This is a genomic window from Ruegeria sp. CDSA021 (assembly GCF_059612325.1).
On record NZ_JBXWQJ010000005.1, the window covers coordinates 164,917 to 220,233 of the forward strand.

56 protein-coding genes (2 of these 56 cut by a window edge) are annotated in these 55,317 nt (G+C 57.9%); 29 read left to right on the forward strand and 27 right to left on the reverse strand.

Translation table 11 applies throughout. From position 1 onward, the window contains the following. Positions 1–148 carry the end of a YraN family protein gene (locus AC2FLD_RS08640; RefSeq protein ID WP_496668628.1) on the forward strand. It extends 224 nt beyond the left edge of the window, so only the last 148 of its 372 coding nucleotides appear in the window; the start codon falls outside the window, past its left edge; its stop codon occupies positions 146–148. A gap of 61 nt (positions 149–209) precedes the next feature. After that, positions 210–1,142 (forward strand): glutathione synthase, encoded by a 933-nt coding sequence (gene gshB / locus AC2FLD_RS08645; protein ID WP_496668629.1) that lies wholly within the window; start codon positions 210–212, stop codon positions 1,140–1,142. Here gshB and AC2FLD_RS08650 read toward each other — a convergent pair. The 4 genes from AC2FLD_RS08650 to cobU are packed head-to-tail and all read right to left on the reverse strand — an operon-like array spanning position 1,139 to position 4,737. Next, entirely contained in the window at positions 1,139–2,653 is a 1,515-nt protein-coding gene (locus tag AC2FLD_RS08650) for a YifB family Mg chelatase-like AAA ATPase (RefSeq protein WP_496668630.1), read from the reverse strand. The genes gshB and AC2FLD_RS08650 overlap by 4 nt on opposite strands. A 47-nt stretch (positions 2,654–2,700) precedes the next feature. Continuing rightward, a complete protein-coding gene (locus AC2FLD_RS08655) occupies positions 2,701–3,585 on the reverse strand; it encodes a glutathione S-transferase (RefSeq protein ID WP_496668631.1) in 885 nt (294 codons plus the stop codon). Positions 3,586–3,643: 58 nt separating this feature from the next. Beyond that, the gene (locus AC2FLD_RS08660) at positions 3,644–4,219 is read right to left on the reverse strand and encodes a histidine phosphatase family protein (RefSeq protein ID WP_496668632.1); all 576 of its coding nucleotides are present in this window, start codon (positions 4,217–4,219) and stop codon (positions 3,644–3,646) included. Continuing rightward, positions 4,216–4,737, reverse strand: a complete 522-nt coding sequence (gene cobU, locus AC2FLD_RS08665) for a bifunctional adenosylcobinamide kinase/adenosylcobinamide-phosphate guanylyltransferase (RefSeq protein WP_496668633.1) — start codon at positions 4,735–4,737, stop codon at positions 4,216–4,218. Before cobU ends, AC2FLD_RS08660 begins: the two co-directional genes overlap by 4 nt. A gap of 99 nt (positions 4,738–4,836) precedes the next feature. Here cobU and AC2FLD_RS08670 point away from each other — a divergent pair, with 99 nt between their 5' ends. The 6 genes from AC2FLD_RS08670 to AC2FLD_RS08695 all read left to right on the forward strand — a co-directional run bounded on the left by AC2FLD_RS08670 (position 4,837) and on the right by AC2FLD_RS08695 (position 11,407). Continuing rightward, a complete protein-coding gene (locus AC2FLD_RS08670; RefSeq protein WP_050604108.1) occupies positions 4,837–5,715 on the forward strand; it encodes an RNA polymerase factor sigma-32 in 879 nt (292 codons plus the stop codon). Continuing rightward, entirely contained in the window at positions 5,712–6,536 is an 825-nt protein-coding gene (locus AC2FLD_RS08675) for a ChaN family lipoprotein (protein WP_496668634.1), read from the forward strand. The genes AC2FLD_RS08670 and AC2FLD_RS08675 overlap by 4 nt, the downstream gene beginning before the upstream one ends. Positions 6,537–6,599: 63 nt before the next feature. Further along, the gene (gene coaBC, locus AC2FLD_RS08680) at positions 6,600–7,796 is read left to right on the forward strand and encodes a bifunctional phosphopantothenoylcysteine decarboxylase/phosphopantothenate--cysteine ligase CoaBC (protein WP_496668635.1); all 1,197 of its coding nucleotides are present in this window, start codon (positions 6,600–6,602) and stop codon (positions 7,794–7,796) included. 15 nt (positions 7,797–7,811) lie between these two features. Then, positions 7,812–8,267, forward strand: coding sequence for a dUTP diphosphatase (gene dut, locus AC2FLD_RS08685; RefSeq protein ID WP_496668636.1), 456 nt, complete (start codon positions 7,812–7,814; stop codon positions 8,265–8,267). After that, positions 8,267–9,316 carry a HesA/MoeB/ThiF family protein gene (locus tag AC2FLD_RS08690; RefSeq protein ID WP_496668637.1) on the forward strand — a complete coding sequence of 350 codons (1,050 nt, stop codon included), beginning with the start codon at positions 8,267–8,269 and terminating at the stop codon, positions 9,314–9,316. The genes dut and AC2FLD_RS08690 overlap by 1 nt, the downstream gene beginning before the upstream one ends. 75 nt (positions 9,317–9,391) lie before the next feature. Then, positions 9,392–11,407: a M3 family metallopeptidase gene (locus AC2FLD_RS08695; protein WP_496668638.1), complete on the forward strand. Its 2,016-nt coding sequence runs from the start codon at positions 9,392–9,394 to the stop codon at positions 11,405–11,407. 2 nt (positions 11,408–11,409) lie between these two features. Here the strand turns inward: AC2FLD_RS08695 and AC2FLD_RS08700 are convergent, their stop codons facing one another. From AC2FLD_RS08700 to AC2FLD_RS08725, 6 genes are read right to left on the reverse strand one after another with little or no spacing between them, the layout of a single operon-like run. Then, a complete protein-coding gene (locus AC2FLD_RS08700; protein WP_496668639.1) occupies positions 11,410–12,342 on the reverse strand; it encodes a 2-hydroxyacid dehydrogenase in 933 nt (310 codons plus the stop codon). 15 nt (positions 12,343–12,357) lie between these two features. Continuing rightward, a complete protein-coding gene (rodA, locus tag AC2FLD_RS08705; protein ID WP_050604115.1) occupies positions 12,358–13,497 on the reverse strand; it encodes a rod shape-determining protein RodA in 1,140 nt (379 codons plus the stop codon). Beyond that, positions 13,494–15,443: a penicillin-binding protein 2 gene (mrdA, locus tag AC2FLD_RS08710; RefSeq protein WP_496668641.1), complete on the reverse strand. Its 1,950-nt coding sequence runs from the start codon at positions 15,441–15,443 to the stop codon at positions 13,494–13,496. Before mrdA ends, rodA begins: the two co-directional genes overlap by 4 nt. Next, the gene (locus tag AC2FLD_RS08715; protein ID WP_496668643.1) at positions 15,440–15,976 is read right to left on the reverse strand and encodes a rod shape-determining protein MreD; all 537 of its coding nucleotides are present in this window, start codon (positions 15,974–15,976) and stop codon (positions 15,440–15,442) included. The genes mrdA and AC2FLD_RS08715 overlap by 4 nt, the downstream gene beginning before the upstream one ends. Continuing rightward, positions 15,969–16,871: a rod shape-determining protein MreC gene (gene mreC, locus AC2FLD_RS08720; RefSeq protein ID WP_050604118.1), complete on the reverse strand. Its 903-nt coding sequence runs from the start codon at positions 16,869–16,871 to the stop codon at positions 15,969–15,971. The genes AC2FLD_RS08715 and mreC overlap by 8 nt, the downstream gene beginning before the upstream one ends. Positions 16,872–16,929: 58 nt before the next feature. Then, on the reverse strand, positions 16,930–17,976 hold the full coding sequence (locus AC2FLD_RS08725) for a rod shape-determining protein (RefSeq protein ID WP_039523195.1): 1,047 nt from the start codon (positions 17,974–17,976) through the stop codon (positions 16,930–16,932). Positions 17,977–18,131: 155 nt separating this feature from the next. On the opposite strand from AC2FLD_RS08725, the gene rlmJ reads away from it, so the two are divergent. Further along, positions 18,132–18,917: a 23S rRNA (adenine(2030)-N(6))-methyltransferase RlmJ gene (gene rlmJ, locus AC2FLD_RS08730; protein ID WP_496668645.1), complete on the forward strand. Its 786-nt coding sequence runs from the start codon at positions 18,132–18,134 to the stop codon at positions 18,915–18,917. A gap of 168 nt (positions 18,918–19,085) precedes the next feature. On the opposite strand, the gene AC2FLD_RS08735 is transcribed toward rlmJ, so the two are convergent. Further along, positions 19,086–20,654, reverse strand: a complete 1,569-nt coding sequence (locus AC2FLD_RS08735) for a 2-isopropylmalate synthase (protein WP_496668647.1) — start codon at positions 20,652–20,654, stop codon at positions 19,086–19,088. Between the two features lie 291 nt (positions 20,655–20,945). On the opposite strand from AC2FLD_RS08735, the gene AC2FLD_RS08740 reads away from it, so the two are divergent. Further along, on the forward strand, positions 20,946–21,611 hold the full coding sequence (locus AC2FLD_RS08740) for an SDR family NAD(P)-dependent oxidoreductase (RefSeq protein WP_496668649.1): 666 nt from the start codon (positions 20,946–20,948) through the stop codon (positions 21,609–21,611). A 4-nt stretch (positions 21,612–21,615) separates the two neighbouring features. Here AC2FLD_RS08740 and AC2FLD_RS08745 read toward each other — a convergent pair whose 3' ends face one another. Next, entirely contained in the window at positions 21,616–23,094 is a 1,479-nt protein-coding gene (locus tag AC2FLD_RS08745; protein WP_496668651.1) for an MORN repeat-containing protein, read from the reverse strand. A gap of 153 nt (positions 23,095–23,247) precedes the next feature. Here AC2FLD_RS08745 and AC2FLD_RS08750 point away from each other — a divergent pair, with 153 nt between their 5' ends. The 3 genes from AC2FLD_RS08750 to AC2FLD_RS08760 all read left to right on the forward strand — a co-directional run bounded on the left by AC2FLD_RS08750 (position 23,248) and on the right by AC2FLD_RS08760 (position 26,913). After that, on the forward strand, positions 23,248–24,906 hold the full coding sequence (locus tag AC2FLD_RS08750) for an NAD+ synthase (RefSeq protein WP_496668653.1): 1,659 nt from the start codon (positions 23,248–23,250) through the stop codon (positions 24,904–24,906). 264 nt (positions 24,907–25,170) lie between these two features. Next, positions 25,171–25,446 (forward strand): hypothetical protein, encoded by a 276-nt coding sequence (locus AC2FLD_RS08755; RefSeq protein ID WP_496668655.1) that lies wholly within the window; start codon positions 25,171–25,173, stop codon positions 25,444–25,446. Positions 25,447–25,581: 135 nt separating this feature from the next. Continuing rightward, positions 25,582–26,913: an NAD(P)/FAD-dependent oxidoreductase gene (locus AC2FLD_RS08760; RefSeq protein WP_496668877.1), complete on the forward strand. Its 1,332-nt coding sequence runs from the start codon at positions 25,582–25,584 to the stop codon at positions 26,911–26,913. A 4-nt stretch (positions 26,914–26,917) separates the two neighbouring features. Here AC2FLD_RS08760 and AC2FLD_RS08765 read toward each other — a convergent pair whose 3' ends face one another. Then, positions 26,918–27,850 (reverse strand): MBL fold metallo-hydrolase, encoded by a 933-nt coding sequence (locus AC2FLD_RS08765; RefSeq protein ID WP_496668657.1) that lies wholly within the window; start codon positions 27,848–27,850, stop codon positions 26,918–26,920. 116 nt (positions 27,851–27,966) lie between these two features. Here AC2FLD_RS08765 and AC2FLD_RS08770 point away from each other — a divergent pair, with 116 nt between their 5' ends. Next, positions 27,967–28,401, forward strand: a complete 435-nt coding sequence (locus tag AC2FLD_RS08770; RefSeq protein ID WP_496668659.1) for a DUF1801 domain-containing protein — start codon at positions 27,967–27,969, stop codon at positions 28,399–28,401. A gap of 75 nt (positions 28,402–28,476) precedes the next feature. Then, positions 28,477–29,802, forward strand: coding sequence for a glutamate--tRNA ligase (gene gltX, locus AC2FLD_RS08775; protein WP_496668661.1), 1,326 nt, complete (start codon positions 28,477–28,479; stop codon positions 29,800–29,802). Positions 29,803–29,853: 51 nt separating this feature from the next. On the opposite strand, the gene AC2FLD_RS08780 is transcribed toward gltX, so the two are convergent. Next, a complete protein-coding gene (locus AC2FLD_RS08780; protein ID WP_496668663.1) occupies positions 29,854–30,423 on the reverse strand; it encodes a gamma-glutamylcyclotransferase family protein in 570 nt (189 codons plus the stop codon). 93 nt (positions 30,424–30,516) lie between these two features. Here AC2FLD_RS08780 and AC2FLD_RS08785 point away from each other — a divergent pair, with 93 nt between their 5' ends. Next, positions 30,517–30,963, forward strand: coding sequence for an RrF2 family transcriptional regulator (locus AC2FLD_RS08785; RefSeq protein WP_050604128.1), 447 nt, complete (start codon positions 30,517–30,519; stop codon positions 30,961–30,963). A 2-nt stretch (positions 30,964–30,965) separates the two neighbouring features. On the opposite strand, the gene AC2FLD_RS08790 is transcribed toward AC2FLD_RS08785, so the two are convergent. After that, a complete protein-coding gene (locus tag AC2FLD_RS08790; RefSeq protein ID WP_496668665.1) occupies positions 30,966–33,494 on the reverse strand; it encodes an ABC transporter permease in 2,529 nt (842 codons plus the stop codon). Beyond that, positions 33,491–34,186, reverse strand: a complete 696-nt coding sequence (locus tag AC2FLD_RS08795) for an ABC transporter ATP-binding protein (protein WP_496668667.1) — start codon at positions 34,184–34,186, stop codon at positions 33,491–33,493. The genes AC2FLD_RS08790 and AC2FLD_RS08795 overlap by 4 nt, the downstream gene beginning before the upstream one ends. Positions 34,187–34,252: 66 nt before the next feature. On the opposite strand from AC2FLD_RS08795, the gene AC2FLD_RS08800 reads away from it, so the two are divergent. After that, positions 34,253–34,876 (forward strand): arylesterase, encoded by a 624-nt coding sequence (locus AC2FLD_RS08800; RefSeq protein ID WP_496668669.1) that lies wholly within the window; start codon positions 34,253–34,255, stop codon positions 34,874–34,876. 6 nt (positions 34,877–34,882) lie between these two features. On the opposite strand, the gene AC2FLD_RS08805 is transcribed toward AC2FLD_RS08800, so the two are convergent. Further along, entirely contained in the window at positions 34,883–35,437 is a 555-nt protein-coding gene (locus AC2FLD_RS08805; RefSeq protein ID WP_496668671.1) for a L,D-transpeptidase, read from the reverse strand. 163 nt (positions 35,438–35,600) lie between these two features. Continuing rightward, on the reverse strand, positions 35,601–35,807 hold the full coding sequence (locus AC2FLD_RS08810; protein ID WP_050604132.1) for a cold-shock protein: 207 nt from the start codon (positions 35,805–35,807) through the stop codon (positions 35,601–35,603). A 463-nt stretch (positions 35,808–36,270) separates the two neighbouring features. Between AC2FLD_RS08810 and AC2FLD_RS08815 the strand changes: the two genes are divergently transcribed. Continuing rightward, entirely contained in the window at positions 36,271–36,660 is a 390-nt protein-coding gene (locus AC2FLD_RS08815; RefSeq protein ID WP_496668673.1) for a hypothetical protein, read from the forward strand. Between the two features lie 543 nt (positions 36,661–37,203). On the opposite strand, the gene AC2FLD_RS08820 is transcribed toward AC2FLD_RS08815, so the two are convergent. Together AC2FLD_RS08820 and ettA are read right to left on the reverse strand one after the other, a co-directional pair. Next, positions 37,204–38,055 (reverse strand): hypothetical protein, encoded by an 852-nt coding sequence (locus tag AC2FLD_RS08820; protein WP_496668675.1) that lies wholly within the window; start codon positions 38,053–38,055, stop codon positions 37,204–37,206. Positions 38,056–38,175: 120 nt separating this feature from the next. Further along, the gene (gene ettA / locus AC2FLD_RS08825) at positions 38,176–39,831 is read right to left on the reverse strand and encodes an energy-dependent translational throttle protein EttA (protein WP_050604135.1); all 1,656 of its coding nucleotides are present in this window, start codon (positions 39,829–39,831) and stop codon (positions 38,176–38,178) included. 66 nt (positions 39,832–39,897) lie between these two features. Between ettA and AC2FLD_RS08830 the strand changes: the two genes are divergently transcribed. From AC2FLD_RS08830 to dacB, 4 genes are all read left to right on the forward strand, one after another. After that, positions 39,898–40,728 carry a hypothetical protein gene (locus AC2FLD_RS08830; protein WP_496668676.1) on the forward strand — a complete coding sequence of 277 codons (831 nt, stop codon included), beginning with the start codon at positions 39,898–39,900 and terminating at the stop codon, positions 40,726–40,728. Beyond that, positions 40,721–41,191 (forward strand): MOSC domain-containing protein, encoded by a 471-nt coding sequence (locus AC2FLD_RS08835; RefSeq protein ID WP_496668678.1) that lies wholly within the window; start codon positions 40,721–40,723, stop codon positions 41,189–41,191. The genes AC2FLD_RS08830 and AC2FLD_RS08835 overlap by 8 nt, the downstream gene beginning before the upstream one ends. A gap of 32 nt (positions 41,192–41,223) precedes the next feature. Further along, complete coding sequence (locus tag AC2FLD_RS08840) at positions 41,224–41,844, forward strand: nicotinate-nucleotide adenylyltransferase (protein ID WP_496668680.1); 621 nt, start codon at positions 41,224–41,226, stop codon at positions 41,842–41,844. Between the two features lie 66 nt (positions 41,845–41,910). Beyond that, entirely contained in the window at positions 41,911–43,389 is a 1,479-nt protein-coding gene (dacB, locus tag AC2FLD_RS08845; RefSeq protein WP_496668682.1) for a D-alanyl-D-alanine carboxypeptidase/D-alanyl-D-alanine endopeptidase, read from the forward strand. Between the two features lie 24 nt (positions 43,390–43,413). Here dacB and AC2FLD_RS08850 read toward each other — a convergent pair whose 3' ends face one another. From AC2FLD_RS08850 to AC2FLD_RS08860, 3 genes are all read right to left on the reverse strand, one after another. Continuing rightward, positions 43,414–43,836 carry a tellurite resistance TerB family protein gene (locus AC2FLD_RS08850; RefSeq protein ID WP_496668684.1) on the reverse strand — a complete coding sequence of 141 codons (423 nt, stop codon included), beginning with the start codon at positions 43,834–43,836 and terminating at the stop codon, positions 43,414–43,416. A 102-nt stretch (positions 43,837–43,938) separates the two neighbouring features. Beyond that, complete coding sequence (locus tag AC2FLD_RS08855) at positions 43,939–44,313, reverse strand: EamA family transporter (RefSeq protein WP_496668686.1); 375 nt, start codon at positions 44,311–44,313, stop codon at positions 43,939–43,941. Then, positions 44,310–45,047, reverse strand: coding sequence for a class I SAM-dependent methyltransferase (locus tag AC2FLD_RS08860; protein ID WP_496668688.1), 738 nt, complete (start codon positions 45,045–45,047; stop codon positions 44,310–44,312). The genes AC2FLD_RS08855 and AC2FLD_RS08860 overlap by 4 nt, the downstream gene beginning before the upstream one ends. Before the next feature lie 379 nt (positions 45,048–45,426). Here AC2FLD_RS08860 and AC2FLD_RS08865 point away from each other — a divergent pair, with 379 nt between their 5' ends. From AC2FLD_RS08865 to AC2FLD_RS08885, 5 genes are all read left to right on the forward strand, one after another. After that, complete coding sequence (locus tag AC2FLD_RS08865; protein WP_496668690.1) at positions 45,427–47,001, forward strand: lysine--tRNA ligase; 1,575 nt, start codon at positions 45,427–45,429, stop codon at positions 46,999–47,001. A 49-nt stretch (positions 47,002–47,050) separates the two neighbouring features. Beyond that, on the forward strand, positions 47,051–47,452 hold the full coding sequence (locus tag AC2FLD_RS08870) for a DUF4864 domain-containing protein (RefSeq protein WP_496668692.1): 402 nt from the start codon (positions 47,051–47,053) through the stop codon (positions 47,450–47,452). Positions 47,453–47,590: 138 nt separating this feature from the next. Beyond that, the gene (locus AC2FLD_RS08875; RefSeq protein ID WP_496668694.1) at positions 47,591–49,879 is read left to right on the forward strand and encodes a glycosyl hydrolase family 28-related protein; all 2,289 of its coding nucleotides are present in this window, start codon (positions 47,591–47,593) and stop codon (positions 49,877–49,879) included. 143 nt (positions 49,880–50,022) lie between these two features. After that, positions 50,023–50,349 (forward strand): antibiotic biosynthesis monooxygenase family protein, encoded by a 327-nt coding sequence (locus tag AC2FLD_RS08880; protein ID WP_496668696.1) that lies wholly within the window; start codon positions 50,023–50,025, stop codon positions 50,347–50,349. Positions 50,350–50,413: 64 nt separating this feature from the next. After that, positions 50,414–50,821 carry a universal stress protein gene (locus AC2FLD_RS08885; protein ID WP_050604144.1) on the forward strand — a complete coding sequence of 136 codons (408 nt, stop codon included), beginning with the start codon at positions 50,414–50,416 and terminating at the stop codon, positions 50,819–50,821. A 3-nt stretch (positions 50,822–50,824) separates the two neighbouring features. Here AC2FLD_RS08885 and AC2FLD_RS08890 read toward each other — a convergent pair whose 3' ends face one another. Next, positions 50,825–51,301 (reverse strand): HugZ family pyridoxamine 5'-phosphate oxidase, encoded by a 477-nt coding sequence (locus AC2FLD_RS08890; RefSeq protein ID WP_496668698.1) that lies wholly within the window; start codon positions 51,299–51,301, stop codon positions 50,825–50,827. 28 nt (positions 51,302–51,329) lie between these two features. Here AC2FLD_RS08890 and AC2FLD_RS08895 point away from each other — a divergent pair, with 28 nt between their 5' ends. Further along, the gene (locus AC2FLD_RS08895; RefSeq protein WP_496668700.1) at positions 51,330–51,845 is read left to right on the forward strand and encodes an excalibur calcium-binding domain-containing protein; all 516 of its coding nucleotides are present in this window, start codon (positions 51,330–51,332) and stop codon (positions 51,843–51,845) included. Between the two features lie 18 nt (positions 51,846–51,863). Here the strand turns inward: AC2FLD_RS08895 and AC2FLD_RS08900 are convergent, their stop codons facing one another. Then, the gene (locus tag AC2FLD_RS08900) at positions 51,864–52,433 is read right to left on the reverse strand and encodes an excinuclease ABC subunit B (protein WP_496668702.1); all 570 of its coding nucleotides are present in this window, start codon (positions 52,431–52,433) and stop codon (positions 51,864–51,866) included. Between the two features lie 79 nt (positions 52,434–52,512). Here AC2FLD_RS08900 and AC2FLD_RS08905 point away from each other — a divergent pair, with 79 nt between their 5' ends. Beyond that, positions 52,513–52,803: an antibiotic biosynthesis monooxygenase family protein gene (locus AC2FLD_RS08905; RefSeq protein ID WP_050604147.1), complete on the forward strand. Its 291-nt coding sequence runs from the start codon at positions 52,513–52,515 to the stop codon at positions 52,801–52,803. Positions 52,804–53,084: 281 nt separating this feature from the next. Here the strand turns inward: AC2FLD_RS08905 and AC2FLD_RS08910 are convergent, their stop codons facing one another. Both AC2FLD_RS08910 and uvrB read right to left on the reverse strand, forming a co-directional pair. After that, positions 53,085–53,930, reverse strand: coding sequence for a trypsin-like peptidase domain-containing protein (locus tag AC2FLD_RS08910; protein ID WP_496668704.1), 846 nt, complete (start codon positions 53,928–53,930; stop codon positions 53,085–53,087). An 8-nt stretch (positions 53,931–53,938) separates the two neighbouring features. After that, positions 53,939–55,317, reverse strand: partial view of an excinuclease ABC subunit UvrB gene (uvrB, locus tag AC2FLD_RS08915; protein WP_496668706.1) — the 3' portion only. It continues 808 nt past the right edge of the window; only the last 1,379 of its 2,187 coding nucleotides appear in the window; the start codon falls outside the window, past its right edge; it ends in the stop codon at positions 53,939–53,941.

The following is a 55,317-nucleotide window of genomic DNA, read 5'->3' on the forward strand; positions in this document are numbered from 1 at the left end:
CAAACAGATTGACCGAATCTGTACCTCAGCCGCACAGTTTCTCGAGAACGAACCAAACGGGCAACTGACCGATGTGCGCTTTGATGCAGCGCTTGTAGATGGTTCAGGCGCTGTTCAAATCATCGAAAACGCCTTCGGTCACGCCTAAGCCCCATTGAACCCAGGGACCTGCTGGGCCATGTATCTGGCGTGAAACTGAGGGACACGTCATGAAAATCGCCTTTCAAATGGACCCGATCGGGGCCGTGGACGTCAACGCCGACAGCTCATTCCGTCTGGCGGAAGAGGCGCAGGCGCGCGGGCATTCTTTGTTTTTCTACGGGCCGGATCAGTTGGCCTATCAAGAAGGTCGCATCACGGCGCGTGGCCATGACATGACCGTGCAGCGGATCGCGGGTGATCCGGCTGTGCTGGGGCCGGAACGCGAGGTTGATTTGGCCGATTTTGATGTGGTTTGGCTGCGTCAGGACCCTCCGTTTGACATGCACTACATCACGTCGACGCATTTGCTGGATCGCATCAACGGTCAGACGCTGGTGGTCAACGACCCTTTTTGGGTGCGCAACTATCCGGAAAAGCTGCTGGTCCTGGATTTCCCTGACCTAACTCCGCCGACAACGATTGCGCGCGACCTGCAGACGATCAAAGCGTTTAAGGAAGAACATGGGGATATCATCCTCAAGCCGCTCTATGGCAATGGCGGCGCAGGGGTGTTCCGGCTGGATGCCAAGGATCGCAATCTGACGTCCCTGCACGAACTGTTTACGGGGTTCTCGCGTGAACCCCTGATTGTGCAGAAGTTCCTGCCGGATGTCAGCAATGGCGACAAGCGGGTGATCCTTGTCGATGGTGAGCCGGTTGGTGCGATCAACCGGGTTCCTGCGGCGGGGGAAACGCGGTCCAACATGCATGTGGGCGGGCGTCCGGAAAAGATCGGCTTGTCCGAGCGTGATCTTGAGATTTGCGCCGCTATCGGACCCCTGCTGAAAGAAAAAGGTCAGATCTTTGTCGGGATCGACGTCATTGGCGACTATCTGACCGAGATCAACGTGACCTCGCCCACTGGCATTCAGGAACTTGAACGCTTCGATGGTGTCAACATTGCCGAAAAAATCTGGCAGGCCATCGAAGCCAAGATCTAAGCCATGACACGGGCGCTGATGCGAAAGCTCAGCGCCTCGGCCACATGCGGTCTGTGGATGTTTGCGGAACCGTCCAGATCAGCGATGGTGCGCGCCACCCTCAGGATCCGGTGGAACGCGCGGGCGGACAGGCCAAACCGATCCGCCGCTTTTAGCAACAGCTCTTTGCCTTCCGCATCGGGTGTTGCGATCTCCTCCAGAACCTTACCTTCTGCATCCGCGTTTTGGCGCAGATGTGGGGTTTCTCGAAATCGGTTTGCCTGAATGGCGCGGGCATTATCGACCCGTTCGGCGACCGTGGCAGAGCTGTCGCCGGATGGCGGTAAGTCAAGATCGGTGAACGCCACCGGCGGCACTTCGATCCTTAGGTCGAACCTGTCCATCAATGGCCCTGAGATGCGGTTCAGATAGTCCTCGCCACAGCCCGGTGCGCGCGAGCAGGCCCGAGAGGGGTCCGTCAGATAGCCGCATTTGCAGGGGTTGGCCGCAGCCACCAGCATAAAGCGGCAGGGATATTTCACATGGGCATTTGCACGCGCCACCATGACTTCACCGGTTTCGATGGGCTGGCGCAGGGTTTCCAGAACAGTGCGTGGAAACTCAGGAAACTCATCCATGAACAGCACCCCGTTATGAGCCAGTGAAATCTCCCCAGGTTTCGCCCCTTTGCCGCCTCCGACAATTGCGGCCATCGAGGCCGTATGGTGAGGCTCGCGAAACGGGCGCGTGCGATTGATGCCGCCTTCGTCCAGCAAACCGCACAACGACTGGATCATCGAGGTTTCTAATGCTTCGACTGCGGTTAAGGGCGGCAGGATACCTGGCAGTCGCGCCGCCAGCATGGATTTGCCTGATCCCGGCGTGCCGATCATGATCAGGTGGTGACGTCCTGCTGCGGCAATTTCCAGGGCGCGTTTGGCACGTTCCTGCCCTTTTACATCGCGCAGATCTTTTGCGCTGCGCGTCAGATTCACCTCGCCGGGCTGAGCGGCAGGCAGGGGTGATTGGCCCGAGAAATGGCGGACAACATCGCCCAGAGATCCCGCGCCGATCACCTGGGTCGCGTCAACCCAGGCCGCTTCGGCGCTGGAAGCTTTGGGGCATAGCAATATGCGATCATCGGCCGCCGCCGTCATCGCCGCGGGCAGAGCGCCGACCACCGGAACCAGCGAGCCGTCGAGTGAAAGCTCTCCCAACGCTACGGTGCTTTCCGCGGCATCGGCAGGAATGATCTCGAGCGCTGATAACAACGCGACCGCGATGGGCAGGTCGAAATGGCTGCCTTCTTTGGGTAGGTCAGCGGGGGACAGGTTGATGGTTATCCGCTTTGAGGGCAAGGCGATTGCCATCGCGGTCAGCGCGCTGCGCACCCGGTCGCGGGCTTCGGACACGGCCTTGTCCGGCAGGCCCACGATGGAAAATGCGGGCAGGCCGGGAGACACGGCGCATTGCACTTCAACCGGGCGGGCATCGACCCCTTGGAAAGCGACAGTGTGGGCGCGGGCGACCATGGCAGTCCTGTTCTTGGTTAACAGGACGTTGATGTCATGGTTGTGGTTTAAGAGTCGTTAACGGATGCGCGCAAGGCAGTGAATTTGGGCCACGCGCCGGGGTCAGCTACTGTTTTGTCGCGACAGAACGGATTGCAGAATCCCCAGCACTGGCCGTCCAATTCCAGAAAGTCGGCGACCGGTTTGCCGGAATACGGGCAAATCTTGTTGAGAGAGGGGCCGCCTGAAACCGCCATGGCATTTGAGACCCCTCCGACCGGCCAGGGCATGGATGGCAGGTTCTGCGGATAGGGAAACGGCTCATATCGAATGGTCAGACCCATTGCACGCCATTGTCTGACGGTTGGGTCTGACAGCAAGTCCAAACAATAGACTCGGTTTGCTTCGGACACTGGCAGCCCATAGCCGATGATCCGTGCGGAAACAGGAGTGTAGAACGCGTCTGCCAGAGTGTATGCGCCAAACAACGGACCTTCTTCCGCGCCAGAGATGCGTCTCGCGTGCGCCCAGAGCGTCTCAATCCGTTCAAGATCGGCTAAAGTCTGGGATGACGGGGCAAATCCTTGCCACACATGCTGTAACTGCATCGGGCATTGGCCACGCAGGGCGCTGAAACCGGCGACCATTTCAGCGCAGAGCCAGCGCGCGGTTGCTCGTGCTGCAGGATCTGCAGGCCACAGCCCTGCTTCCGGGTGACGCTCTGCCAGCGTTTCGGCCATGGCCAGGCTTTCGCCTACGACCGTCCCCTCGGGCAGGCGCAAGGCGGGAACCAGACGGGCCGGGGCAAGCGGTTCCATGTCTTGTTTCATGCTGCCTGAGTAAAGGCCGATCATGTGGCTGCGATAGGGCAGGTTGAATTTCTCAAGCATCAACCAGCCGCGCAGGGACCAACTGGAAAAGAGGCGGTCGCCGATATACAAGTCATAAGTCATGCTGAAACGATGCCGCAGGTTTGCGGCTTGGTAAAACAGTGATTTGTGCGGGGCCTGTTCACGGAAGGTGATTGATCTTGCCGACCGACCAATTGCTGCCCAAAGTTATATCTGTAACTGACAGATTATCGATCCGGTGTGAAAAGGTCTGTTGCCCATCCAGATCGAGGGCGCGTTGTACCTGGGTAAGGATCACACCGAAATGTGCGACGATCACCAGATCTCGGGCTGTATGAGTTGAAACAAGCGCGTCGATGGCCGCGTCGACCCGGGCACGAACGTCGTTCCAGCTTTCGCCTTGTGGCGGACGGACGTCGCCGGGATTGTCCCAATAGGCAAAGGCCAGTTCCGGGTCTTCTGCTTCGATTTCTGCAAAACCCCGCAGTTCCCAGTTGCCGAAATGAATTTCACGAAGGTCTGGATCATGAGGCAGGCGTTGGCGCTGGCCCTGAATGGCTGATGCTGTGTCGATGGCGCGGGACAGGTCAGAAGAGATCACAAGTGCGTCGGGCGGCAGATGGTCGTGCAGACACTTCAGGGCCTCTTTGTCGCTCAGGTCAGCGGGCAGATCGGACCAGCCAACCATGGTTTTTGCATGGGTTGGGCCGTGCCGGACGAGGTGAAGACGCGTCATGGCAATTGCCCTTTCAGAACCAAAGGCAACCCGGCTGTCACCTGTACCACCAGATCCGCCTGCGCCGCCAACGCGATGTTCAGCCGCCCTTGCGCCTCGCGGAATTGGCGGGCGAGCGCGTTGTCCGGGACGATCCCATGACCCACTTCGTTCGAGACGATCACAACCTGGGCCGGGCAAGCGCTCAGGGCGTCCAGCAGGTCGGTCTGTGCCCTATCCAGATCGGAGTCCGCCAGCAGATGATTGCTCAGCCACATGGTGGCACAGTCGATCAGGCAAATCTGATTTTGCGACAAGCGGGCCAGAACCGGACCCAGATCAAGAGGTTCTTCAACCGTGGTCCAGCCGTCGCCCCGTTGCACGAGATGGCGATCAACCTTTTGGCGCATCTCGTCATCAAACACTTGTGATGTCGCAAGGTAAACGCGGCTTTTCCCAGCGGAAACAACCCGTTCTTCGGCAAAAGCCGACTTTCCTGAGGCGGCTCCACCCAGAACCAAGGTTAAATCCGGCGACACAGTTCTTACCTATTGATGATCCACATAGCGCTGTTTTGCGTATCGGTCATAGGTCGGCAAAGCAAGCCCGGCCAACGCCTGCAAACACGGGAGAGGTTTATGGCACTGGATAATGCGACAGACTTTTCGATGTCCCGGCAAGCGATGAAGGCCGAGCTGCTGGATGCGGAGACGGAACTCAAGCTGGCTTATGCATGGCGCGATGAGCGTGATGAAAAGGCTCTGCACCGGCTGATCACGGCGTATATGCGGCTGGCGATTTCGATGGCGGCCAAGTTTAAACGCTATGGCGCGCCGATGAACGACCTCATCCAAGAGGCGGGCTTGGGGCTGATGAAAGCTGCGGACAAGTTCGACCCGGACCGCGGCGTGCGCTTTTCGACCTATGCCGTCTGGTGGATCAAGGCGAGCATTCAGGATTATGTTATGCGCAATTGGTCCATGGTGCGGACGGGTTCGACCTCGGCTCAAAAATCGCTGTTTTTCAACATGCGGCGCGTTCAGGCCCGGTTGGAGCGTGAGGCCGCAACAGAGGGGTTCGAGTTGGATCGCCACCAATTGCATCAGATGATCGCCACGGAAATCGGCGTTCCCCTGCGCGATGTTGAGATGATGGAAGGGCGTCTGTCCGGTTCGGATTTTTCTTTGAACGCCGTGCAGTCGGCGGACGAGGATGGCCGCGAATGGATCGACGCATTAGAAGATGATCGCGAACAAGCGGCTGAAGCGGTTGAACACAGCCACGATACCGAGCAATTGCGCGAATGGTTGCTGACGGCGATGTATGCGCTGAACGATCGCGAACGCTTCATCGTGCGCGAGCGTAAGCTGCGCGAGCCCGCCAGAACGTTGGAGAGCCTGGGCGATGAGCTGGGATTGTCCAAGGAACGCGTGCGCCAGCTTGAGGCTGCGGCCTTTTCAAAAATGCGTAAGAACCTTGAAGCCCAGTCGCGCGAGGTGCAACACTTCATCGCATGAAACATCTTGCGATTCTTGTGTGTGTTCTTAGCCTTACGGTTTCCTCAGCGCGACCGGGGGTGTCAGAAGGTTTGTTACCCGATAACGCGCTGACCGCGATGCGGGGTGCTGATGTCGTGATCCTGGGCGAAGTGCATGACAACCCCAGGCATCACCACGTACAGGCCGAAGCGCTTGAAGCTGTGTCGCCTTCGGCTGTTGTATGGGAGATGGTGACCGAAGAGGGCGCTCAACGGCTGTCGCAAAAGGCAGTTTCTGACCCTGATGAGCTGGGCCGTATCCTGAAATGGGCCGAGAGCGGGTGGCCGCCGCTCAGCATGTATTACCCCGTTTTCCAAGCCTCAAGTGCGCCAGTTTACGGGGCAATGGTGCCCCGAACGGCTGCGCGCGCCGCGATGGAACGCGGGGCGGCGACAGCTTTGGGCGCGGATGCAGCGCGGTATGGCTTGACCGTGCCACTGCCGCCCGAGGAACAGTCCGCGCGCGAGGCGGATCAACTGGCCGCCCATTGCGATGCTCTGCCGGCTGAAATGTTGCCTCAGATGGTTGCGATCCAACGCTTGCGCGATGCGGTTCTGGCCCGTGCAGTCGTGCGAGCGATGGAGGAAACCGGAGGGCCGGTTGCCGTGATCACAGGCAATGGCCATGCGCGGACAGATCGGGGTATCCCAACCTATCTCGCCCGCCTTCAACCGGGGTGGAAGGTGGTTGCCGTAGGACAATCCGAAGACGGCGTCATTGATGGTGACTTCGACATCGTAATCGACAGTCCAACGATAGTGCGCGAAGACCCTTGTGCAGCGTTTCAGGTGCAGAATTAATCGCTGGAACTACCTGCGGGCCTTGCCTAATGTCAGGGCCGACCGGCACAGGAAGGGCTGAACATGCTGTCATCCAAACGCATTCTGCTGATCATCGGCGGCGGGATCGCGGCCTATAAGTCGCTGGACCTGATCCGCAGGCTGCGCGAGCGTGGGGCCGCCGTGACGCCTGTTCTGACCGGCGCAGCGGAAGAATTTGTGACCCCCTTGTCTGTGTCCGCGCTTGCAGGTGAAAAGGTGTATCGCGATCTGTTCGATCTGACCGATGAGGCCGAGATGGGGCATATTCAATTGTCACGCTCGGCCGACCTGATCATCGTAGCCCCGGCAACGGCGGACCTGATGGGCAAGATGGCTGCTGGGCTGGCCAATGATTTGGCGTCGACCCTTCTGATGGCCACCGACACACCTGTTCTGTGTGCGCCCGCAATGAATGTGCGTATGTGGGACCATCCGGCCACGCAACGCAACCTGAAGCAGCTTCAGGAAGATGGCGTGCGCTTTGTCGGCCCGAACGAGGGCGATATGGCCTGTGGCGAGTACGGCCCCGGGCGCATGTCCGAACCGCTGGAAATTGTGGCTGCGATTGAGGCGGAGCTAACCGCGGGCCCTTTGCTGGGCAAGCGCGTGCTGGTGACCTCTGGCCCAACGCACGAACCGATTGACCCGGTACGCTATATCGCGAACCGGTCGTCCGGGGCGCAAGGTGCCGCTGTGGCGCGTGCTCTGGCGGATTTGGGGGCCGAGGTGATCTTTGTCACTGGCCCCGCAGATGTGCCTCCTCCGGCGGGTGTGCAGGTCGTATCGGTCGAGACAGCGCAACAGATGTCGGATGCCGTCGATGCGGCTCTGCCCGTGGACGCGGGCGTGTTCGCAGCAGCAGTGGCGGATTGGCGTGTTGCCAGCGCGTCGGACAAGAAGCTGAAGAAAAGCCGCGACGGCCTGCCTGTACTGGAATTTGCCGAAAACCCGGACATCCTGAAACGAGTATCCCGAATGGATGTGGGCCGCCCACCGCTGGTGGTTGGCTTTGCGGCTGAAACGGACGATGTGGTCGAACACGCAACGGCCAAACGGTTGCGCAAAGGCTGCGATTGGATCGTCGCCAACGATGTCAGCCCGCCAACCGGCATTATGGGTGGGTCCGAGAATGCGGTCATCCTGATCTCGGACAGCGGAGCTGAGGAATGGCCGCGTCTGGGTAAGGACGAAGTTGCCCGGCGGCTGGCGGCAAAGATCGCAAACGCATTGGCAGGCTGAAGGAAAGGCAAGGGCATGGTTGCAATTCGAGTAATCCGTGAAGACGGAGCAGACCCCGCCGTGGCGCTTCCATCTTATGAAACGTCAGGGGCGGCTGGCGCGGATGTGCGTGCTAATCTACCCGACGGCGTGCCGATAGCTCTGGATCCCGGTCAACGGGCGCTGGTTCCAACCGGCCTGCGCATCGAAATCCCGCAAGGGTATGAGGTTCAGGTTCGGCCCCGCTCGGGTCTAGCATTGAAACACGGGATTACACTGCCCAACACGCCAGGCACCATTGACAGCGATTATCGCGGCCCCTTGGGTGTGATCGTTATGAATGCAGGCCAGGACCGGTTCGAGATCGCCCATGGCGACCGCATTGCGCAGCTTGTGGTCGCGCCGGTCGTGCAGGCCAAGTTTGAACTGACCGGGGCGCTGGGCGATACGGATCGTGGGGTTGGCGGTTTCGGCTCAACCGGGCGCGGCTGATGCTGCTTGTTCTTGGTCTGGCCGCGGGACTTTGGGGTGTTGGCTATATGGCCGGTACGTCAAAAACAGCGCGTGTGGTTTCGGTCAGTGTGCTGTTGGCGGGGGTGATCCTGTCTCATCTTACTCTGCCCGACGGACATCCGTTGCGTCAGGCGACGGGCGGCTCGGCTGCAATGTGGCTGATCCTTGCGGGTTTCGCGGCCATCATTTTGCTATATGGCAGAGTTCTGAAAGCCCTGCGAAATCGCGCGGGGTCAGTTTCAGACCAGGAACCCGCCATGCCCACCGACCGATTTACCGAGACCGAGCTGGACCGCTATGCCCGCCATATCGTTTTGCGCGAACTGGGCGGGCCGGGTCAGAAAAAGCTGAAAAAGGCGCGGGTTCTGGTGATTGGCGCGGGTGGTTTGGGTGCCCCCGCTTTGCAATATCTGGCGGCCGCTGGAGTAGGCACAATCGGTATCATCGATGACGACGTCGTCGAGAACGCCAACCTGCAGCGGCAGGTCATTCATCGGGATACAGATATCGGGATGCCCAAGGTTTTTTCGGCTCAGCAAGCGATGGAGGCGCAAAACCCGAACGTGGTGGTTCTGCCTTATCATCGCCGGTTGAGCGATGAGATCGCGACCGACCTGTTTGCCGACTTCGATCTGATTCTTGACGGCACCGACAATTTTGAAACCCGCTATCTGGCCAACCGAACGGCTGTCGCGCTGGACAAGCCATTGATCTCGGGGGCTTTGTCGCAATGGGAGGGGCAGCTGAGTGTGTTTGACCCGGCCAATAGCAGCCCTTGCTATCAGTGCATTTTCCCCGAAGCTCCGGCCCCCGGATTGGCCCCGTCCTGTTCCGAGGCTGGTGTGATCGGCCCGCTGCCGGGTGTTGTTGGATCAATGATGGCAGTTGAGGCGGTCAAGGTAATCACGGGCGCAGGAATGGCGCTGCGCGGCGAGATGCTGATCTATGACGCGCTGTACGGGGAAAGCCGCAAGATCACTCTGACCCGCCGCGCCGATTGCCCTGTCTGCGGTACCGCAAACGATTAACATTTCTTTACGCAGGCTTGGGGTTCTGGAACACCCGGCCATGGCGACTTAGCTATAGGGTCAAAGGAGATCTGCATGACCAATCCGATCCTGTCCAATTGGACCACCCCATTCGAAATCGCGCCTTTCACTGATATCTCGGATGATGATTTCTCGCCTGCGCTGGATAAGGCGATGAAAGCGCATAATGCCCAGATTGACGCAATTGCAGCGAATCCAGAGGTGCCTACATTTGCCAACACGGTTGAGGCGCTTGAGGCCGCAGGCGAGCAACTGGACAAGGTTCTGTCGGTCTTTTTCACTGTCGCAGGTGCAGACAGCAATCCCAAGCGGGAAGAGCTGCAACGGGAGTTTTCCCCCAATCTTTCGGCACATTTTTCAGGCATTTCCTCTAATAAGGCGCTGTTCAAACGCGTTGCCGACCTTTGGACGCGGCGTGATGATCTGAACCTTTCCGAAGAACAGGCCCGCGTGCTGATGCTGACTCATCGGGGTTTCGTGCGCGCTGGTGCAGCCTTGGAAGGGGACGCTGACGCCCGTATGCAAGAGATCAAATCGCGTCTCGCCTCATTGGGTACATCCTTTACGCAGAACCTGTTAGCGGATGAGCGAGACTGGTTCATGGATCTGACCGAAGAGGATTTGCAGGGCCTGCCGGAATTTGTCGTGGACGCGGCCCGCGCTGCTGGGCAAGAGAAGGATGCCGAGGGGCCAGTTGTTACCCTGTCGCGGTCATTGATTGTTCCATTCCTGCAGTTCTCGCCCCGCCGGGACCTGCGTGAAAAGGCCTATCGCGCCTGGGCTGCGCGCGGGGCCAATGGTGGAGAGACTGACAACCGCGACATTGCGGCTGAGATTTTGGTGCTGCGCAACGAACGCGCCAACCTGCTGGGCTATGACACTTTCGCCGATTATAAGCTGGAAACCGAAATGGCCCGCACGCCGGACCGCGTGCGTGAGTTGTTGATGCAAGTGTGGGAACCGGCCAAGTCCCGCGCCGATGCCGACGCTGAAATCCTGACGCAGATGATGCAGGAAGACGGCATCAATGGCCCGCTGGAAGCCTGGGATTGGCGTTACTACGCCGAAAAACGGCGCAAGGCGGAACACGATCTGGATGAGGCGGCGTTGAAACCTTACTTGCAACTGGATCGTATGATCGAAGCTTCGTTTGCATGTGCCAACCGGCTGTTCGGGTTGGAGTTCAAACCGTTGGATGTACCGCTCCATCACCCTGACTGCCGAGCTTGGGACGTCACACGTGACGGGAAGCACATTGCCGTTTTTATCGGTGACTACTTTGCCAGGGGTTCCAAGCGGTCTGGTGCCTGGTGCAGCGCGATGCGAGCGCAGGCCAAGTTTCCGAAAGCTCAGGCACCGGTTGTCATCAATGTCTGCAACTTCGCCAAAGGTGAACCCGCCTTGCTGTCTTATGATGACGCGCGGACGCTGTTCCATGAATTCGGCCATGCCCTGCATCAGATGCTGTCCGATGTGACCTATGAAAGCATCTCGGGCACGTCCGTGGCGCGCGATTTCGTCGAATTGCCCAGCCAGCTTTACGAACACTGGTTGGAAGTGCCCGAGGTTCTGGCCGAGTTTGCGACGCATGCCGAAACGGGCGAACCGATGCCGCAAGAGATGCTGCAAAAGGTACTAAACGCCGCCAATTTCGATCAAGGATTCCAGACAGTTGAATATGTCGCCTCGGCCCTTGTTGATCTGGCATTCCACGACGGTGAGGCACCGGCAGACCCGATGGCAAGACAGGCCGAAGTTTTGGCGGAATTGGGGATGCCGCGTGCCATCGGAATGCGCCACGCGACCCCGCATTTTGCGCATGTCTTTGCGGGTGATGGCTATAGCTCGGGTTATTACAGCTACATGTGGTCCGAGGTGATGGATGCAGATGCCTTTGCCGCCTTTGAAGAGGCGGGTGGTGCCTTTGATCCGGAACGTGCCAAGGCGCTAGAGGACAATATCCTGTCCACCGGCGGGTCGCGCGAGGCGGAAGACCTGTATCTGGCGTTCCGGGGTCGATTGCCGGGTGTGGACGCCCTGTTGAAGGGCCGCGGCTTGATCGCGGCCTGAGTTCAGTAGCCCAGAGTGCGATCCACCAGATGCACAAAGGGTTCACCGGCCTCGCCACGTCGGATGTTTTCGCAAATGACCTGCGCGGCTGTGACCGGGCGGGTTTCAGATGCGATGTGAGGGGTCACAGTGACGTTCGGATGCGCCCAATAGGGGTGATCGGCGGGCAGGGGCTCGACACGGAACACGTCCAGCGTCGCGTGGCCGATCTGACCCGTGTTCAGGGCATCCAATAGCGCCTCGTCGTCGATCAGCGGGCCGCGACCCGGGTTAATGATCCGCGAACCCTTGGGCAGCAAGGCCAGCGTTTCGGCGTTCAGCGCGTTTTCTGTGGCGGGGGTATCGGGCAGCAACAGCACCACGATCTCTGCCTGAGAAAGCGCTTGGCGGAGGCCTTCGTGGCTATGCAGGCAGGTCACACCGGGGATGTCCTTGGCGGTGCGGCTCCAACCGGTGACTTGAAAGTTAAGCGCCGCCAGCGCACGGACGGCAGCTTCGCCCAATGCACCAAGACCTAGAACGCTGATCTTGCGGTCCTGGGCCAATGGAATTGCGTCCGGGCCCCATGCGCCATCCTGTACGGTGATGTGCCGGTCCATCCCCAGATGATAGCGCAGCACGTGGCCCACCACCCATTCGGTCATGCCCTGGGTCAGCCCGTGATCCACCATCCGAGCCAGCGGAACGGTCAGCGTTTCATTATCCGCGATCTTTTCGACCCCGGCCCAGAGACTCAGTACCGCTTTCAGACGCGTGAAGGGTGCAAAATCCTTCAACCCGCCATTTGGGGCGTAGATTACGTAATCGACCTGATCCGGTTCAAAATCCGTTCCAAGCTGGACGTCCACACCGGCCTCATCAAGATATTGCGTCAGCAGCGGTTCATACACAGGCCAAAGGGCAGGGCGCGCAGAAAACAGGACGTTTACGGGCATAAGGGGCCTTTCAAATCAGCGGGGACGGTGGATATGTGCGCTTTGGACGATGCCAAATGCGGCCATCAGAACCAACATGGCCGAGCCGCCATAGCTGACCATTGGCAGCGGCACGCCGACGACTGGGGCCATACCCATCACCATCGACATGTTGACAGCAAAGAACAGGAAGAAGTTCAATGCAATGCCCAGAGTGACCAGTGAAGAAAACCGATCCTTGGTTGCCAAAGCTGTAACCATACAGAACAAAAGGATCAGCGCGTAGAGGATCAACAGCGTGATACCGCCAACAAATCCAAACTCTTCCGCCAGCGTCGTGAAAATGAAGTCGGTGTGCTTTTCAGGCAGAAAGTTCAACCGGGACTGTGTCCCTTGCATAAACCCGCGCCCGTTCCAGCCCCCGGACCCCAGGGCGATCTTGGATTGGGTGATATGATACCCGGCACCTAGTGGATCGGTTGAGGGGTCCAGAAACGTATCAATTCGGCGGAACTGATAGTCCTTGAGCAATTGCCATTCGGTTCCTCGGCTATTGAACACAGTGGCGATCAACCCCACAACCGCTGCGATAACGGCTGCAAAATAGGCCCAGTGGACACCTGCGAGAAACATCAAGCCGCCACCTGCGGCCAACAACAGGATCGACGTACCAAGGTCCGGTTGCTTCAGAACCAACAACGTGGGCAGGATGATTAGCGCCACCGGGATAAAAACCCAAAGCGGCCGAGAAGTCTTGTGCGAAGGCAACCAGTCGTAATAGGCCGCCAGAACCATGACCAGCGCGACCTTCATGACTTCTGAGGGTTGCAGGCGCATGAAACCAAGGTCGATCCAGCGCTGCGCGCCCATACCGATGGTCCCGAACAGTTCAACAAAGACCAGCAACGCGACTGAGCCCAGATAGGCCAGAACGGACATGTTGCGCCAGAACCAGATCGGCACCAGCGCAATGATGAACATCGCAGTCAGGCCAAGTCCGAAACGTTCCATTTGCGGCTCGGCCCAGGGTGTCCACGACCCGCCAGCGACCGAATACAGCATCAGGAACCCCGCACTGGCCGTGCTGATCAGCAGCAGGGTCAGCGGCCAGTTCATGTACAGGAATTTTCGGAACCCAGACGGCGTGGATTTGACCGCATATTCAAGATAGCTCATGCGCGGTCCTTTCCGTCCGGACGCGCTTTGGGCCGACGGTCGCCTTCAAGCCGTTTTTGCTGTTCCTTGATGCGCTCGCGATCCGCAACGGGGTACGCATCGAGAGGAGGCGTGCCGTCATAGAGCGCTTGAAGCATAATATCCCGCGCCACGGGGGCTGCGGCCTTGGACCCGCCGCCGCCATGTTCAACCACTACCGCAATGGCGTATTTGGGTTTGTCGTACGGGGCAAAACTGACGAACAGCGCGTGGTCGCGGCGTTCCCAGGGCAGATCCTCGTTACGGATCACACCGGCGGCACGTTCGGCTTTTGTGATATTTCGCACCTGGCTGGTGCCGGTTTTACCCGCCATGCGGAAATCTTCTGCGATAATGCGGCTGCGATAAGCCGTGCCGCGACGGTCGTTCGAAACAGACCACATCGCGTCGCGGATATATTTGAGATTGGTGGGGCTGATCTCAAGCGGCTCACCCGCACCGCTGGGCTGCTCAACCCCGTTGACAGATCGCACCAGACGGGGCGAGACCGCGCGTCCTGTGGCGATCCGAGCGGTCATCAACGCCAATTGCATGGGCGAGGCCAGCATGAATCCCTGCCCGATCGACGCATTGGCGGTATCGCCGCTAAGCCACTCTTGGCCATGGACCCGTTGTTTCCATTCCTGATTGGGTGCCAACCCGGCGCGCACGGCAGACATGGGGATGTTGTGCTTGATGCCTAGCCCCAAGGTGCGCGACATGTCGGAAATTCTATCGATCCCAACCTTCAAGGCCACGTCGTAATAGTAAACGTCGCAACTGCGCTTCAGTGATGTATTGAGGTCCACCATGCCATGTCCGCCGCGCTTCCAGCAGTGGAAGCGGCGGCTGCCGACTTTCAGATGGCCGGGGCAGTAAACGGTGTTGCCGGGGCCGATGACACCGGCCTCAAGTGCGGCCAGCGCGGTAACCATCTTAAAGGTCGAACCCGGCGGATAAGTGCCCTGGACCGTCTTATTCGCCAGCGGGCGGTACTTGTCCTGCGTCAGCATCCGGTAGTCCGCGACCGAGATACCACGCACGAACAGGTTTGGATCGAAACTGGGCGCAGAGGCCATCGCGCGCAAGTCACCGGTTTCACAATCGATCACGACAGCGGCGGCGCTTTCCCCGGCCAGACGGGCCTGAGCGTATTGCTGCAGGTCTGCGTCGACAGACAGCTGCAAGTCGGCTCCGGGTTGGCCTTCTTGCCGGTCCAGCTCGCGCATGACACGACCGGTCGCGTTGACCTCGACTCGCTTGGCGCCGGCCTTGCCGCGCAATGAAATTTCTTGCTTCGCCTCAAGACCCACCTTGCCAATCTGAAATCGGGGGATTCGCAGAACGGGTTCAGGGTCTTCGATCTGGCTGAGATCGTAATCACTGACCGGCCCAACATAACCAACGATATGGGCGAAATCCTCATAGCGTGGATATTGTCGCGTCAGACCTACTTCGGGTGTGACACCCGGTAGCGCCGGGGCGTTGACGGCAACTTTCGATATGTCTTCCCACGTGACCTGATCGGCCAGCGTGACCGGCAGGAACGGGGCCGAGCGGCGCATCTCGGTCCGGGCCCGTTCGATCTCGTCATCATTCAGCGGGATCAGTTCGGACAATTTGCTGATCACCTGGTCCACATCACCTGCATCTTCGCGCACTATGACGATGCGGTACGAGGGCGAGTTCTGCCCAATGATCTGCCCGTTGCGGTCGTAGATTCGCCCGCGGTTCGGGGGGATCAGGCGGATGTTGATGCGGTTTTCCTCGGCCAGCAGGCGATATTCATCGGCCTGGTCCACTTGCATGAACCGCATACGTGCTGCCAGCCCGCCAACAAAGGCCGCTTGCAGACCACCCAGTAGCAGTGCCCGCCTTGGCAGGCGTTTATAGGCCAGACCCTGAGACTTGGGCTTGCGCGGTTTCATGCCCGACCTCCTACCGCACCGGCATCCGATGCAGACAGGCGACGAACTCCAAACACGCCTTGGCTCAGTGCCACAAGGATCGGATAGCAGGCAATTGTCAGCACGAGTTGGATCAATACGGGCCACAGCGCGGCCTGTTGCACGGACAAGATTGAAAGAATGACTCTGTTCACTAGAAAAACACCTGTGATGACCACGCCAACGGACATCCATTCACCGAAAAAACCGGTATCTTTCATACCCGGCGCCGCCGAGCGCAGATAGGCTGATCCAAAGACAACCAACGCTGCCAAAAGGCCCGGTGGGCGTTGCAGTAGAAGATCCGCCATCAGCATGACGAAAGCAACCAGCAGGGTTGGGACATAGTCGGGGCGGCGCAGCACCCAGGCAAAGGTCAGGGCAATCAGAACGTCAGGAAAGGGCCAACGGCCGGGTTGTGCATCCAAAGGCAACAAGTGCAGGAACAGCACCATAAAGGCCAGCGCCGCATAAAGGCCACGCATGGCCCAGTTATGTGAGGTGGGCTTATCCATCGCTCAGCTCTTCGGGCGACAGGGCGACTTCGGGGCGGGTGGGGCCGACGATACCGCCGGGGTCTTGAATGGTCGGGGCCGAGTTGAACCGCAGAACCCGCAGAAACTCCAGCCGTTCGAAATCGGCCGACAAACGCACGCGCAATCGACCACCTGGGTCCGATGCGATCTGGCCGACCAGCAATCCGGCCGGAAACACGCCGCCGTCGCCGGATGTAATGACGCGATCTCCGGGACGAACCAGTTCACGATTTTCAAGGAACTCGACCACGGGTGCCGACGTGTTGTCCCCTTTGATCAACGCGGTCTGGCCCGAGGGCTGGATGGTTGCGGGGATGGCGCTGGTGGCATCTGTCACCAGAATAACGCGGGCGGTGTCCGGGCCAACGCCCGATATACGCCCAACCAGGCCGATGCCATCCATTGTGGCCCATCCATCGACGATGCCGTCGCGTTGACCCACATTCAGCAAAACAGATTGCCGGAAGGGCGAGCCGCTGTCAGCCATCACAACACCGGTGATATAGGTCAGACGTGGGTCAAGCCGCACATTGTTCAGATCGAGCAGCCGCGCGTTTTCCTGTTCCAGTTGCAGCGCCGCTTCCTTCCAGGCGCGCATCAGGCGCAATTCGCTGCGCAGCTCACGGTTTTGTTCGCTCAGGCGCTGATAGCTTTGGAAATCGCGTACAAGGTTCACGGCGGCGGTCACGGGAACCATGGCCCATTCCATCGAAGGAACCACAGCATCCACCACTTGCGCGCGGAACCGTTCTACGCGCGGACTGTCGATACGCCAGACCAGAAAGATTCCCAAAAGGCACAGGATAACGATGCCCAGCAGCAAGCGCCGCAAGGGGGTTGTGTAGTCATCGCGCTGTGATCGGTCTTTTGCCACAGGTTACCTTCCCGTGCTGCTCGTGCCGAATTTACCCTATTTGCAAAGGGTGCGCGCCTTAGCTTTCGTAGTCAATCGCGTGGCGCAGCTGTTTTTCATATTCTAGCGCCTTACCGGTGCCCAAAGCCACACAATTCAGGCTTTCGTCGGCAATCGACACGGCCAGACCGGTCTGTTCACGCAGGGCCAGATCCAGATCACCCAGCAGCGCACCACCGCCGGTCAGCATCACGCCCCGGTCCACAATGTCCGCAGCCAAATCGGGCGGAGTGGTTTCCAGAGCGGTCATCACCGCCTCGCAAATCTGCTGAACAGGTTCCGAGAGCGCTTCGGCAACCTGCGCCTGGCTGATCTCGATTTCCTTGGGCACACCGTTCAACAAGTCGCGCCCACGGATGTGCATCGACTGACCACGGCCATCATCTGGCATACGGGCGGTGCCGATGGTGGTCTTGATCCGTTCTGCCGTGGATTCACCGACCAACAGGTTCTGCTGTCGGCGCAGGTACGAGATGATTGCTTCGTCCATACGGTCTCCACCAACGCGGACCGAGCGGGCGTAAACGATGTCACCCAGCGACAAAACCGCAACTTCGGTCGTACCACCACCGATATCGACGACCATGTTGCCGGTCGGGTCCGTGATCGGCATACCCGCGCCGATCGCCGCTGCAATCGGTTCTGCAATGAGGCCCGCGCGACGCGCGCCTGCGGACAGAACCGACTGACGAATTGCGCGTTTTTCAACCGGGGTCGCACCATGAGGCACGCAGACGATGATCTTTGGTTTTGAGAAGGTCGAACGTTTGTGCACCTTGCGGATGAAGTGCTTGATCATCTCTTCCGCCGTGTCGAAGTCGGCAATCACACCTTCGCGCATCGGGCGGATGGCTTCGATCGAACCGGGGGTTCGGCCCAGCATCAGCTTGGCGTCTTCGCCGACAGCGAGAACTTTTTTCACACCGTCCTTGACGTGATAGGCAACCACCGAGGGTTCAGACAGGATGACACCGCGCCCCTTGACGTAAACCAGCGTGTTTGCTGTTCCAAGGTCGATAGCCATGTCCGCTGTGAACAGGCCGCCCAGATTGCCAAAGATCCCCATGTTTCCCCTGATCCTGTATGTCGGTTTTTCTACTGCCCGCGACTCGACGGTTCCGGGACGGATGACTTATAGGGTGCCATCACGCCCGGTAAAAGGGCTGATTCCGCGACAATCAGCACCTTTCCGCCTTATTGAATGGGACTTTAGAAGGCAAAATGCTCTCTTATCAACACATTTACCACGCCGGCAATCTGGCTGATGTCCAAAAGCACGCTTTACTGGCGTGGGTGCTGAATTATTTGACGCGCAAGGACAAGCCGCTCAGCTATGTCGAAACGCATTCCGGGCGGGGCTTGTACAAGCTGGATGCGGCCGAGGCCGTGCGCACCGGAGAGGCGGCTGCAGGGATTCAGCGGGCACGGCAAGAAGGGTGGTTCGGACCGGACCATCCGATGGCGCAGGTTTTGGAAAACGTGCAGGCCCGTCACGGCGTTTCCGCTTATCCGGGCTCACCTCTGGTTGCGGCCAATCTGCTGCGGGATCAGGACAGCCTGCATTTTGCAGAGTTGCATCCGCAGGAACATGCGGCTTTGGCGTTGGCCATGTCGCCCTATGGGGCCAGGGTTTACCAGCAAAACGGTTTTGCGCTGGCGCAGTCATTGCTTCCACCTACACCGCGCAGGGGAATGATGCTGATCGACCCGAGTTATGAGGTCAAAACCGATTATGACCGCTTGCCCGGGATCATCGCCAAGCTGCACCGCAAGTGGAATGTCGGGGTCATCGCGCTGTGGTATCCAATCCTGATGGACAAGCGCCACCTGCCCATGATCCGCGCGCTGAAGTCGCAAAGCTACCCCAAAGCAGCCTGTCACGAGGTGACGTTCCCTCCGGTTCGGGAAGGGCACCGGATGATCGGATCTGGGATGTTCATCATCAACGCCCCATTTGGCATCAAAGATGAAATGGATCGTCTGTCCGCCTTGTTCGGCCAGCTTTGAACACCGGTTTGGTGAACCGTACCGGCGGCTTCTGCCTCGTTGGTCTGCATCAAAGATGCCGTCAAACAAATTGGGCCTGGCCGTGCGATATAAGCGCACGGCCAGGCCCAAAACCTAAGAACGGACGGCGAAGCCGGTCCGCCGCGGGTGCGGGAGCCTTTGGTCCGTTCAGGTCAGATCTTTGTAGCTGATCTCACGCGCGTCTGCGCCCGGACCGGCCTTTTCTCGCCGCATGATCAGGCGGTTCAATGCATGGATATATGCTTTGGCCGAGGCAACGACCGTGTCTGTATTGGCCGACTGACCTGTAGCGATCATGCCGTCCTCGCTCAGGCGAACAGAAACGGTGGCCTGCGCATCGGTGCCTTCGGTGACCGCGTGCACCTGATACAGCTGCAGCCGCGCTGTATTAGGATAGATTGCCCGGATCGCTTTGAAGGTCGCGTCCACCGGTCCGTCACCATGTTCAGTGGCGACAATGTCCTTGCCGTCCATTTCCAATTCAACGGTCGCTTCCGCCTGACCACCCGTGCCGCAGGTCACTTTCATCGAGACAAGCTGCAGGAAGTCATCGTGTTCATCCATTGTCATCAACGCGATCAGGTCGTCGTCAAACACCTCTTTCTTGCGATCAGCCAGATCCTTGAACCGCACAAAGATGTCTTTGAGTTGGTTGTCACCGACCTCAAAACCCAAGGTCTCGAGCTTGTCGCGCAGCGCAGCGCGGCCCGAGTGTTTGCCCAACGGCAGAGATGTACCGGAGAGGCCAATGTCCTCGGGGCGCATGATTTCAAAGTTTTCGCGGTTCTTGAGCATCCCGTCCTGATGGATGCCGCTTTCATGGGCAAAGGCGTTCTTGCCGACGATGGCCTTGTTGAACTGCACGCTGAAGCCCGACACGGTCGCCACCCTGCGCGAGATGTGCATAATCTTGGTGGTGTCGATACCGGTGTGCCACGGCATGATGTCATTGCGGGTGCGCAGGGCCATGACGACCTCTTCCAACGCTGTGTTGCCAGCACGTTCGCCCAGCCCGTTGATGGTGCATTCGATCTGGCGCGCGCCTCCTGCGACGGCGGCCAGCGAGTTCGCGGTCGCCATGCCAAGGTCATTGTGGCAGTGGGTGGCGAAGATTACCTCACCCGCGCCCGGAACCGTTTCGATCAGACGTTTGATCAGGTCAGCAGACTCTATGGGCGCGGTGTATCCCACCGTGTCGGGGATGTTGATCGTGGTTGCCCCGGCTTTGATCGCAATCTCGATCACGCGGCACAGATAGTCCCATTCCGTCCGGGTCGCATCCATCGGTGACCACTGAACGTTTTCGCACAGGTTGCGCGCGTGGCTGACCGTTTCGTGGATTTTTTCGGCCATCTCATCCATTGTCAGGTTTGGAATGGCGCGGTGCAGCGGAGAGGTGCCGATGAAAGTGTGAATCCGGTTCTTTTCGGCGTGTTTCACCGCTTCCCAACAACGATCAATGTCGGCAATATTGGCACGGGCCAGACCGCAGATGCGGCTGTTCTTCGCGCGTTGGGCAATCTCGGATACCGCTTTGAAATCACCTTCGGACGCAATTGGAAAGCCGGCTTCGATGATGTCGACGCCCATCTCGTCCAGAAGCTCGGCGATTTCCAGCTTTTCGTCATGGGTCATGGTGGCGCCGGGGCTCTGCTCGCCGTCGCGCAAAGTGGTGTCAAAGATCAAGACGCGGTCTTGGTCGGTCACGTTGGTCATGGGAATCTCTTTCTTGTCTGTCCTAAAGCCTTATTGGCGCGCTGGCGTCCTCCTCTGAGCGGGCGCGCCGGATGGCACGCTCAGAGGCGGATTAGGATCAGTAGGCCACGCTGAGACGCACCGCGCAGGGCGGTGTCGACACAAAGGATATTTGCATGGTTGATCATGGGATTGAGGTTATACAGAGCCCGCCGGGAATGAAAAGACCAATTTGCGTCCAAAAGGTCATCCGCTAGCTTTCTCATTCCAGCCCAACTTGATTGTGCCATCCGCGCAGCTAGCTGGATGCAGATGAAAACAGCATTGATCATCGGAGCCTCGGGCGGAATTGGCGCAGCGGTCCGCACCATCTTGGAAACGCAGGGCATTTCGGTGACGGGCCTGTCGCGGTCATTGGACGGGTTCGATCTAACCGATCCGGATCACGCTTTGCAGATACTTGATGGGCAGGCAGGCCCGTTTGACTTGATTCTGGTCGCGTCGGGGGCGTTGGAGATCGAAGGGGCTGCACCGGAAAAGACAATTCGTGCGGTTTCGGCCAAGGCGATGATGGATCAGTTTGCCCTCAACACGGTTGGTCCGGCTTTGGTCCTGAGCCGGTCGCATAAGCTGTTGCCCCGCAAGGAACGATCGGTTTTCGCGGTCCTGTCGGCGCGCGTGGGGTCCATAGGGGACAATCGGATGGGGGGCTGGATCAGCTACCGGGCCGCCAAGGCCGCAGTTAATCAGGTTGTTCATACCGCGGCCATCGAGCTATCGCGCACGCATAAACAGGCGATTTGCGTCGCCCTGCACCCGGGAACCGTGAAAACTGCGTTCACACAGAAATACCTGAACCGGCATCCCGCTGTAGAGCCTGAAGACGCCGCTCAGAATCTGTTGTCCGTGATCAATGGGCTCACACCGACAGATACCGGCGGGTTTTTCGATTGGGCCGGGCAGCCCGTTCCTTGGTGAGGGCTTACCCGTCGGATGCCTCGGGCGCTTCGGCTGGATCATCAGGCGCAGGCTGTGGATCTTGAGCATCTGATTCGCTTTGCTGTTCAGAAGCCCCGCCCGGCAACACTCCGTTTTCCCAGATGCCGGTTTCTTCCTGCCCATTGGCATAGCGCATCGTTCCGCTGCCCTGCCGTTTGTTGTCGACAAAGTTGCCTTCATACACATCGCCGTTTGAATAGGTGGCGACGCCCTCGCCTTCGATCTTGCCCTCGGACCAGTCGCCTACGAATTTGAACCCGGCAGGGGTCACAATTTCCCCTTTGCCATGCCGTTTTCCGTTCAGGAAATCACCGGTATAGACTGTCCCGTCGGAATAGGTCGCTTTGCCCTTTCCCTGCCGAACACCATCGATCCATTCACCGTCATAGACCGACCCGTCCGCACGTGTCACCACACCCTTGCCGTGGCTTTGCGCGTTCTTGAACTGGCCCTTGTAGATCATACCGTTGGCATAGGTGGCCGTGCCCTGACCCTCGATCACGCCCGCAATCCAATCGCCTTCATAGGTTGACCCATCGGGATACGTGATGCGGCCGGTCCCCTCGGCCAGATCAGCAACAAAATCGCCAACGTAGACCGAGCCATCGGGATAGGTCAGCTCTCCCAGGCCTTCGATCTGTCCTTGGTTCCAGTCGCCGGTATACACAAATCCATCCGTACCGGTGAACGTGCCCTTGCCCTGACGGCGATCATCGACAAAATTGCCTTCATATACGTCGCCTTGCGCGTGGGTCACTTTGCCTTTGCCCTGACGGCGCCCTTCCACCAGATCACCTTCGTATACATCGCCATTGGCATAGGTCAGACGACCGGTGCCAGTGATCTGATCCTGAGCCCATTCACCGGAATAGATCATACCGTCGGGCATGGTTTGCATGCCTGTGCCATTGCGCAAGCCAGCACTGACATCACCTTCATACACACTGCCATCTGCATAAGTGATTTTGGCCTTACCTTGCCGCTGACCGTCAACCCAGTCGCCATCATAGATGTATCCGTCGGGATAGGTCAGAACGCCTTTGCCGTGCCGCTGGGCGTTTTCGAACTCACCTTCATAGCGTGTGCCGTTTGCAAATTGTGCAACACCTGTGCCGTTGATCGACCCGTTGGACCATTCGCCGTCATAGCTGCTGCCATTGGCGTAGACGATCTTGCCGCGCCCTTCGGGCTGGCCCTTGGCAAAACTGCCTTCATAGATCGATCCGTCGGGATAGCGGGTGACGCCCTGGCCCTGAATCTCGCCCTCGACCCATTGGCCAGTATATTCAAACCCGTTGGGCAGCCGGTATGTTCCCGTCCCGTGGCGCAACCCGTTTTCATAGGTGCCTTCATAGACACCGCCAACCTCGTCATCCTTTACGATGACAGTTCCGTCCTGAGCAAACGCCGTCGCAGCCAGACTCATCCCCGCTGCCAGAATCGTGTATCGGATTACGTTCATTTTTATCCTGCCTGCCGGGTCATCGCTGGTTGCATCTTTGCGCGCAAAACTAGGATACCGTCGAGGGCAGGGCAACGGCTTTTGCCGCATTGGCCTTTTACTCGCGCGGTGATCTGCTAAATGGCAATAGGACTGACGAGGCAAGAGGGCAGCATGGCCGACCGTTTCCGCATCACTTTGGCGCAACTGAACCCGACTGTGGGCGACATCGAAGGCAACGCAGCCAAGGCCGTTTCCGCGTGGGAGAAAGGCAAGGCAGCCGGTGCTGATCTGGTGGCCTTTCCCGAGATGTTCATCACCGGGTACAACACGCAGGATTTGGTCCAGAAGCCGGTGTTTCACCGTGCAGCCATGGCCGCGGTCGAGGCGTTGGCCAAGACGTGTTCAGACGGCCCCGCGATTTCCATAGGCGCGCCCTGGTCCGAAGAGGGCAAACTGTTCAATGCCTACCTGATCCTCAAGAACGGGCGGATCACCAGCAAGGTTTTGAAACATCATCTGCCGAACGAAACCGTGTTTGACGAAGTGCGCCTGTATGATGCCGGTCCTCTGGGCGGGCCCTATTCAGTTGGAAACTTCCGAATTGGCAGCCCAATCTGCGAGGACGGGTGGCACCCGGACGTGGCGGAAACACTTGAAGAAACCGGGGCCGAGTTTTTGCTGATCCCCAACGGATCGCCCTATTTCCGCGACAAATACGACGTGCGCCTCAACCATATGGTGGCACGGGTGGTCGAAACCGGTTTGCCACTGATCTATCTCAACATGGTTGGCGGGCAGGACGATCAGGTCTTTGACGGGGCCAGCTTTGGCCTGAATCCGGGCGGAGAGCTGGCCTTTCGGATGCCTGTATTTGACGAAACTGTCTCTCAGGTTGACCTTGAGCGTGGTGACGATGGTTGGCGGATCGTCACTGCCGAAATTGTTCCTCAGCCAAGTGTGTGGGAACAGGATTATTGCGCGATGGTGCAATCGCTGCGCGACTACATGGGCAAGACGGGTTTCAAAAAGGCGCTTCTGGGCCTGTCTGGGGGCGTCGATTCCGCGTTGGTGGCGGTAATCGCGGTCGATGCCATCGGGGCCGACAACGTGCGTTGCGTGATGTTGCCGTCGGAGTACACCAGCCAGGCCTCGCTTGACGATGCAGAAGCCGTCGCCAAGGCATTGGGCGTGCACTACGATTTTGTGTCGATTTCCGAAGGCCGGGCAGCGGTAACAAATACTTTGGCCCCTTTGTTCGAAGGTTTGGACGACGGGCTGACCGAGGAAAACATTCAGTCCCGCCTGCGCGGGCTGCTGCTGATGGCGATCTCGAACAAGTTCGGTGAAATGCTGTTGACCACCGGCAACAAATCCGAGGTCGCAGTGGGGTATGCCACGATCTATGGGGACATGAACGGCGGCTATAACCCGATCAAAGACCTGTACAAAACGCGCGTGTTTGAAACGTGCCGCTGGCGCAATGCCAATCATCGCGACTGGATGATGGGCCCCGAGGGCGAGGTGATCCGCCCCTCGGTCATCGACAAACCGCCAAGCGCAGAGTTGCGGGAAGATCAGAAAGACAGCGACAGCCTGCCAGATTATCCGGTGTTGGACGGTATCCTTGAGATCCTTGTCGATCAGGATGGATCCATCGCCGATTGCGTTGCGGCCGGGTATGACGAAGCAGAGGCGCAGCGGGTCGAGCACCTGATCTATATCAGTGAATACAAGCGGTTCCAGTCCGCTCCAGGGACGCGCCTTAGCAAGCGGGCGTTCTGGCTGGATCGGCGCTATCCAATTGTGAATCGCTGGCGCGATCGGACCTGAGTTTCGGGTTTGAGTTGAAGCCTGCGGAAACAGTACCTAACCCTCAGGGTGATTGTGCCTATTTCGTGGGAAATGAGGTTTGATTTGAGGCGGTTACAGCTGTCTCAGTCTTGTTTTTGTGACATTTTTCTGCCACATTTTTGCTTGGAAGTTGCCCGATGTGGGGCGGATGCGGCGCATTTCTAAGTGGTACACGTAGTTTCGGTTCTAGGTACGTGCGGCGCATCCCGGGTTGGATGTCTGAGTGAATGGTGTGGTGTTACAATGTACAAGGAATATGATAACTCGCTTCATGGTCCGATGCGATTTCGGACCATGGAATCTCCACCGCAAGATGTGGATGAAGAAAAACTGGATGCGGCAATTGCCGGCCTTCTGGACGAACAGCGGGAATTGGATGAGCAAGCTGCGCTCCATTTCCGAACCGAGTTTCCGAGACTGCTGCCTCAGAAGGAAGTGACGGCACAAACCTCTAGCAAACAAAGCGGGTTGTCCGCGATATTGCGCCAGAAATGGGCTGAGCTGTCGGGCGCGGCATAGCACAGCTTTAGCGACGCAGGTGTTGGTGTCTGGGCCACAGGCGCCAAAATACTGTAGCGATGTCTTAAATTCATATTGCTTAAAGGCCATTAGCGGGTCTCCATGCCGGTCCGAGTGACCTTGTATGATCTGCTGATGACCGCGCCCAAGCCGACCCCTGTAGAATCCGAATTGGCCCTTCCCAAAGCAGTAGATGTTGTTGTCATTGGCGGCGGCATCATTGGGACGTCCACCGCATTGGAACTGGCCGAGCGTGGCGCGTCTGTCCTTTTATGTGAAAAAGGCCAGATCGCGGCCGAACAAAGCTCGCGCAACTGGGGTTGGGTGCGTCTGGGAATGCGCGACCCCAGGGAAATCCCTCTGATGCAAGAGGCTTTGCGCATCTGGCAATCGCTGGACGACCGTCTTGGGCGCAAAACGGGCTACACCCAATCCGGCATCCTGTTTGGGGCGTCTGGCAAACGGGACATCGGCAATCTGAAGCGGTGGATGCAGCATGTGGAGGGCTTGCAGACGGGTGCCCGGATGGTGTCCGGGGGCGAGCTTGCAGATTTGCTGCATGGGCATCAAACGGGTCTGGAAACAGCGCTTTTCATGCCGCAGGACGGTCGGGCCGAGCCGCAATGGGTTGCTCCCGCAATTGCCGAAGCTGCACGAGCCCGGAGCGCCGTGATCATGACGCAGTGCGCCGTCCGCAGTGTGGAAACCAAGGATGGGCGCATATCCGGTGTCTTTACAGAGCGTGGAAAAGTGACCTGTAAGCATGTCGTTCTGGCGGGGGGCGCGTGGTCGCGGTTGTTTGCCGGGAATGCGGGGATCGAGTTGCCGCAACTTAAGATTCTGAACACGGTTCTGCGCACGTCCCCCCTGCAAGAGGAGCCTGGGCCTGCCCTTTGGTCCGACGACTTTGCGATCCGCAAGCGGGCCGATGGCGGTTACTCAATCGCGTCTGGCCACGAAAACACCGTGGACATCGTGCCTGACAGTTTTCGCTTGGCGCGGCAATTCCTGCCTGCCTATGCGCTGGAGTGGAAATCTCTGCGTTTCCGCCTGTCCAAGCGCTGGGCCATCGAAGCGAGGCAAGATCGAAGCTGGTTGCCAACCGATGTGACGCCCTTCGAAAAGTGCCGGATACTGGACCCTGAGCCATCACAAAGGGACTTGCGCCAGGCTTGGGCCAGCGCCTGCAAAGGGATTCCTGCACTGCTAAACGCTGAGGTTATTCAAAGCTGGGCGGGTATGATCGATGTGACCCCTGATGCGATTCCCGTAATTTCGGGCGTGGACGAATTGCCGGGAATGTACATTGCCACAGGGTTTTCCGGCCACGGTTTTGGAATCGGACCCGGCGCAGGGCGTTTGATGGCTGATCTGGTTGCCGAAACAACGCCTTGTGTGGACCCGGTTGCCTTTCGCCTGTCGCGATTCAGCGACGGGTCAAAAGTGCGACCGGATCCGGGGTACTGACAGCTTAATCCATCATCTGGTAGCTGACCGGGACAAAGCGGAAGCCTTCTCCGCGCGCCTCAACATAGCCGGCCCCGGGGAAGGGCATGTGATAGCCGACCATCGGCACCTTGTCGGCAGCCAGCATACCAAGCACATTGCGGCGCGCGGCGGTTGCGGCGGCCTTGTCCATATCGAACCGGACTTCCCATTCCGGATGAGCGAAAGACCAGACATAGTGGTTGGCCAGATCTGCGGTCAGAACCAGACGCTGTCCGTTGCTTTCCAGATGGTAAACAGTGTGACCTGGCGTGTGGCCGAAAGCGGCAACTGCGGTGATGCCCGACGCGACCTCGCCCCCATCCTCGACAAAGGTCATATTCTCGGCCAGCGGCGTGACTTTTTCAGCGACCAGATCACCGACACGATTGCCTGCATCCTGAGCTGCCCAGAAATCATACTCCGAAGCGGCCGTCACATAGCGTGCATTGGCGAAAGTGGGCGCACCATCGGTCGTCATGCCGCCGATATGGTCGGGGTGCATATGTGTGATCACAACCACGTCGATCTGATCCGGGGTCACGCCTGCATCGGCCAACGCGGCCTGAATGCCACCTTGCCCCAGACCGGTGTCAAACAGCACCAGTTCCGAGCCTGTGTTGACCAGTGATGGGGTAAAGAAGAACTGAGCGGCGTCTGCCGGAATGAAGTTTTCCGCCGAAACTTTGGCGAATTCTTCATCCGTCGCTCCGCCGCCGAAAATCTCTTTGGCTCCGTCGCGTGGAAAGCTGCCATCCAGCAGGGTCGTGACTGTGAAGTCGCCAACATGAAGTGACTTGGCGATGGTGGAGTTTGCTTTGGTTTCCGGGCTTGCGGCCAGAACCGGTGCGGCTGCAGTTGCAAACGGCAAGGCAGCAGCAGTTCCCAAGGCGGCGCGGCGTGTGAGTTTAATCGTCATCTTTGTTCTCCCTGTCAGGACATCATTGGTTCAATTAGGGCGTCGTGAGTCTCTTGCCAGCTTATACGCCATCCAGATGGGGTGCGTGGATGAACATTACGTGTTAATTTTTGTTCATGGCGCGATCAGGCAACAAGACCCTTCCAACAGATCAAAGCGTTGCGGATTTCCTCGCGGCGGTCCAACCGACGCGCCGCGCCGAAGAGGCACGTTCGCTGGACAAACTGTTTCGCGCCACCACCGGTTTTGCACCGGTCATGTGGGGCCCGTCGATCATCGGGTATGGCCGCTACCACTATCGCTACAAATCCGGTCGCGAGGGAGACTTTCTGGCAACCGGGTTTTCCCCCCGCAAATCAGCGCTGGTGATCTACATCATGCCGGGTTACGCAGATTTCGGGGAAATCATGACCAGATTGGGAAAGCACAAGCTGGGTAAATCCTGTCTCTATGTGAACAAGCTGGCGGATATCGACACGGGTGTTTTGTCTGAGTTAATCCGCGCCGGGTTGGACGATCTGAACAGGTTGTGGCCAGTTGAACCTGTCTGAATCACCTGATGGACCAAGCGGCGGCTGGACAAAAACGCCCCTATGTGACAAGAGCCGCGCCAACAGGAGACACCCATGACAACCACCCGTTTTGCCCCGTCGCCCACCGGATACATCCACGTGGGCAACCTGCGCACCGCCCTGATGAACTATCTGATCGCCCGCAAGTCGGGCGGTACGTTCATTCTGCGTATTGACGACACCGACCCCGAACGCTCGAAAGAAGAATATGTCGATGCCATCAAGCAGGACCTGGAGTGGCTGGGGCTGCATTGGGATAAGGTCGAGCGTCAGTCGGACCGACTGGACCGCTATGCTGAAGCTGCGGACAAGCTGCGTGAGATGGGCCGGTTTTATGAGGCGTTTGAGACGCCGACCGAGCTGGACCTGAAGCGCAAGAAGCAACTGAACATGGGCAAACCGCCAGTCTATGACCGCGCTGCGCTGAACCTGTCGGAAGCCGAGAAAGAGGCGTTGCGGGCCGAGCGTGGCAATGGCGTCTGGCGCTTCAAGCTGGATCACGAGCGGATCGACTGGACTGATGGAGTTCTGGGCGACATTTCGATCGATGCGGCTTCGGTATCAGATCCGGTTCTGATCCGGGGTGATGGTCAGGTGCTTTATACGCTGGCCTCCGTGGTGGACGACACCGAAATGGGCGTGACCGATGTGGTGCGTGGCTCGGACCATGTGACCAATACTGCGACCCAGATTCAGATCATCGAGGCGTTGGGCGGCACCTGCCCCCGATTTGCGCACCATTCGCTGTTGACCGGTCCGCAGGGCGAGTCGCTTTCGAAACGTTTGGGGACGCTGGCACTGCGCGACCTGCGCGAGCAAGGCGTACAGCCAATGGCGCTGCTGAGCCTGATGGCGCGGCTGGGCTCGTCTGATCCGGTCGAGCTGCGTTCGGACATGGCCGAGCTGATCGACGGGTTCGACATCACGCGCTTTGGTGCTGCACCGACCAAGTTCGACGAGCAGGACCTGTTCCCGCTGACAGCCAAGCATCTGCAATCACTGCCGCTGGCCGATGTGTCCGATGCCGTATCGGGTGCAGGTGTTCCGGCAGAACTGGCCGAGCCGTTCTGGGCCATGGCGCGCGAGAACATTACCACTCTGGCAGATCTTAAGGGCTGGTGGGCGCTGTGCCGCGACGGGGCCGAGCCGCTGATCGCCGATGAAGACCAAGAGTTCATCGCCGAGGCGATGGCTTTGCTGCCCGAAGGCCCGTTCGATGGCGAGAGCTGGGGCACCTGGACCAAGGCCGTTAAGGAGGCGACAGGCCGCAAAGGCAAAGGCCTGTTCATGCCGCTGCGCAAAGCGCTGACCGGTATGGAGCGCGGGCCGGAAATGGCTGCTTTGATGCCGCTGTTGCAGGTGATCCGCGCGCGCGGCTAACCTGGTTGAGAGATGCAGAACGGGGCCGTGCCAGTGGCGCGGCCCCTTTTGTTATGAGGGCAGTTCTATCCGGACAGATAAGCCAGATAGTCGATCATCGACAAAATCCCGCTCAGCAGGTTGGAGTTGTTGGTGACGTGGATAACGCGGTTCGGCGCGATCATTCAGAATTGGGGCGTCCCAACCACTGGTTGTTGCGAAGAACCGGTCCGCGCCGTCCTCTCCAAACGCTCGCAAATAACCCTGCACGACAACGTCGATGTAACTGAGTAGTAGCGGATGGTGGTTGCTGGGCGCGTTGTGCCGGTCATGGGGCACTGCGTAAACCGCGATTTCGACTTCATGCGTCAGCGGATGTGAAATGGCGTCAGTCGCGGGAATCCGGTCATAGGCCCATTCCCGCTGATCCAAAGCGATCCAGTCGTTTTTCGGTACATGGGCGATCATTCCTTCGATCTCGGACCCTGCATCCGGCACTGCGGTCAGAAAGGCCACGGGGCGCAGGTCGGTGTGCCGCCATGCCCGTTTCCAGCCTTTCAGTTTTGCTGGGCGCGGGTCGGGAAAACCATGGGTGGCGAGGTTCACAAGGCTGCCATAGCCAAAGAAATAGGGATCAGGCATGGATAAGGCGTCCTTTTGATCGATTGATGTATGTCAAACCGCTTTTTTCCCGGACATGCAATAAGGTTGCATCTTGCATTCAGGGAGGCCCTCATGCGGATTACCAAACGGACGAATATCGCTGTGCGCCTGTTGATGTATTGCGCAGCGCACCCGGACAGGCTGGTCACCAAGTCGGAAATTGCCGAAGTGTGCAATATTTCGGAAAACCATCTGGCGCAGGTGATCAACCAGCTGAGCCAGTTGGATTATCTGAGCACGCAACGGGGACGCAATGGCGGTATGTCGCTGGCGCGCCCGGCTGATGAAATTCGGATCGGCGCAGTGTTCCGGCACGTTGAGGGGGCCTTGCCCATTGCCGAATGTTTTGCGGATGCGGACAACACCTGTCCCTTGACGGATGCCTGCCGCTTGCGGCTGGCGCTACAGGACGCGGCCGAGGTGTTTTACGCCTCTCTCGATGATGTTTCGCTGGATGCGCTGGTCTGTGACAATGATCCGTTGCTGAAACTTCTGCAACCTGTGGCTTGTGTGCGCTGAGCTCAGTCGCTGGCACGCAGGATATGGGCTGGTCGCGCAGAAAGTGGACGCAACGCAAAGGCGAGACCTGCGCAGAGTGTGACGCCAATCCCGGCCAGAACAATGCCGAGGGCCGAAGACCAGATGACCGCAAAATCCGTCTCGAATATGTAGGTGGCAACAGCCCAGCCGCCCAGAATGCCGACCAGCAATGCGACACAGCCTGCAGCTGCCCCTAGCAAAACAGAGCGCAGGCCAAAGCTACGCAGGATGCGGCCCCGGTTGGCCCCCAGGGTTTTGAGGATTGCCGCCTCGTATCTGCGGGCAGGTTCGCCCGCTGCTGCGGCTCCGATCAAAACCAGAAACCCGGTCAGCAAAGACACACCCGCACCGTAAGATGTGGCGGCGGCGATACCGGCCAACAGGCCCGAAACGCGGTCGATGGCGTCGCGTACCCGAATGGCAGTTATGTTGGGGAACTGGCCAGCGAGGTCCCTGAGGATGGCAGCTTCGGCCTGTTCTTCGGCATAGACAGTGGCGATGAAACTGTGTGGCGCGCCGGACAGGGCGGAGGGGTTCATTGACATGATGAACCCCATGCCTGCAGTAGAGAAATCCACTTCGCGCAGTGAGGTCAGTTCTGCCGTTATGTCGCGACCGAGGATATTGACGGTCAGTTGGTCACCAAGTTGCAGACCCATTTCGGCTGCTTCTTCAGCGGCAAAGCTGACCTGCGGCGCACCCGAATAATCCTTGGCCCACCACTCCCCTTCCGTCACATTTGCGTTTGCAGGGGGCTGGGCAGAGTAGGTAACACCCCGGTCGCCTTCGAGCACCCAATGATCACCAGCCACGTCGCGGGCAGGACGGCCATTGATCTGTGTGATGATCCCACGCAGCATCGGCGCGCTTTCGATGCGGCTGACGGCGGGGTCCGAGTTCAGACGATCTGTAAAGCCAGGCATCTGATCCTTCTGGATGTCGACGAAGAAATACGAGGGCGCAACGTCTGGCAGGTTGCCTGAAATCGCATTGCGCAGCGTGCCGTCGATCTGTCCAACCGCGGCCAGAACGGACAAGCCCAGACCGAGCGACAGAACCACCGAGCCTGCGCCTTCACGCGGGTCTGAAATGGCGGACAAGGCCCATCGCAAGGCGGGACGTCCACGTGCCAATGGAGCACCGGCCCGAGCCAGCTTGCGAATGGCATAGGCAGCGAGGGTCAGCAAAACCAGCGCACCCACAAGCCCCCCGCTTGTCCAAAGGGTCAATCGGGTGGATCCGCTGAACCACGCGGCGATGGTGATAAGCAACGTAAGCCCGATGCCGGTGGCGACGACATAGATCGGGCGAGGAAAAGCACGGGCTGTGCTCAGCGCATCGCGAAACAGGGTTGCGGCCCGTACATCTTCCGTTCTGGCCAACGGCCAAAGTGTGAACAGAAACGCTGTGAGCAACCCATAGATCGCGGCCTCGATCAACGGTTGCAAATAGAGCGAGAATACCGCCGGGACCGGTAACTGGCTTTCCAACAGAGGAGCCAGAAGAAGTGGCGCCAGCCCACCCAGCACCAGACCGATCACAATCCCTATCAAAGAAAGCACGCCGATCTGAATCATGTAGGTTTGAAAAATCGTCGCGCGATCCGCCCCCAAGGTGCGTAGGGTCGCCACGGTTTCCGTTTTTTGGGACAGATATGCGCGCACGGCCGCAGATACACCTATGCCACCCACCGCAAGACCGGAGAGGCCAACAAGGACCAGAAAGGCGCTGAGGCGGCTGACAAACTCGGATATTCCGGGGGCACCGTTGCGCGCATCGCTCCATCGCATTCCCGTGCCGTCAAAGGCGTTGCTGGCATCGGCAGCGACCTCGGCAAGGGCGACTGTGTCATGCAGGTTCAATCTATACTTAGTCGTAAACAGAGTGCCGGGTTCCAGCAGCCCGGAGGTCTGTAGTGCCTCAGTCCGCACCACTGTTCGCGGCCCCAGACCAAACCCGTCCGCCGCACTGTCCGGTTCGTTCAGCAGCGCGGCCGTCAGGATGAATTCCTGTGTACCAAGCTTGAGACGATCACCAACAGACAGCCCAAGCCGGTCGATCAGCACGGGCTCCATAATCGCTCCGGGCAAACCGGATGCCCCGCTCAGGGCGTTTTCCAGCGCTATGTCAGGCTCAAGCTTAACCGAACCAATCAAGGGATACGCAGTGTCGACGGACTTAACCTGGGTCAGTGCACGTTCTGGTTCGGCGGCGCGGGGCACAACAGCCATCGAACGGAAATCGACGATCTCGGACACCTGCTCGGACGCTTGCTGCATCCAGGCGCGTTCGGCCTCATCGGCAAAGCGATAGGTGAACTCAAGCTGGGCATCGCCGCCCAAAAGCGACGCACCTTCTTGCGCCAATCCGGTCTGGATGGCCTGCCGCACCGACCCGACGGCAGCAATGGCTGCGACGCCGAGGGCCAGACAGGCCAGAAAGATTCGAAACCCGCGCAAGCCGCCGCGCAGCTCGCGACGGGCGAGGCGTCCCGCCAGTCGCAGGCTCATTCGGCAGCCTCCTGCTGGGTCTCTTCTGCGATTCGCCCGTCACGCAGCCGAACGACCCGGTCACAGCGCTCTGCCAGGGAATGGCTGTGAGTGACAAGAACAAGAGTTGCCTCATATTTCCGACGCAGTCCAAACAGCAGATCAACAATCGCGGCACCGTTTGCTTCATCCAGATTCCCGGTCGGTTCATCCGCCAAAAGGATTTTGGGACGCGGCGCAGTGGCACGGGCCAGGGCCACCCGTTGCTGTTCACCGCCTGACAGTTGCGCCGGATAGTGATCGCGCCGATGGGAAAGCCCGACAGCGTCCAGTTCAGCCTCGGCACGGTCGAACGCATCCTTGTGACCCGACAGCTCCAGCGGAGTTGCCACGTTCTCCAGCGCTGTCATGGTCGGGATCAGGTGGAAGTTCTGAAACACCACCCCCATGGTGTTGCGGCGAAACCGGGCCAGTGCATCTTCGTCCATGCGGGTCAGATCCTGATCCAGAGCGGTGATTTGGCCACTGGTCGCCTGTTCCAACCCGCCCATCAACATCAGCAGCGAAGATTTGCCCGAACCGGACGGCCCGATCAGGCCTAGTGTCTCACCCTTGGCCACAGTCAACGTAATGTCATGCAGAATATCGACCCGTCCGGCATTGCCATCCAGAGATAAAGCAGCATTTTGGAGGGTGAGAACAGCAGATGTCATGGGTCTACCCGTTTGAGGAGCGGTCTTTTGGGATATGGAGCGATCAGCACATTGCGCAAGACTTTGATGACAGGTCTGTTTGTCTGCTGCGGTTTCACGGCCACAGCCGAGCAAGTGGTGATTGCCGCCTTGGGGGATTCGCTGACACAGGGCTATGGGCTGGTGGAAGAGGATGGGTTCGTCCCACAGCTTGACCGTTGGATTCAGGCGCGGGGTGCAGATGTACGGGTGATAAATGCCGGAGTTTCGGGTGACACAACGGCAGGCGGGGCTGCGCGGGTGGAATGGACCCTGACGCCGGATGTGGATGGAATGATTGTTGCCTTGGGTGGAAATGACCTGTTGCGCGGGATCGATCCTGCAGTCTCACGCACCAACCTGCGCGAAATTCTGGAGGTTGCGCGGGATAGCGATGTCGCCGTTCTGCTGATCGGAATGCAAGCGCCGGGCAATTATGGTGCCGAATACAAGCAGGCGTTTGACGCTATGTATCCTGAACTGGCGCAGGACTATGGGGTCTTGTTTGCCAGTAGTTTCTTTGAAGGGCTGGCAGCAGACGGTGATCCCGGTGCAGTGTCGCAATTCATGCAGGCTGACGGCATTCACCCCAACGCCGCCGGGGTCGTTAGGATCGTCGACGCGCTGGGTCCATCCGTTCTAGAGCTTGTTGAGCAGGCAACGGCCCCCTGATTTCGATCAGACGACCGTGACAACGGTTCCGATTGGGACCCGGTTGTACAAATCAACGACATGTTCATTCAGCATTCGAATGCACCCGTTTGATACTGCCCGACCAATTGTTTGCGGCTGAGTCGTGCCGTGGATGCGGAAATAGGTATCGACCCCGTTCTGAAACAGATACAGCGCCCGTGCGCCCAAGGGGTTATCTCCGCCACCGGGTTGGACATAGTCATTGTCCTTGAATTTAGCGTAGGCCACCGGGTCGCGCTCGATCATTTCATTGGTCGGACGCCAGGTGGGCCATTCCTTTTTCACGTCGATGGTGGCTGTGCCGGTGAACTCCAGCCCCGCTTTGCCAACACCACAACCATAGCGGATCGCTTTGCGCGGTTCAGTGACGTAATAAAGATAGAACGAGCGAGGGGCCACCAGAAGCTGCCCGGGCAAGAATTGCTTTTTGATGCGTACGAATTGCGGTGTCGGATCATACTCGACCGCTTTCTTGGCGCTGGCGATACCCGGCAACAAACTGACTGCAGTACCTGCCAGAAAAACACGGCGTGTGAACATCGAAACCCTCATCGAATGACCAATGAAACCTAAGAACCAGTTTCATCATGATATGATATTTGGTCAATTCTAGGGCAAGCATCACACAGTCGTGATGTGTCCCGCCTGCCACCAGAGGTGGCGGTGGAAAAGGGCGAGGGGGACCCCTCACCCAATCTCAAGCTTATGCAAGCTGGATATTGTCGGCGCTTTCGCGACCGTCACGACCAGCGCGCAGCTCGTATGTGACTTTCTGGTTGTCGGCCAGACCGGTCAGGCCCGAACGCTCGACGGACGAGATGTGAACGAAGATGTCTTTGCCGCCATCTTCGGGTGCGATAAAGCCGTAGCCTTTGGTTGTGTTGAACCATTTTACGGTGCCTGCGGGCATATCCGTTGTCTCCTGTTTAGTGCTGCCCACGGTGTTGCGGCAGCCCGGCGTCGTTGTCTGTATCGATAGACTGAGCGCCGGAATCGGAGACAGTGGGTCGAATAGAAAAACGTTAGCCCTTTTCATATGGCATTGAGGTGGCCATGTGGCAAGGGACGATCGCCTGGATAAAACAATGGCACCAGAGCATATTGAGGCGATTCAAGGGAAATTTTATCAATGGGCCGGACCAGCCATACCTGGCTCACTCGACCAGCGGTCGCCCGCGTTTTCGAACAAACGCATAATGTGACTATTCAGAATCACACCTCTGCATTTTGGCGGTTTGAGGCTCGGGACCAGAGGTATCATGTTCGGGCAAGTCTTCGTAGATCTCACAAGTTCTCATTTTTATTCAATTATTGTGATGTTTGAAAAAAGACTCCGGAATGCTATAATTGTCTGCATAAACGTGGGGGCGGGTATGAGAATTGTATGCACATTAGCGGTTCTGTTCTGGGCCGGAGCTTCAGATGCTTTGACCATCTCGGATGGGTCGGAAAGTGCGACTGCGGGTGGTGATCAAATTATACCCGAGCTTCAACCAGTCTTTGACAGTGAAAGACATCGTGAAGAGATGGAATGGGAAAACCTGCGTTTGACCCAAGTCCCCGAAACCTCTGACTATGACCGGCATCTTGAAGAGCTGGAATTGTTGCAGGAACAGACCAATCAGGAGCAGGGTGTAACGGAAGGCAATGTGACAGAGGCAAACCTCTCGGCCGTCCCTATTCCAGCCAGTTGGTTGCTGCTGGTTGGCGCGTTGGCGGGGCTGTTTGGTCTCGGGAAGCTTCACGGAAACCGGTCAGCTTAAGGGCCGTAACTGCAATCATCAATAAGAGTTTTGACTAGGACGCCGGAGTTTGGTTGCTTTGAGCAGCCTTGAGGCGATCGAGCGCGGCTAGTGGCATTCAGCCCCGTAACCGCATTCGTCCATCCATCGTGATATCCGCACGGGTCGGGTTGATCCGGAATGGAGTGGTGGCGTCAACAAGGGCATGCTTGCAGGGCCGTAGGATGGGGTTTTACCCCATCGTTTGAGATAGTTGGATTTGGAGGAGTGAGGAGCAATGGGTGCGAGCACCCATCCTACTTTTGCTAGTCACTTCATACTGTCACGCAGAATGGCCAATCTCGAAAATGGTCCGCTGGCTGGTGGCTTTACCTCTCAACGAAGTCTTTTCTCCAATGGATTATGCTTTGTTAAATCGTTCAGACGGTCCGAAAAGATCTTTCGAAGGTAAGCGTATTCTTGGTACTCTTCTGAGCAAACCTCATATGCGGCCAAACCTTCTGTCAACGATTTGGCAGCTAAACACGCACGGATCTAGCTGTTAACTCATCTGAGGTCACATGATCAATCGGTCGCGGTCAGCGTGCCGCTTAATGCACGTTGCAGCAAGCTTCCGGCAGGTAGTTGGTCATAGGCTCCCGTGCTCGAATTCCGATAAAGTTCACCTGCCCTTCTTACCATCGAACCGAAGAAATGTATTGTCTCGCTCTGATCCGGGTATTCAAGGGGAAACTGTTGCGGGTCATGAATGTTTTTGCGGAGTTTGGGCGCTCCGAATGGGTAGTGCACGTGCGGTGGCGTTAGTTCGATGTTGCCGTGTTCGCGGGCCAGCAGTGTCAAAAGGATCGGACCAAAAAAGTTTCGGGGCAGGTTGTCGGAATAGAAATCCACATCGCCCAGTCTTTCAAACATGTCCTTTGCGGATTTGTTTTCGACCCCGGTTTCCACATTGGTATCCCATGTGTCACGAAACTGGATTTTGTCGCCCTGTGTCAGGAACAGATAGTCCGAGAATAAATCCGAATCCGGATCCAGATACATTACACCGTTCCACAGATAGCGGGTGCCATCCCGGAATGCGCGACCAATCGTGATCAGATTGGTGTCGAAAGTCACCGGCTTGAGTAGATAGACATCGCAATCAACCCAAATAAGGTTCTCGGCCTGCATCATCTTCAGGCGGAAAAGGTCCGAAAAGCGGGCCGAGTGCTGTTGAAGAATGCGTTCCGACGCTTCCGTCAGTTCGAGCACGGTTGACGCGTCGCGCAGAATGACGCCTTCGGGAACACCGCTCATGTTTGGTTCGTAGCTGAATAACGTGATTGGTTGGCCAGCGCGAACAAAAGAAAACAGACAGGCCTGTTCCAGTGGACCAAGTGCCGACCCGGACCAAAATGTACCAAAACCATTCTGCATAGTATGTCCTTGTTCAGAAATACTCCGTCGTTGCAGCGAAGGCGAGAGCAGCCCTTCGAACCGCTGGGTGAGGGCGGAGTGCACCCTCACCGTTCAAGGTTGCAGTGGTTCTGCCCGTTCTCACCGCGCAAACTTCTTATGCTTCAACCGCTTGGGCTCCAACGCGTCCGGTCCAAGACGGCGTTTCTTGTCCTCTTCGTAATCCTCGAAGTTGCCCTCGAACCATTCCACATGGGCATCACCCTCAAACGCCAGAATATGCGTGCAGATACGGTCGAGGAAAAAGCGGTCGTGCGAGATGACCACGGCGCAGCCGGCGAAATCGACCAGGGCGTCTTCCAGCGCGCGCAGGGTTTCGACGTCCAGATCGTTGGTCGGTTCATCGAGCAGCAGGACGTTGCCGCCCTCTTTCAGAAGACGGGCCATGTGGACGCGATTGCGCTCACCACCTGACAGAAGCGAGACCTTTTTCTGCTGGTCGCCGCCCTTGAAGTTGAAGGACGAGCAATAGGCGCGGGAATTGACCTGCGCATCGCCCAATTGGATGATCTCGGCACCGCCGGTGATCGCCTCCCACACAGTGTCGTTGTCTTTCAAGTCGTCGCGGGACTGGTCGACATAGGACAATTCGACCGTGTCGCCCAGCGAGATGGTGCCGCTGTCGGGCTGTTCCTGACCGGTGAGCATCTTGAAGAGCGTTGATTTACCGGCGCCGTTGGGGCCGATGACGCCGACGATGCCGCCGGGGGGCAGGGCGAAGTCCAGCCCTTCGATCAGTTGCTTGTCGCCCATATGTTTCGACAGGCCTTCGACCTCGATCACTTTGCCGCCAAGGCGCTGGCCATTGGGGATAACGATCTGGGCGCGGGTCAGCTTTTCACGCTCGGACTGGTCTGCCAGCTCGTTATAGGCGTTGATCCGGGCCTTGGATTTGGCCTGACGGGCCTTCTGGCCCTGACGCATCCAGTCCAGTTCACGCTGCAGGGTTTTCTGCTTGGACTTGTCCTCGCGGGCTTCCTGCTCCAGCCGTTTGGCCTTTTGTTCCAGCCACGCGGAATAGTTGCCCTCGTAAGGCAGGCCGCGGCCCCGGTCCAGTTCGAGGATCCAGCCGGTAATGCTGTCGAGGAAATAGCGGTCGTGGGTGACGATCAGGATGGTGCCTTTGTAATCGATCAGATGCTGTTGCAGCCAGGCGATGGTTTCGGCGTCCAGGTGGTTGGTCGGTTCGTCGAGCAGCAGCATGTCGGGCGCTTCGAGCAGCAGCTTGCAGAGCGCCACGCGGCGTTTCTCACCGCCCGAAAGGTTGGCGATGTTGGCATCGTCTGGCGGGCAGCGCAGCGCTTCCATCGAGACGTCGATCTGGCTGTCGAGATCCCAGAGGTTCTGGCTGTCGATCTCGTCCTGCAGCTTGGCCATCTCGTCGGCGGTTTCGTCCGAGTAGTTCATCGCCAGCTCGTTATAGCGGTCGAGAATCGCCTTCTTCCCGGCCACGCCCAGCATGACGTTTTCACGCACGCTGAGGGTTTCGTCCAGCTTCGGCTCCTGCGGGAGGTAGCCGACCTTGGCGCCCTCGGCCGCCCAGGCTTCGCCGGTGAAATCCTTGTCCAGACCGGCCATGATCTTCATCAGCGTCGATTTACCCGCACCGTTGACGCCGACGACACCGATTTTCACGCCGGGCAGAAAGCTCAGGTGGATGTTTTCAAAGCACTTCTTGCCACCAGGATAGGTCTTGGAGACACCCTGCATGTGGTAGACATATTGATAGGCGGCCATGTCGCGTCCTTTGGGTCGGGGAAATTGGGTTGGGCGGTGTGATAGCGGATGCGTTGGGTGGGGGCAATGAGGCACTATCTGTTTGAGCAACTGAGAGAGGACATTTTTATGCAGGGCGAACAACGCAGGTCGGTGGAATTTAGCGTACTGGAGTTTAGCGAAGCCGATCTCTCCGAAATGGAGGAATGGGAAGCTGCCGCACTAGCTTTAACTTCATATATTGCAAGTGAAGTTCGTACTATGATGCGTCTCTATCTCGCTTCGGCTCATGATTTCGACGACGAGTTCTTGGTAAACCTAGCTTCGATCTCTCAGCGCGCTGTGGTCTTACGCATTTGGTCCGCCAAGCTTTACGAGTTCATAGATTTCGTCGAGAAAAACAACCGGCAAGAGTCCAAGCTGCCGAAGCCGTTATTAGACTTGATAGAAAAGACTGCGCAAAGACTGAAAGAAGTCAAAAGTGGCCAAGGTTGGGCTATTGCGAGAGCAATCAGAAACGAAACTGCATTTCACTACAATTTGAAAGCTGTGAAGAAGAACTTGAGGCACTTAACTTCTGGTGTGGACTTGAATTTTTTTATTAATTCCCAAGCTGCCAACAGCATGTTCCCAATAGGAGAAGAAGTTGTTTTCAATGGGCGATTACATCGAAGTGGTCACCCAGGAGCAACTGTTGAGCAGAGAGGAGCTATTCTAAAAGAATGGCATACTTGGAATGTTTCAGTGACACGCGAAGTTTTTAGGCTGCACCAAAAGATGGTCAAAGCCTACGTTCATCCTAAGCAGCAGTTTGCCATACCGCGAAAGCGTAGTGTCTCGATGGCGAATTGCAAAGTGAAAGACTTTGATTCTTTCAGGCTCCCTCTATTTGACGTCCCGGGTGAACGCAGTGAGTGATCTAAAATCCTTGATTGCCGGCTGGGCGCAGCCCGGACGGATTGAATGGATTGGTCTGCGGCCAGAACGGCGGGCGGAGATGGTTACAGTTGATGCTGGGATGATCTCCAACGACGGCCTCGAAGGCGACCGTAGCCGTGCGGGCAAGCGGGCGGTGACGCTGATTCAGCAAGAGCATCCGGCTTCGATTGGGTCTTATCTCGGGCAGGGGCCGGTTGCACCTGACATTCTGCGGCGCAATCTGGTGGTGTCGGGGATCAACCAGGCGGCGCTCAAAGGGCGCGAGGTTCAGGTGGGCGAAGCCGTTCTGCTCTTTACCGTGATCTGCGCGCCGTGCAGCCGGATGGAGGAGGCGCTGGGCAAGGGCGGCTATTCCGCCGTGCGCGGGCTTGGCGGATGGTGCGCTGAGGTCCTCCGCCCCGGACAGGTCAGACTGGGTGATGCGTTGCAACCTGTTGATTGACAACGCCGCCGAGTTCTGAACATCAGCAAAGGATGTTGCGAAACGCCATTCCATATGCGCGGCCCGGACAGGTCGTTGGTCTGTTCGGCGGGTCCTTTGATCCGCCGCATCAGGGGCATGTGCATGTCACGCGCGAGGCGATAAAGGCGTTTGGGCTGGATCGGGTGTGGTGGCTGGTGTCTCCGGGCAATCCGTTGAAAGAACATGGGCCAGCCCCAATGGCGCGGCGGCTGCAAGCCGCGAAAGCCGTGATGCAACACCCGAAAGTCGACGTGACGGATATCGAGGCGCTGACCGGCACGCGGGCGACGGCGGATACTCTGGCAGCCCTGCGACTGCTGTACCCGCAGGTTCGGTTTGTCTGGCTGATGGGGGCGGATAATCTGGCGCAGTTTCATCGTTGGAAAGACTGGCGGCTGATTATGGACAGTGTTCCTGTTGGCGTCGTCGCACGGCCGGGGGATCGGATTTCGGCGCGGATGTCGCCTGCGGCTCGGGTCTATGCAAAGTACCGCATCGACGGGCAGGCGCGGCATCTTTTGGGTCAGGCGCAGGCTCCGGCATGGTGTTTCGTGAACGTTCCGATGGTTGATGTCAGCTCGACAGAGATCCGGACGCGCGGGGAATGGGGCGCGAAAGTGTTGCCGGAATAGCCCCCATGGGCGCATAATCTCGGCAAGTGGTTGTGTGCGTTTGCTCAGTGGGATTTTAATTCGGCTATGGCTGGTCGTTTTTCACGTCGTGTATTTCTGGGGGGATTGGGGGCATCTCTGATCCCGGCAGCGGGACATGCGCAGGCGCCGCTGGTCTCTCTCAGGCCGCAGATCCGCGGGGTGCCTCTGAGCGGGGCCGAACGTCTGGTGGCTGCGGCTGGATTAAAGGGCGAGGTTGTGTTTGCGGTTGCGGAAGTGGAGACCGGGGCGCAACTGGAGGTGTTCGGAGATGGGGCCGCCTTGCCCCCGGCCAGTGTCGGCAAGGCGCTAACCGCGCTTTATGCGCTGGACGTTCTGGGCGCGGATCACCGGTTTGAAACCCGTCTGGTGACGGATGGACCGATCGAGAATGGCATTCTGCATGGTGATCTAATCCTGGTGGGCGGCGGAGACCCTCTGCTGGATACGGATGCGCTGGCCACGATGGCGGCCAACCTGCGCGAGGCAGGAGTTACCGAGGTACGCGGCGCGTTCAAGGTCTATGACGGAGCGCTGCCTTTTGTGTTCAGCATTGATCCCGGGCAGCCGGATCATGTGGGGTACAGCCCAGCCGTCAGCGGGATTTCGTTGAATTTCAACCGTGTTCACTTTGAATGGAAGCGCGCTGGAAAGGGCTATGACGTAAGTATGGACGCGCGCAGTGCGCGCTATGTGCCTGCGGTGGATGTGGCCGCTATGCGAGTCGAGAGCCGAAGCCTGCCCATATACACCTATCAGCCAAGCGCGCGGCAGGATCGGTGGACCGTGGCCAAGGGTGCGCTGGGCAATGGGGGTGCGCGCTGGTTACCGGTACGCAAACCCGCGCTTTATGCAGGCGATGTGTTTCGAACCTTGGCGCGGTCAAACGGGGTTGTGCTGGGGCGGGTGCAAGTGACACGGCAAAGCCCGCAGGGCGTGGACCTTGTGGTGCATCGCAGTGACGCATTGGAGAGTATTCTGCGCGGGATGCTGAAATATTCGACCAATCTGACGGCTGAAATGGTCGGGCTGGCTGCAACCAAAGCACGGGGTGTCTATCCCGGAGACCTGGCTGAGTCGGCGGCCGAGATGAACCGTTGGGCGTCAGAGAGCTTTGGCGTCAGCGGTATCGCCATGGTCGATCATTCTGGTTTGGGTGACGCCTCTCGCATTGTGCCCGCAGATCTGGTTTCGGCCTTGGTGGTGGCGCAGAAGGCAGGAATATTGCGCCCCCTGATGAAGCCGTTTGCGTTGACTGATCGGAATGGTCGGATTGTCAAAAACCACCCTGTAAAGGTTGATGCAAAGACTGGAACATTGAATTTTGTCTCGGGGCTGGGGGGATTCCTGACAACGGCAGATGGGGTCGATCTGGCCTTTGCGATATTCACCGCGGACGTGGCGCACCGCGCAAACATACCACGCGCGCAACGTGAACGTCCGGATGGCGCGCGCAGCTGGAACCGACGGTCGCGGAAACTGCAACGCGCGCTGCTCGAACGCTGGGGCGCGTTGTACGGCAGTTAAAGTCTGAAACCCGACGAGCCCTTGTCAGACGGCGTGGCGCGCGCGGGCTCCGCGCTCAATTGCGGCAGCGTGCAGGCGGTCGATGTTCAATTCATAACGTATTTCTTCCAGCAATCGCAGCTCGGTTTCGGCCAGTGATCCGTCTGCGGCGGCAACATCACAGGCCAACGCATAAGCGGTTTCGTTCAACCGTTCTGGTAGGTTGTCGCGGATCAGGCCAAACAGAGCATCCAGCCCGTCTTCCTGTTCAAACAGATCAAACACGATCTGTGATACGTGGCGCATCCGGTCGATATCATACCCGGCGAAGACCGGAAGCATGTTCACCGCAACTTCTATCTTGACCAGTTCAGCGGTTCGGATCGTTTCGTCAGATGCCGAAATCGCAACCATGATCGCCACAAGGCAATCCTGTGGGGACATCGGGTGGGGAACTTGCTCGGTCATTCGGTGCATCCTGCTTGGGGTTCTTCAAAGGCGCAGGATAGAAGGGGGGCAGGGCAGGTTCAACATCTTGTTTTGCCGGGTCTGTGCAGCAGGTTGGACCGATCAGGTGTTCATCACCACCATCCCGCCGAGCAAAAGACCAGCCCCAACCCAATAGCGCAGCCCCAGCGTTTCGCCAAAGAACAGCCATGAGGCAAGTGGAACCAGCACAAAGCTCAGTGCCATGAACGGATAGGCTTGCGACAAGGGCACATGTCTGAGGACATAAATCCACAAGATCGTAGCTGATCCGTAGATCGCAAGTGCGACAAGTAAAAAGGGGTCAAGCAGGGTATGCAGAACGCCCATCACGCCTGTGGCGTCGCGTTCGTCGATCCGCCCGCCAGCGAGTTTGAACAGCACCTGCCCGAGGGAAATCATAACGGGCGTCAACAGCAGGCCCGTCCAGATAATAACCGTCGGTGTGGCAGCGCTCATGCCGCCTGATCCTTTGCGGGCTTTTCGTTGGTTTGCTTCGCCGGGCGATCTTCGCAGTAGTAGATGTCGCGCCCGATATCTTCGCAGACATGCGTGCTGGGACTGGGATGCACAGCGCGCAGAAAGCTGTGAGTGTAGGGGAAGAAGTTGAAATGAGGATTGAAGCTGTAGAGGTACTCCCTCTCGCGCGGGACCACAATTATGACGCGCTTTCGCGCGACCCGGCGCAGCTCAGCAATCGCTCGGCGATAGTCCAATAGGTGTTCGATCACATGGGTGCAGATAACGGTGTCGAAGCTGTTGTCTTCAAAGGGCAGATCCTCGATCCGTGCGGCAACATAGGTGATGTTATCCAGAGCCTCTGCGTCGTCGACCACAAAATCTACGCCGGTCATGTCGGGAATTTCCGGGCGCAGGGCGCGGATACGTTGCAATAGAACGCCGGTGCCGCAACCGACATCGCAGATGCTGTCGCCCACTGAGTCTTTGGCGACCCGATCTATGCAGGCTTCGGAATTGTCGGTTCCGTCGTGAACGCGTGGGTGGTCGCGATACAGGGTTTCGTATTCTTCATCCGTCAGAAAGGGCGCGCGTTCGCGGAATGCGGCAAGCCGCGTAATATGTTCGCCCCAGACCCGGCGAGCCAGCCAGTGGAAAACGGCGCTGTCACGCAGAATTGGCGGCACGATATCTTCGAGAACAAAGCGGATCAGGTTGGTAGTTTCGCGTCGCATCTTGTGTCCTGTGGTCCGGGAAGGTCCTGTTTTTCGCCCTAGTCATACATGGCTCGGGAAACACACGAAATACACAAGCCAAGCCAGAGTGTGTCGCACGTGTCATTTTTGTTTCGGGGCCACACTCAACTTGCCAATTTAGTTTCAAGAACGCTGGTTCGTGAAATGGAAGACGTAGAAATGGCTGGTGGAGTGTTTGTGGGTCAAACAACCTGGGCGGTTCGAGCTTCTTTCAGTCCGACCGCAGACCTGTTTTCGACCGGGGTATGGCGCGAAATGCGCCACTGCTTTATTGACTTATGCTGCACTGGCACAATAGGAGGGGCCGGTCCGGTTGCATGCGGCGACCAAAGCACCTTTCCCGATGGAGCATATTGAAATGTCTGAACTGCGTGAAACCGCGATGTCGTCCAAGGCCTGGCCTTTTGAAGAGGCGCGCCGGTTGCTCAAACGCTACAGACAAGGTGCTCCGGAAAAGGGGTATGTCCTGTTCGAAACCGGTTACGGCCCATCGGGCTTGCCTCACATCGGTACGTTCGGTGAGGTGGCGCGAACCACGATGGTCAAACGTGCGTTCGAGGCGTTGTCGGATATTCCGACCAAGCTGATCTGTTTCTCGGACGATCTGGACGGGATGCGCAAAGTGCCCAGCAACGTTCCGAACCCGGAGATACTGGAACAGCATTTGCAGCGCCCGTTGACATCGGTGCCGGATCCATTCGGCGAGTATGACAGCTTTGGCGAGTACAATAACGCCATGCTGCGACGGTTCCTCGACACTTTTGGGTTTGAGTATGAGTTCTACTCGGCCAAGGAGTTCTATGAGTCCGGACAGTTTGACGAGGTCCTCAAGCGCGCGGTTGAGCGCTATGACGAGATCATGGCGATCATGCTCAAAAGCCTGCGAGAGGAGCGCCAGCAGACCTATTCGATCTTCCTGCCGCTGCACCCCGAAAGCGGTCGGGTGATGTATGTTCCGATGAAAAAGGTCTGTGCCGAGACATACACAGTGACCTTTGACGACGAGACGGGCAGAGAATGGACCGTTCCCGTCACCGGTGGCCATGTAAAGCTGCAGTGGAAGCCGGACTTCGGCGCGCGCTGGGCGGCGTTGGGTGTCGATTTCGAGATGTATGGCAAAGAACACGCGACCAACGAAAAGATTTATGACGCGATCTGCCGGGCTCTGGGCGGTCGTGCTCCCGAACATTTCTCGTATGAACTGTTCCTGGATGAAAATGGTCAGAAAATTTCGAAATCGTCCGGCAATGGCGTGGCTATTGACGAATGGCTGACCTATGCGCCGACTGAGAGCTTGGCGTATTTCATGTATCAAAAGCCCAAGACGGCCAAACGGATGCATTTCGATGTAATCCCGAAGGCTTATGACGAATATCATCAACAGTTGCGTGCCTATCCGGGGCAGGATCTGAAGGCGCAGTTGAACAACCCGGTTTGGCATATCCATGGGGGTGATGTTCCTGAATCGACCTTGATCGTGCCCTTCGCGATGTTGTTGAATCTGGCATCGGTGTCTGGTGCGGAAGACAAAGAGGCGCTGTGGGGCTTTATCCGCCGTTATGCGCCGGAGGCGACGGCCGAGAGCCATCCCGATCTGGATCAGGCGGCAGGCTTTGCAGTGCGCTACTTCAACGACTTCGTCAAACCGACGCGCAAGCATCGCGCACCTACGGATCAGGAACGCGAGGCGTTGGAAGCGTTGAAAGCTGCGCTTGAAGCTTACGATGGGCCGACCGAGGACGAGGCGCTTCAATCTGTGGTCTATTCCATCGGACGCGAGCGGTTCGATCCCATGCGTGGCTGGTTCACGGCCCTGTACGAGGTGCTGCTGGGCGCATCACAAGGCCCGCGTTTTGGTGGGTTCATCGCTTTGTACGGTGTGCCTGAGACAATTGCGCTGATCGACAAGGCGCTGGCCGGAGAGCTGGTCTGATTTGACCTGAACAGGTGTGGGGCTACTCTTTTCAAAAGGAGGTGGCCCCATGCGTCGACTGTTGCTTGCTATATCCTTGAGTGCCGGATTGGCGTCAGGAGCGTTTGCACAAAGCGCCGAGATTGAGGCGAATATCGCGGCGCAGATACAAGCCTTCAAGGCGGATGATTTTGCGACGGCCTTTACCTTTGCCAGTCCCAACATTCAGCGCCTGTTCCAAAACCCCGACAATTTCGGAGCCATGGTGCGCAATGGGTATCCCATGGTTTGGCGTCCGGCGGGTGTGCGCTTTCTGGAGCTGCGTGAGATCGCCGGAGCTTTGTGGCAGAAGGTGATGATTACCGACGGCAACGGCAGTATTCATATTCTGGATTATCAGATGATCCCGCTGGAAAGCGGTTGGAAGATCAACGGGGTCCAGCTTTTGGGTAACTCGGATCCTGCAGCCTGACGCAACACCACCGTCACGGTGAGATGAGCCGTGGTTAATTCCCTTTCGGTATCCAGACTTCCGCGTTCGGGACGGACCTGAACACGAGGTTTGGACGCGTTGCCAGATATGTGCGGCGCGATTGAGAAAGGGTTTTCAATGAACAAGGCAATCACCGACGGCATCGTGTTCATGCCACCGCAATTTGCGAATGGCTTGACGGTCTGGTCTGCTGGAGACGGGACACCCGGCTCGCCCACCTATGGCGGGTCCGGCACCGGGGTTTTTGCACCGTCGGACGCGGATTTTGGCGGCTGTCTTGAGATTCTGAAGGTGAACACCACGCAGCAACTGCGCTACATGGGGCAGACGCCGATCCTGCCGGGTTGCTATTTGCAGATCAAAGCCCGTGTCAAAGCGATTAGTGGCCCGCTGCCATCAGTGCGCATCGCCGCCTGGGCAGGCGGGGCGGGAGACGCACATGTGGCAGGTGTTGTAGAGCAAGGGCCAGCGACTCAGCTATCGGGTTATGGTTCTGTGCATGAGATCACCGCGATTGTGGGCACCGGCCAGCGCCCGGGCGTGGATATGCCCTGGGGGCTCGCTGCGCTGTACGGGCATTTCGGCGTGGACATCGAAGGGGCCAATGGTGCCTTGGTGCGTGTTGACGATCTTGAGATTACTGACGTCACCAATGTTTTTCTTCGTGAAATGATCAGTCTGGTGGACGTTCGGGATTATGGCGCCTTGGGTGACGGTGTTACGGACGATTCCGCCGCGTTTGAAGCGGCGGATCAGGCAGCTGGCGGTCGCCGTGTCTATGTTCCGCAGGGCATCTATCACCTTGCAGAAAACACCAGTATGGCTTCCGAGATGGAGTTCGAAGGCACCGTTACGATGCCGGATGACAAGATGCTGTTGCTGACCAAAGACTTCCATCTGCCCAGCTATATCGCGGCCTTTGGAGATGAAGAGCTGGCGTTCAAAAAGGCGTTTCAGGCGCTGTTGAATAACTCGGATCATGAATCACTGGATTTGGGTGGCCGCAAGATTTCAGTAACGGCCCCGATCGATATGGCCGCAGCGGTTCCGAACAAACAAGGCGGTTTCTCGACCCGCCGTGTGATCCGAAACGGTCAATTCGATGTCAAAAGCAGCACGGCTTGGGATACCGAGACCTTCACATCGGTAGCGACCTATGATCCTTCGGACAACACTCGGCTGACCAACGTCGCCAATGTCGCGAATATTCCCGTGGGATCTTTGGTACAGGGAAGCGGTGTCGGGCGCGAAATCTATGTGCGGTCAAAAAACATTGGGGCGGGCGAGATTATCCTGAACGCGCCTATCTATGATGCCTCGGGCACCCAGACTTTCACGTTTCACGCGTTCAAATACCTTCTGGACTTCAGCGGCTTTAACACGCTGCGCAAATTCGGCATGGAGCAGATCGAATTCCAGTGCAACAGCCGATGCAGCGGCATCCGTCTGGCGGCATCGGGCAGCACATTCCAGCTGAAAGACTGTTTCGTCAGCCGCCCGAAGGATCGGGGTATCACTTCGATCGCGACAGGGTGCAAAGGGATGTTGATCGACAATTGTCAGTTCCTGTCGGCGGAAGAGTCTTTCCCCGTGACGGATCGGTCTTCGATCGCGCTGAACACCAACTCGAATGACGTTAAGCTGCGGCACAATCAGGCGGTACGGTTCAAGCATTTTGCCGTGTTGGGCGGCGACAACAACATGGTTCTTGGCAATCACTTTTTCCAGGGTGATGGCATTCCGCAGGGTGTTCGCACCGCTGGGCTGATCATGATCGGCACCTATAACAGTTCCACCATCGCCGAGAACTATATCGACAACTGTTTTATCGAATGGACCAATGAACGGGACGCGTCACCCACCTATACCAGTGGGTTCTCGTTCAGTGCCATGAGCATCACGGACAACATCTTCTACTCAAGCCAGGCGCCGTCCTGGTTCAGCTTTCTCATTGTGCGCCCTTATGGGGCCGGGCATTTCTTGAACGGTTTGGCTGTGACCGGAAACAAGTTTCGCGCCACAAGCGGTTGGATAGATCGGGCGGAAAGGGTGGACACGTCATTTGCGGATCTGAACAACAACAGGCACACGAATGTGACGTTCCAGAACAACACCTATCACGGTGTCACCAAAAAATCTGCGCATCCGTTGAGGATTCGTCACCAGCAGAACTCTGCGTCGAATTTTTGGATTATTCCTGCAAATGGAGAGCTGCCGTTTAACGGAAAAGCACGTAGCTGTGATGGAGTCACGATTGTTGACGGGATCTACGGTGTTTTCAATAATTTCGTTTTCGGCGTTCCTCATGTTGTGACCGAGCATGGATCTGCAGGTGAAAACTTGCTTTTGCGCTGGTCAGAACACGTCAGGGGTGAAGTGTCGGTTCTGATGCGAATGGAGAAGTAGCACCAGGGCTGGCCACCCCATTAAGGGTGGCCAGTTCACCATTCTTTGCCAGAAGCAATTGATCATGATGCGTCATGCCGGCAGTAATTAGGCGACGTTTGTTTTCGGTGTGCTAAGCTGAGGAAAGCAAATGGAGAGTCCCGATGCCGAAAATCGCTAAAAACGCCAGTGTTCAAACAGTTATCACAACCTTTGAAATGACCCCGGGAACGTGTCAGGACCTGTTGGAGGCCCTGACAGATGCTTATGCCGAGTTCATCTCAAAGCAGCCGGGATTTGTGTCTGCAGGGCTGCATGTGAACGACGCCCAAACGCGCATCGCCAACTATTCGCAGTGGGAACGCCGCGAATATTTTCTCGCCATGTTGCGGACGCCCGAAATGCGCGACCGCAACCGCAAGATCAACGAATTGTGCAAAAGCTTTGAGCCGGTCATGTATGACGTGGCCGAGACATTCGGAAGTTCCTGACCTGAATCAAAGCCTGCAGCATTTGTCTGTTTCACAGTTATCCTGCAAAACGGAGGCTCACGCTATGTATCACAACATTCTTGTCCCTATCTCTTTTGATGCTGAAAGAGACACGTCCGGGCCTTTGAAGCTGGCCCAGCTTTTGGCCACGCCAGACGCACAGGTGACATTGCTGCATGTGGTCGAGCATATTCCGAATTATGCGATTTCGTATATGCCGCCCGAGTATCTCACCGAAGCGCGCAAGGCGATTCAAGCGGAACTGGATGAGCTGGCATCTCAGTTGCCGAATGCACGTGGATTGGTGGTCGAAGGGCATTCCGGACGAACAATTCTGGACTGGACCGAAGCCAACAATCCCGACTTGATCATTATGGCATCGCATCGGCCGGGGATGCAGGATCTGTTGCTGGGCTCGACTGCATCTCATGTCGTGCGGCATGCGGGGTGCGCGGTGCATGTGGTTCGCTGACCGTCAGAAATCCCCCGCTGTCAGACGATAGGCTTTGCCAAAACCGCCATTCAGTAACCCATCCTTTATGGCGAACCTGACAAAGCTGAAATCTGCGAAATCGACGTATAGCTTTGCTTTGGGCCGCAGGCTTAGATACCGCTCGCGCAGCGGGGCATAGTCGGACATGTCCCGGTGTACCGGCTGTGCCACGGCATGAAGCGTCAGACGAGGATGCGTCAGCGGGTCGCCCTTCTCTTCGGGCTCTCCGACCAGAAGGGCGCAATTGGGATTGGCGTTCAGCGCGCAGGTGTGTTCAGCCAGAGAAGAGATCAGCGTGACGGGGCAGCCATCTGTATCCGTGGCCAGCGCGATGCGGGACAGCGTCGGCAGAGTCGTTTCGGGCTGCAGAACGGCCAGCGCAGCGAACCGGGCCTGCTCAAGAAGCTCTCTGGCCTGCGCACGAGCGTCGCCGTCCGGGGTTTGATATGGATTGGTCACTGTATCGGCAAGACCTCGGAATCAGGGTTTGGCAATCACACTAGTGGGCAAAACAAGGTCCCGCCAACCTTTCAGATCGATTGCCTCGGCTTTGCCACATATCCATCGTAAAAGCCCGGACATGCTGTTCAAGAAGTCTACGCAGGATACGCCTGACCTGAACCCAAGATCGTCCAGACGCCATCAGCGTGCCGAGGCCACGCGCCGGCAGGCGTTGTCTCCGATACGTATCCTGACCATGGTTCTGTTGCTGCCACTGACCACCGTACTAATCGCGGTGAGTGTTTTCATTCGACTGTCCGAGTACAATCGGGACGAGGCAGTGATCCATCTGATCGCCCTGGTAGGGTGCGATGCGACGCAGGCCATGGGGATCGGACCTTTTCGGGAAGGGCAGCCAGGGTATCACACACGCAACGACCCGGATGGGGACGGGGTGGCCTGCGGCTTTGCCGAAGCGCCAGCCTCCCAGAATGCGCAACCAGAGAACCGCCCAGAGCCGCAACAACGTTCTGTCGGCAACGCCAAATTCGTGCGCCCATAGCGTATAACGCAAACGTATTCAGGATAACTGCGCGCCTGCACACGTGCGAAAAATACGCACCTGCGGCGCTGCGTCGTTCAGGGGAAACTCTGCGATCCCGTCTTGCGTGAACGCATAGGCGACCCGGTTGTGCTCCAACCCATCCAGCACATTGCCAAAGCCGGTATCTGTCACCGTCAACGCGGATCCTTCGTCGGACAAGACATGGCGTGGGGTGGCGATTTCGATGGGGTTTGGTCCTTCGAACCGCATCGCAAACCACGGGGATTGGGCCCACATCTGATCCTTTCGAGTGACCGTCAATGTATAGAGCGGTGCGGACGGGTCATAGGTCAGGAAAATCGTTGCCGCACCTGTGTCATGCGACAGCGTGCAGATATCGCCCACTGTCGCCTCCCACGCGGAGGCCGGGGTGGCAAGGATCAAAGAGGTCAGGATTGCGCGCATGGGTGGGGATGTAGCCGCCGAACAGGGCAAGACAAGGTCCGGGGCTCCCACGGCGCAACCCTGAAGTGTCAGCTGCTTGAGCGCAGTGAGGCGCGTGGTTGAAAATGGCTGCAAATCCCACGTATCAATGCGAGATTTCAAGGCGCTGTGCTAGGGTGCGCGCGGCGTGGTCGTTCCGGTCGCGTCCCATGGCAATTTCGCCAGACGAGGGAGGAAAGTAATGTTTGCACGTATTACCCAATTCAAGATGAAGCCCGGCACGCGCGAGGCCGCCACGGCGAAAATGAACGCATTGAAATCCGAGATCATGGGCATGCCCGGCATACACAGCTTTACCAACGTGATGAACGAGGATGGCTCGGGCTATGTGATTTCGGTGGTCGAAAGCGAAGCGACCTCAAACGCAAACGCGCCCAAAGTGGCCGAGCTGTGGGGTCACTTCGCCGAATTCATGGAAGGTCCACCGACCCCGGTTGGGTACGACGTGGTTGCGCATTGGGATAAGGGATAAGTTACCGGGCGGGATATTCCCGCCCATCTCCTTACAAAAGAAACTGCGCCAGATCTTCGGTTAGCACCATACGGGTGCCGCGCACTCAGTGATGGGCGCTTTGGACCTCCTGCGAGCTTGGCAGGGTGTTTGGGTTCGACATGGCAGCCGTTTGGAATCACAATCCGTGATTTCAAACGTGGAGGAGAGAGCGCTGGGCTGCAAGTTTGAAGTGTGGGGGGTGTTGAGTATCGCATAGCTTGGCAATGTGAGATGGATGAATCTATCAATCCTAAGCCTGCCTATTCAATAACAAGTGGGCCATTAATTATTGGATGATTACCTTGAACTCCGTCCTGAAGAATCTCTTCCAAAATTTCAGCCTTCCAGACGATTCCAAGCTGGAAACCAACACCTTCTTCCGAGGTTCTCCCAGAGTAAATTCCGACAAAGTTTTGCCAAGAGCCGATCTTTAGATCAGCTGACGTGTTTTGGTCACCACCATGACCCAACACTCCATGACCTTGCCCAAGAACAGGAGACCCCGACAGACCTGGGTTGCCGAGGGTGTCTATACAAAAATTGGGGTGTTCGTCTGCGGCATGACCGGGTTCACTCGCAACTGAGCCCCGTTTCCAGATTGGCGTCATAAGCGGCCCCGATAATCCTTCTGGAAAACCTACTACGAAACAATCAGTTCCAATTGCAGGTTGCCACTCAGCCTCAAAGCTAATTTCATTCAAACAGTAAGGCTTACCATCTCCCAAATTTTCCTGACTAAAGGGAAGGATCACAACATCCACAAGATTCCGAGACACATGTTCCCGCCAGGTTGCCTTACCCTCTTCAACGAAAAGGTTGTAATCCCTTTCTCTCGCTACGATTTTGTCCTTTCCTTCATGCTGCTCTACGCAAACAAAGAAACGCACACGTATTGTTGTGGGGCAAAACGAACCATTGGGCTCCAAAGTCTGAGGATTCAGGCCAGTGACGTTATGCCAATTGGTAACAAGGTAAATCGCATCCTCAAACTTCCAAAAGAAACCAGTCATTACTGAAGTATTTGGATGAATGGAGCCATCCTCATATTTGCGGTATGCACGAATGTGGACCACTGCCCTTGATACGCCCGAAATTAACCGCGCCACTAATAACCTTACCTCTTCCGTCTCTTCACATTCCCACCCCGCTGCCCCGGTCGTCCAGCCGTTGAGCGTCCGCGTGACTTCACCGCGTCTTCTGAGGCTTTCTCGACCGCCCATTGGCGCGCCATAGGGTCGTCGGCGATGGCCAGATCGACCGCTTCCAGACGTTTGATCTCATCCCGGATATTGGCGGCCTCTTCGAATTCCAGGTTCTCGGCGGCTTTGCGCATCTTGTCGCGCAGACCGTCCAGATGGGCCTCCAAATTCGCGCCGTGCATCGGTTTGTCGATGGTGGCAGTGACGCGGTTCATGTCGACGTCGCCCTGATAGAGCCCGGCCAGAACGTCCTCGACGTTCTTCTTCACCGTGGCGGGCGTAATGCCGTGTTCCTCATTATAAGCGACCTGTTTGGCCCGGCGGCGGTTGGTTTCATTCAGTGCGCGCTCCATCGAGCCGGTGATCTTGTCGGCATACATGATCACCCGGCCATCGGCGTTCCGCGCGGCGCGGCCGATGGTCTGGACCAGAGAGGTTTCTGATCGCAGGAAGCCTTCCTTGTCGGCGTCCAGAATGGCGACCAACCCGCATTCGGGAATGTCCAGCCCCTCGCGCAGCAGGTTGATGCCGATCAGCACGTCGAAGGCCCCCAATCGCAGGTCGCGCAGGATTTCGATGCGTTCCAGCGTGTCGATGTCCGAGTGCATATAGCGGACTTTGATGCCCTGTTCGTGCAGGTATTCGGTCAGGTCCTCGGCCATGCGTTTGGTCAACGTGGTGACCAGCGTGCGGTATCCGTCGGCAGCAACTTTGCGCACCTCGTCCAACAGATCGTCCACCTGCATGCTGACAGGGCGGATTTCAACCTCGGGGTCCAGCAGGCCGGTGGGGCGGATCACCTGTTCGGTGAAAACGCCGCCGGTTTGCTCGATTTCCCACTTCGCCGGGGTTGCCGAGACGAAGACGGATTGCGGGCGCATGGCGTCCCATTCCTCGAATTTGAGGGGGCGGTTGTCCATGCAGGAGGGCAGGCGGAACCCGTGTTCGGCCAGCGTGAACTTGCGCCGATAGTCACCCCGGTACATGCCACCGATCTGTGGCACGCTGACGTGGGATTCGTCGGCAAAGACAATGGCGTTGTCAGGGATGAATTCGAACAGGGTGGGGGGCGGTTCACCGGGTGCACGACCGGTCAGATAGCGCGAATAGTTCTCGATCCCGTTGCAGACGCCGGTGGCCTCGAGCATTTCCAGATCGAAATTGGTGCGCTGTTCCAGACGCTGGGCCTCCAGCAATTTGCCTTCGCCCACCAACTGGTCGAGGCGCATCCGCAGTTCCTTTTTGATGCCGATAATCGCCTGCTGCATCGTGGGCTTTGGTGTCACGTAGTGCG

What these genes read in the sequence shown, in the direction of transcription:
- gshB (WP_496668629.1), top strand. Translation starts at nt 210, where the DNA reads ATGAAAATCGCCTTTCAAATGGACCCGATCGGGGCCGTGGACGTCAAC.
- AC2FLD_RS08650 (WP_496668630.1), bottom strand. Translation starts at nt 2,653, where the DNA reads ATGGTCGCCCGCGCCCACACTGTCGCTTTCCAAGGGGTCGATGCCCGC.
- AC2FLD_RS08655 (WP_496668631.1), bottom strand. Translation starts at nt 3,585, where the DNA reads ATGACTTATGACTTGTATATCGGCGACCGCCTCTTTTCCAGTTGGTCC.
- AC2FLD_RS08660 (WP_496668632.1), bottom strand. Translation starts at nt 4,219, where the DNA reads ATGACGCGTCTTCACCTCGTCCGGCACGGCCCAACCCATGCAAAAACC.
- AC2FLD_RS08670 (WP_050604108.1), top strand. Translation starts at nt 4,837, where the DNA reads ATGGCACTGGATAATGCGACAGACTTTTCGATGTCCCGGCAAGCGATG.
- AC2FLD_RS08675 (WP_496668634.1), top strand. Translation starts at nt 5,712, where the DNA reads ATGAAACATCTTGCGATTCTTGTGTGTGTTCTTAGCCTTACGGTTTCC.
- coaBC (WP_496668635.1), top strand. Translation starts at nt 6,600, where the DNA reads ATGCTGTCATCCAAACGCATTCTGCTGATCATCGGCGGCGGGATCGCG.
- dut (WP_496668636.1), top strand. Translation starts at nt 7,812, where the DNA reads ATGGTTGCAATTCGAGTAATCCGTGAAGACGGAGCAGACCCCGCCGTG.
- AC2FLD_RS08690 (WP_496668637.1), top strand. Translation starts at nt 8,267, where the DNA reads ATGCTGCTTGTTCTTGGTCTGGCCGCGGGACTTTGGGGTGTTGGCTAT.
- AC2FLD_RS08695 (WP_496668638.1), top strand. Translation starts at nt 9,392, where the DNA reads ATGACCAATCCGATCCTGTCCAATTGGACCACCCCATTCGAAATCGCG.
- AC2FLD_RS08700 (WP_496668639.1), bottom strand. Translation starts at nt 12,342, where the DNA reads ATGCCCGTAAACGTCCTGTTTTCTGCGCGCCCTGCCCTTTGGCCTGTG.
- rodA (WP_050604115.1), bottom strand. Translation starts at nt 13,497, where the DNA reads ATGAGCTATCTTGAATATGCGGTCAAATCCACGCCGTCTGGGTTCCGA.
- mrdA (WP_496668641.1), bottom strand. Translation starts at nt 15,443, where the DNA reads ATGAAACCGCGCAAGCCCAAGTCTCAGGGTCTGGCCTATAAACGCCTG.
- AC2FLD_RS08715 (WP_496668643.1), bottom strand. Translation starts at nt 15,976, where the DNA reads ATGGATAAGCCCACCTCACATAACTGGGCCATGCGTGGCCTTTATGCG.
- AC2FLD_RS08725 (WP_039523195.1), bottom strand. Translation starts at nt 17,976, where the DNA reads ATGGGGATCTTTGGCAATCTGGGCGGCCTGTTCACAGCGGACATGGCT.
- rlmJ (WP_496668645.1), top strand. Translation starts at nt 18,132, where the DNA reads ATGCTCTCTTATCAACACATTTACCACGCCGGCAATCTGGCTGATGTC.
- AC2FLD_RS08735 (WP_496668647.1), bottom strand. Translation starts at nt 20,654, where the DNA reads ATGACCAACGTGACCGACCAAGACCGCGTCTTGATCTTTGACACCACT.
- AC2FLD_RS08740 (WP_496668649.1), top strand. Translation starts at nt 20,946, where the DNA reads ATGAAAACAGCATTGATCATCGGAGCCTCGGGCGGAATTGGCGCAGCG.
- AC2FLD_RS08745 (WP_496668651.1), bottom strand. Translation starts at nt 23,094, where the DNA reads ATGAACGTAATCCGATACACGATTCTGGCAGCGGGGATGAGTCTGGCT.
- AC2FLD_RS08750 (WP_496668653.1), top strand. Translation starts at nt 23,248, where the DNA reads ATGGCCGACCGTTTCCGCATCACTTTGGCGCAACTGAACCCGACTGTG.
- AC2FLD_RS08755 (WP_496668655.1), top strand. Translation starts at nt 25,171, where the DNA reads ATGTACAAGGAATATGATAACTCGCTTCATGGTCCGATGCGATTTCGG.
- AC2FLD_RS08760 (WP_496668877.1), top strand. Translation starts at nt 25,582, where the DNA reads ATGACCGCGCCCAAGCCGACCCCTGTAGAATCCGAATTGGCCCTTCCC.
- AC2FLD_RS08765 (WP_496668657.1), bottom strand. Translation starts at nt 27,850, where the DNA reads ATGACGATTAAACTCACACGCCGCGCCGCCTTGGGAACTGCTGCTGCC.
- AC2FLD_RS08770 (WP_496668659.1), top strand. Translation starts at nt 27,967, where the DNA reads ATGGCGCGATCAGGCAACAAGACCCTTCCAACAGATCAAAGCGTTGCG.
- gltX (WP_496668661.1), top strand. Translation starts at nt 28,477, where the DNA reads ATGACAACCACCCGTTTTGCCCCGTCGCCCACCGGATACATCCACGTG.
- AC2FLD_RS08780 (WP_496668663.1), bottom strand. Translation starts at nt 30,423, where the DNA reads ATGCCTGATCCCTATTTCTTTGGCTATGGCAGCCTTGTGAACCTCGCC.
- AC2FLD_RS08785 (WP_050604128.1), top strand. Translation starts at nt 30,517, where the DNA reads ATGCGGATTACCAAACGGACGAATATCGCTGTGCGCCTGTTGATGTAT.
- AC2FLD_RS08790 (WP_496668665.1), bottom strand. Translation starts at nt 33,494, where the DNA reads ATGAGCCTGCGACTGGCGGGACGCCTCGCCCGTCGCGAGCTGCGCGGC.
- AC2FLD_RS08795 (WP_496668667.1), bottom strand. Translation starts at nt 34,186, where the DNA reads ATGACATCTGCTGTTCTCACCCTCCAAAATGCTGCTTTATCTCTGGAT.
- AC2FLD_RS08800 (WP_496668669.1), top strand. Translation starts at nt 34,253, where the DNA reads ATGACAGGTCTGTTTGTCTGCTGCGGTTTCACGGCCACAGCCGAGCAA.
- AC2FLD_RS08805 (WP_496668671.1), bottom strand. Translation starts at nt 35,437, where the DNA reads ATGTTCACACGCCGTGTTTTTCTGGCAGGTACTGCAGTCAGTTTGTTG.
- AC2FLD_RS08810 (WP_050604132.1), bottom strand. Translation starts at nt 35,807, where the DNA reads ATGCCCGCAGGCACCGTAAAATGGTTCAACACAACCAAAGGCTACGGC.
- AC2FLD_RS08815 (WP_496668673.1), top strand. Translation starts at nt 36,271, where the DNA reads ATGAGAATTGTATGCACATTAGCGGTTCTGTTCTGGGCCGGAGCTTCA.
- AC2FLD_RS08820 (WP_496668675.1), bottom strand. Translation starts at nt 38,055, where the DNA reads ATGCAGAATGGTTTTGGTACATTTTGGTCCGGGTCGGCACTTGGTCCA.
- ettA (WP_050604135.1), bottom strand. Translation starts at nt 39,831, where the DNA reads ATGGCCGCCTATCAATATGTCTACCACATGCAGGGTGTCTCCAAGACC.
- AC2FLD_RS08830 (WP_496668676.1), top strand. Translation starts at nt 39,898, where the DNA reads ATGAGGCACTATCTGTTTGAGCAACTGAGAGAGGACATTTTTATGCAG.
- AC2FLD_RS08840 (WP_496668680.1), top strand. Translation starts at nt 41,224, where the DNA reads ATGTTGCGAAACGCCATTCCATATGCGCGGCCCGGACAGGTCGTTGGT.
- dacB (WP_496668682.1), top strand. Translation starts at nt 41,911, where the DNA reads ATGGCTGGTCGTTTTTCACGTCGTGTATTTCTGGGGGGATTGGGGGCA.
- AC2FLD_RS08850 (WP_496668684.1), bottom strand. Translation starts at nt 43,836, where the DNA reads ATGACCGAGCAAGTTCCCCACCCGATGTCCCCACAGGATTGCCTTGTG.
- AC2FLD_RS08855 (WP_496668686.1), bottom strand. Translation starts at nt 44,313, where the DNA reads ATGAGCGCTGCCACACCGACGGTTATTATCTGGACGGGCCTGCTGTTG.
- AC2FLD_RS08860 (WP_496668688.1), bottom strand. Translation starts at nt 45,047, where the DNA reads ATGCGACGCGAAACTACCAACCTGATCCGCTTTGTTCTCGAAGATATC.
- AC2FLD_RS08865 (WP_496668690.1), top strand. Translation starts at nt 45,427, where the DNA reads ATGTCTGAACTGCGTGAAACCGCGATGTCGTCCAAGGCCTGGCCTTTT.
- AC2FLD_RS08870 (WP_496668692.1), top strand. Translation starts at nt 47,051, where the DNA reads ATGCGTCGACTGTTGCTTGCTATATCCTTGAGTGCCGGATTGGCGTCA.
- AC2FLD_RS08875 (WP_496668694.1), top strand. Translation starts at nt 47,591, where the DNA reads ATGAACAAGGCAATCACCGACGGCATCGTGTTCATGCCACCGCAATTT.
- AC2FLD_RS08880 (WP_496668696.1), top strand. Translation starts at nt 50,023, where the DNA reads ATGCCGAAAATCGCTAAAAACGCCAGTGTTCAAACAGTTATCACAACC.
- AC2FLD_RS08885 (WP_050604144.1), top strand. Translation starts at nt 50,414, where the DNA reads ATGTATCACAACATTCTTGTCCCTATCTCTTTTGATGCTGAAAGAGAC.
- AC2FLD_RS08905 (WP_050604147.1), top strand. Translation starts at nt 52,513, where the DNA reads ATGTTTGCACGTATTACCCAATTCAAGATGAAGCCCGGCACGCGCGAG.